The sequence below is a fragment of the Streptomyces sp. ADI95-16 genome, from assembly GCF_003721495.1.
Classification (GTDB): domain Bacteria; phylum Actinomycetota; class Actinomycetes; order Streptomycetales; family Streptomycetaceae; genus Streptomyces; species Streptomyces goshikiensis.
On record NZ_CP033581.1, the window covers coordinates 4,400,294 to 4,456,458 of the forward strand.

A 56,165-nucleotide genomic window follows, 5' to 3' on the forward strand; every position below is an offset into this window, starting at 1 on the left:
ATACATCGACGTCTGCACTGTGCGGATGCCGTGTCGCCGCGATGATGCCCCGCCCGGAAATTGACCGGGAAATACAAAACGCTTCCTGCGGCCCGAAGCCCGGCTGGAGGCGCTTGAAGTTCTTGGGTACCAAAACTGCAACCGAGATCGACAGTAGCACGCTGCAGCGGCTCGTGTGCGTTGAATATTTCCGGTTGCCGTATGGCGGTAGAAACTCTCCCCGCGAGATCCGTTAAATTCTTAGGTCGCGGTGACAGATATTGATTCACCCCGAGCGCAGCGTTTTTAAGCGCTCGCCGTCGGCTGCAGGATGCGGCGGCGAGGTCCTGTACGGCAACGAACGCGAAGTCGTTGTCGTGGGGGCGGCCCGGGTGCCCGGAGTGGGATTGCCGCTGCGCAGTTCTCCCGTGCCCAACTGCTTGATGGGGCAGCCTCCGGCAGTTGGGGCGCCTGGGGTCGGTGGGGGTGCTGTGTCCCTCGCGAACTGGGTAGCGCTGGCGGGGTGGTTGATCGTCCGCGTTACAGGGTGCGAACGGGCGAATCCGAGCGGGCCTGTCGCGCGGGTCACGCGACTTGCGTCTTCAGCCGAGTTGGGGTGCGCGGAGGGCACGGCGAGGGGCGCGAGGTCTAGACAATGACGAAGGCCCAGGTCTGTGACCTGGGCCTTCGTTCAAGAGCGGATGACGGGAATCGAACCCGCGCTATAAGCTTGGGAATCAATGCCGCCATCGCGCCGCATGGGGCTCTGACCCGGTGTTTCGCCTGCTGGATTCGCCGTCCGAGGGCTCGCCTGGCGCCAGTGGTGACCGCTGTTCACCGCGCTGAAGGGCACGGCTGGGGCACGCCCTCGACGGCGACGGAGTCGAACTCCTCCCGCTCGGCCGCGTTCACCGGCGCGGCCGGATCACCGCCGCAGGGGTAGGCCCCCTCCCTGCCGACGATGCGCAGCGTTACTCCCGGGGGAGTACGGGAGGGCCCGGGACGCCCGGGGGAGTAGGGGTGATCTCCTGCGCCGGTGTGACGGAACGGTGCGTCGAAGACGGGACGCTGGATGCAACCGGGCGGGCCATCGGGGCCACCGGTCCGAGTCCGTGCGGAGGGGCCCGAGATGGGGCAGACAGGGCGAACAGCGCGAACAGGTAGACGCCGCAAGGTGGTTCCGTGGGGCGTACTGGCGCTGTGGGTGATCGTGATCGCCGTCGCCGGGTCGTTCGCGGGCGGGCTCGCGGGCGTACAGCGTGACCGGACGGCGGACTATCTCCCGTCGGGTGCCGACTCGACGCAGGTGGCCAGGCTCCAGGAGAGGCTGCCCGGCGGCGAGGCGACCGGCGTGCTGCTCGTCTACCACCGCGACGGCGGGCTGACCGCCGCCGACCGGGACACCGCCGAACGGCAGATCGCGGCGGTCACGGTCCCGGCGGGTACCACGGATACCGGGTCCGCCAAGTCCCCCGCCCTGCTTGCCCTGTCGAAGGATCCCCGGGACTTCCGTGCCACCCTCCGAGGTCCCGGCGTTCCATCCGGAGACGGCACGACTCTCATGTACGCGGTGTCCACGGCCGCGCCCGGTACGGACGACGCCGCGAAGAAGGCCTTCGTCGAGGATGTGCGCGCCCACGCGCGCGGCACCGACGGGCTGACCGTGCGGGTCGGCGGCGACAGCTCCGTCGAAGTCGATGCCAAGGAGGTGTTCGGCTCCATCGACGGGACGCTGATGCTGGCGACCGGCCTGGTGGTGGCCCTGCTGCTGATCCTCACCTACCGCAGCCCGGTGCTCTGGCTGGTGCCGCTGGTGGTGGTCGGGGCGGGGGCCGTCTGCGCGCGGGCCGCCGTGTACGGGCTCGCCTCCGGCTTCGGACTCACCGTGACCAGCCAGAGCGCCGGGATCATGACGGTCCTGGTGTTCGGCGCCGGCACCGACTACGCACTGCTGCTCGTTGCCCGCTACCGCGACGAACTGCGTCGTACCCCGCATCCGTACGATGCGATGCGCACCGCGCTGCGCGGATGCGGGCCGGCCGTGCTGGCCTCCTGCGGGACCGTCGTCGCGGGGTTGGCCTGTCTGCTCGCCGCCGACCTCAACAACATCCGTGGCCTCGGGCCGGTGGGAGCGGTGGGCGTGCTGTGCGCGCTGATCGCGATGATGACGCTGCTGCCGGCGGTCCTGGTGCTGCTCGGACGGCGGGTGTTCTGGCCACTGATCCCCGCGTACGGCAGCGAACCCAAGCAGTGCGGAACGAACGTCTTCGCCGTGATGGGGAGCTCGGCGGGCAAGCGGCCGGTCGCCGTGCTCGTGACCGGAGTCATGCTGCTGGGCGCCCTGGCGCTCGGGGTGCTCAACCTGCCCGGGGCGCTCAAGAGGGAGGACAGCTTCACCAGTAAGCCCGAGTCGATCGCCGCCATGGGAACGCTGGCCAAGGCCTTCCCGGATCGCAGCAGCCGGCCGATAGAGGTCATGGCGCCCACCGGAGCCGCCGACCGGATCCTCGCCGGAGCCAGGTCCGTCGACGGCGTCGCGAGCGCCGAGCGGGGCCGCAACGGCGGCGGCTGGACCGAGATCGCCGTCACCGCCGAGTCCGCGCCGGAGTCTGCGGGGGAGACCGCCCTCATCGAACGGCTGCGGGCCGAACTCGACGGCGCGCACGTGGGCGGCGCGAGCGCCCGGCAACTCGACCTGGCCACCACCAACTCCCACGACCGCCTGATCGTCATTCCCCTGGTCCTCGCCGCGGTGCTCCTCGTCCTCACCCTGTTGCTGCGCAGCCTGGTAGCCCCGCTGCTCCTGGTCGCCGCCGTCGTGCTGGTGTGGGGCGCGGCGCTGGGCATCGGCGGACTGGTCTTCGGCCCGGTGTTCGGCTTCACCGGCGTCGATCCGGGGCTGCCCCTGCTGACCTTCGTCTTCCTGGTCGCCCTCGGCGTCGACTACGGCATCTTCCTGATGCACCGCACCCGCGAGGAGACCCGGGGCGGCGCCGAGCCGAGGCAAGCCGCGCTGATCGCGCTCCGCACCACCGGCGGAGTGATCGCCTCGGCCGGGATCGTCCTGGCGGCGACCTTCGCGGTGCTCGCCTCGCTGCCGCTGGTGATGTTCGTGGAGATGGGCACGGTCGTCGCGATCGGGGTGATCCTGGACACCTTCCTGGTCCGCACGTACTTGGTGACCAGCGCCAGTGTGCTGCTCGGCCGCAGGGTGTGGTGGCCGGGCCGGCCTTCCGGCACCCCGGCCCCGGTTTCCGGACCCGCGCTGGAACTGGTCGGCGACCAGCGATGAGAGCGACGATGTCCGGGTGGCAGAAGTGACCGACCCCCCGAGCGCGGCCGAGCGCGTACTGCGCGCACTCCACCAGGATCCCCTGGCGGCCGGGCACCCGAGGCGGAACGACGCGATGATCGCGGCCGGTGTCGCCCTGCTCTGCGGGGCGGTGGCGTACGCCGACACCGCGCTGCGACCCGACGCGCTCGGGTGGGCCCTGCTCGCCTGCTCGGCCCTGCTCCTGGTGTGGCGGCGGCGCCACCCGCTCGGGGTGATGATCGCGACCGTCGCCTGCATCGCCGCGTACCAGCTGCTCGACAACGCCCACGCCGCCCCGGTGCCGGCCGCAATACTCGCCTTGTACACCGTGGCCGCCACCGGCACCGTCCGCCGGACGGTGGCGGTCGGCGTGTGCGTCGTGGCCTTCGCGGTGAGCGCCATGTCGTCCAACGGTGTCCACCGCGCCCTGGACGTGCTGCGCACCTCCGGCTGGCTGGTGTCGGCCCTCGTGCTCGGCGTCGCCGTCCGCAACTACCGCAAGTACCTCGCCGAGGAGAGCGCCCGGGTCGCACAGGACGCCGACCGCAAGATCGCGGAGGAGCGTCTGCGCATCGCTCGCGACCTGCACGACCTGCTGGCCCACAGCATCACGCTGATCGGTGTCCGCACCTCGGTCGCCGCCCATGTGCTCGCCGTCGACCCGGACCGCCTCGACCGGGCGGCGATCGCCGAGGCGCTGGACTCCATCGCCGACACCTGCCGCGAGGCACGCGCGGAGCTCCGTACCACCTTGACCGTGCTCCGCGCCGACGAGCGCGGGCCGCTGCCGGACCTCGCGGGGCTGCCCGATCTGGTCCGTGCGGCCGAGGCGGAACTGACCCTGGACACCGATGGGATCCATGTCCCGCCGGCCGTGGGGGCCGCCGCCTATCGGATCGTCCAGGAGTCGCTGACCAACGCGGTCCGCCACGCGGGCCCCGACACCTCGGTCCGGGTCCGGGTGGCGGCGGCTGACGGATCTCTCCGGGTCACCGTCAGTGACGACGGCCGGGGCCCTGGAGCGGACTCCACCGCTTCGGGTTTCGGCATCGTCGGCATGGGCGAGCGGGCCCGTAGCGTCGGCGGCACCTTGCGGACGGGCCCCCGCTCCGGCGGTGGCTTCGAAGTCGCGGCGAGCCTGCCGCTCCCACCCCGCGCCCTGGAGGCATCCGCGTGACCACGCCACCCGTCGGCCACGACCGCGTCATCCGGGTGCTGCTCGCCGACGACCAGACACTCGTACGGTCCGCCTTCGCGATGCTCATCGAGTCGGCTCCCGACATGGCGGTCGTCGGACAGGCGGGCGACGGGCGCGAAGCCGTGGAACTCGCGCACTCCGAGCGCGCCGACGTGGTCGTCATGGACATCAGGATGCCGGGCACCGACGGCATCGAGGCGACCCGGCTCATCGCCTCCGCCGAAGACCTGGCCGGGGTGAAGGTCCTGGTCCTCACGACGTACGACACCGACGAGAACGTCGTCGAAGCGCTGCGGTCCGGGGCTTCCGGCTTCCTCGTGAAGGACACCAGACCGGCCGAACTCCTCGCCGCCATCCGTACGGTGGCCGGTGGCGAGTCGCTCCTTTCGCCGGGCCCGACGGCCCGATTGATCGCCAGGGTCCTGCGCACCCCCAGCTCCACCCCGGCCCCCGCCGCCCTCGACCCGCTCTCCGCGCGGGAACGGGAAGTCCTCACCCTCGTGGCCCGGGGCCTCAACAACACCGAGATCGCCGGCGCGCTGGCCCTGAGTCCCCTCACGGCGAAGACCCATGTGAGCAGGATCATGGGAAAGTTGGGGGTACGCGACCGGGCGCAGCTCGTGATCGTGGCGTACGAATCGGGGCTCGTCGTTCCCGGCGACTGACCGCGATGGCGGCGCCGGGCCCGGCCGCTTTTCGGACCGGGTGCAATGGGTCTTTCATTCCGTGTCCGGCAGCCAGGCGTTGTTGTTCTCGTTGTACCAGTAGCTGTGACCGGCGTTCAGGGCGACCGTGCGGAACGGGCGGCCGTGGTCGTCGACGCGGGTGGTGCCCTTGCGGTCGCCACTGCTCCAGGCCAGCTCCAAGTACCAGCTGACATCCTGACCGAGTGTGGCGGCGTCGATGTTCAGCACCTGAGGGTCGGTGGCGGAGACCTTGTACGGGAAGTCGGTCGAGGCCGTCGGCCGCTCGCCCTCCTTGCCAGGCACGGGCCTGGCCCTCGGGGAGGCGTCGTCCAGGTCCACGGCGAAGGACGCCGGCACCAGCGCGCCGCCGCAACCGGCGCCCATGGTGTAGGCGTTCCAGCCGGGAGCCTTGCGGCCGCTCACGACATGGACGTACAGCGCGTGCAGGACCGCGGCCTTGCCCTCGGTGCCCTGGACGGTCAGCTGCATGCGCAGGTGCCCCGCCGGGACGGCGTGCAGGGCCCGGGCCCACCCTTCGGTCGCCTGCCCGGCGGGGGGCGGGGGGACCGCGCCGGGTTCCTTGTCCAGGGCGAACCACTGGTCGCAGGGGCTGTCCCAGTTGTCGGGCAGGACGTTGACCGTGAACGGGGCGGTGGGGGAGGCCCCCTCCTTGGCGGTGGCCCGCGAGGTGGACGTTGCCGAGGGGGACGCGGACATCGCCGAGGGGGACGACGGTCCGGGGTTGGACGGGGGTGCGGAAGCGGCTGTTGGCGTGGGTGACGACGACCCGCCGGACGGCACGGCCGGGCCCGCCGCCCGCTCGCGCGAGGACGGCTGGGCGGCGCCGCGGCGCGTGTCCCCGTGACCCGTATCTCCCATGGCGGAGACGGTTGCGGCGATCCCCGCCACCGCGGCGGTTGCCACGGCGGCCGCAACGGCGAGCAGCAGCCGAGGACGCCGGGCCCCCGGTGCGGAGGCCCGGGCGGGGCCCGGCTGGACAAGGGCGGCGGGGACGTGTGCGGGTGCCTCCGTCGCCGGTGCGGGGGCGGGGTCCTCCGCCGGTGCCGGCGCGGGAGCGGGGGCAGGCGCCGGGGCGGGTGGCTCCGCCGGTTCGGGTGCGTCCGTTGCCGCTGCGGGGGCGGGTGCCTCCGCAGCGGCAGGTCCGGGCGCCGGGGCGGACCCGGCCGCGGACGCCGGGGCCGGTGCGGTGTCGGTCTCCGCCTGCGGCCGGACCTCCGAAGCCTCCCCAGCCACCACCACCGCCGATGCAGGCGGCACCTCCGGCGCGGCGTCACCGCCCTGCGGCGCCGCGGAGTTCGCCGCCCCCGACCCCGAGGCCTCCCCCTCCGTCACCCCCCGCCGCCGCTCCACCAGCGCCAGCAGCCACTGCCGGTGCAGCGCGAGCAGTTCGTCGGCCGAGGCACCGCAGACTCGGGCGAACCGCTCCACCGGGGCGTAATCCGTGGGCACCGCCGCGCCGCTGCAATAGCGGTGCAGCGTCGAGTTGCTGGAGTGCAGACGCTTCGCGAGCGTGCCGTAGCTGCGCCCCGAGCGCTCCTTGAGTCCGCGCATCAGCTCCGCGAACCGCTCCGTCTCCGTGGCCATTCCACCCTCCCCCTCATCCCGGAAGCACGTTCCAGGCTCGCCCGATCGCCCAGGTGAGAGGGGTCGGGAGCGTTCCAGGGTTCCAACTATCCCGGTCCAGACGCCACTGGGACGAAACCGGCCCCACAGTTGCGTCATCAGCCGGTCGGTCCGCCATCGGATCGGCGGTCGGATCCGGCGGTCGCAACGGGAGGGCCCCACCCGCCCCACCGACCGCCCTCGGCCGCCTGCGGCAGCAGCCGACCGGAACAGCAGCCCCACCCAACGTCTCGTCAGACGGGAAGCGGAAGCCTCCGTCTGACGACCGCACCGACACGGAGAGTTCCCCATGCGCACCTACCGACTCCGCACCACCGCCCTGGCCGCCGCCACCGCCGGCCTCGCTCTGGCCCTGACCGCCTGCGGCGGCTCGGACAGCGCCGGCGGGCCGACCGCGAACCCCGCCGCGACCAAGAGCGCGGACAAGCCGGTCTCGACCGGGACCGTGACGCCGTCCGGGGAGGGCGCCTCCGCCGCCCCGTCCGCCGGCAAGGCCACCGGAACCGGCACGACCACCGCCACCCCGGCGAAGGCCGGTTCGAGCGGCAAGAACACGGGGGACACCACCGGTGACTCCTACGCCTACACCCACCCCTGCTCGGCGCGGAACCTGACCGTCAAGGTCACTTCCCCGACGGGTGCTCCGGCCACCGTCCGCGTCATCACCGTGACCAACAACGGTTCCACCTCCTGCGGTCTGGACTACTTCCCCACCGTCGGCTTCAGCGCCAAGGGCGGCGCGCTCGGTCTCCAGGCCACTGCCCCCGGTGGACTGGGCGGCGCCCCGGCGTACCCGGTGCACCCCGGCGCCACCGCGTACGCGGCCGTGAACCTCAACCCGTCGGGTGGCAACGGCCCCGTGGCCGACGAGGTCAACGTCCTGGCCGACAAGGAGCACATGCCGAACGCGGACGGCGTCAGCCTCCAGCTGGCCAAGCCGGGCAGCGTCGCCAACCCGAAGGCCGGCCTGTACCGCACCAACACCCACGACGCGCTGAGCGCCTTCTGAGCGGAGTTCCGGGGGCCGCGGCCCCCGGCCGTCCCACGGGGTGTGTCGCCGGGCGGGCTCAACCGTCCTGGGCGAGGAAACGCCAGACGACCGCCTCGCCGAACTCAGGGCAGTCCGAGACGAGCTCAAGCCCCTGGAGCGTGAGTTGGCCCAGCTCCGGGGGCAAGATCCAGCCAGGCCAGGCGGTCCAGGCCGTGCCGGGCCAGGATCCGGTGGACGGCCGAGGCGGGCAGGCCCAGGATCGGGCCAATGCGGGCGGGGCCGAGTTTGCGGCTCGGCACCACGGGCCTGAGGCACGCAGGCGGCAGTGCCGGCCTGGTCAGGGACGCGAGGAGGCGGCGGTCGACGAGGCGGAGGCGCTGGGACTTCGCGAAGTCGAGGGCGGGCCGGGAGAAGCGGCCGTTGGCCAGCATGACGAGGACGTCGCCGCCGTGTATCTGGCGGCCGGTGCCGTTGAGGACCTGAAGATCCGGGGTGCCGACCGCTGACCCCTGCCATCCGGCCTTGCGGTGCTCGCACTGGATGACCCAGCGGCGGCCGTAGGGGTCGGTGGCTTTGACGTCCGCGCCGTTGCTGCCCCGGCGGCCGACCTTCTGCGCGCCGGCGCAGCCACAGCGCGCCCGCGGCACCGGCTGCGAGCAGGCCGACCACCAGAACCCAAGGATGGGCGGCCAGCCACGACAGCACCGCCAGGACGAGGCTGAGGGCCACGAGGCCGGCCAGGCCGATGAGTCACAGTTCCTCCGAGCCGGTGGCCTTCCGGCGCCGAGCTGTGCTGGTGCGCCTGCGCCTCTTCGCGGGTGGGCGGGGGCTCACCTGGGCCAGCCGCCGCGTTCGGATAGCAGCGCTGAGGCTGCTGGCCACCTGCTCGTAGGGCGCTCGGTCGTCGACTGGGTCTAGGGGCTCGGGGACGAAGGCCGCCGAGACCACCGGCGCCGTGGACCACCCGGTGGTCAACAAGGAGGCACTGCTCCTCCTCGGCGTACCCGACCACCCCCGCCGGCTCATGGAAGCCTGCATGGACCTCGACCTGGCCTACCCCGAACGCCGGCTGCGGGCCTGGGCCCACATGCTCGGCTTCCGCGGGCACTTCTCCACCAAGTCCCGCTGCTACTCGACCACCCTCGGCGCCTTACGCCAGGTCCGCGCGGACTACCGCGCCGCCCAACAACGCGCCTCACTCGGCCTGCCCGACCCCGACGACCACCCGGAGAGCACCCGCAAGCTCCACATGGCCCTCTGCGCGGAGCAAGAGCCGGACGGCCTGCTCTTCGTGGGGGAGAGGGGCGCCCCCTTTCGGCGGACGACCTTTGGACGGAAGTGGAAGAAAGGAAGTGGCCGCGGGGATCGATGTCCGCGTGCAGGAGCTGCGTGCCGAGGCTTCTGGCACGGAACTAGAACGAGACCAATAGAGAGGTATAGGCAACACAAAAGCCCCAGGTCGTTGACCTGGGGCTTTGTTATGGAGCGGATGACGGGAATCGAACCCGCGCTATAAGCTTGGGAAGCTCATGTTCTACCATTAAACTACATCCGCATGGGCGGTCCAGTTGCCTGGAGCCTTAGCGTTGAACACTCTACCCCATGATCGACCCCCGGCGTGTTTGCCGCGGGGTCGTCGTCGTGTGTGGGGTACAGCAAGGCGTGTGGGGGCGGGAGTTGGGGCGTAACGTACGGGTTCGGAGCGGCGGCTTGGGTGGGTCCTGATCATCCCCTAATGTGGCGATTCGTTACGCAGTAAGGCTTCAGGGGAAAGGGACTCGATGGAGCACACCGTCGTCCGTTGTGCCGAAGGGCATGTGTTCAGCACCGCCTCGTTTCCGCTCCAGCAGCTCGGCCCCGGCCGGATCGGGCCCGGGCGGTTGCTGCGGTGTCCGCGGTGCGCGCGGCTGCGGCATGCCGTGCCCGTGGGTGGCGTGAAGCGTTAGCCGGAGGCGCGCGGGGGCCGCTCCGATTGGGGGTGGCTCGCGCGCTCTGCGTATCCTCGGGACGTGCTTCTCTCTGACAAAGACATCCGGGCCGAGATCGACTGCGGACGGGTTCGCATCGACCCGTTCGAGGAATCGATGGTGCAGCCCTCCAGTATCGATGTGCGTCTCGACCGGTACTTCCGGGTGTTCGAGAACCACCGCTATGCCCACATCGACCCCGCCGTCGAGCAGCCGGACCTGACCCGCATGGTCGAGCCCGAGGGTGACGAGGCGTTCATCCTCCACCCGGGCGAGTTCGTGCTCGCCTCGACGTACGAGGTCATCTCGCTGCCCGACGACATCGCCTCCCGCCTGGAGGGGAAGTCCAGCCTCGGGCGCCTCGGTCTGGTGACGCACTCGACCGCCGGGTTCATCGACCCCGGGTTCTCCGGGCACGTGACCCTGGAGCTGTCGAACCTCGCCACCCTGCCGATCAAGCTCTGGCCGGGCATGAAGATCGGGCAGCTGTGCATGTTCCGGCTCAGCTCGCCCGCGGAGTTCCCGTACGGCAGCGAGCGGTACGGGTCCAGGTACCAGGGGCAGCGCGGGCCGACCGCCTCGCGCTCCTTCCAGAACTTCCACCGCACCCAGGTGAGGCACGACGCATGAGCGACGCAGTACGCGAGAACCTGACCTACGAGGGCTTCGGGCGCGCCGTCCGCGAGCTGGCGCAGACCATCGCCGACGACGGCTACGAGCCCGACATCATCCTGAGCATCGCCCGTGGCGGCGTGTTCGTGGCCGGCGGTCTGGCGTACGCGCTGGACTGCAAGAACATCCACCTCGTGAACGTGGAGTTCTACACCGGCGTGGGCACCACCCTGGAGATGCCGGTCATGCTGGCGCCGGTCCCCGAGGCGATCGACTTCACCGACAAGAAGGTCCTGATCGCCGACGACGTCGCCGACACCGGCAAGACGCTCAAGCTGGTGCACGACTTCTGCCTCGGTCACGTCGCCGAGGTGCGGTCCGCGGTCATCTACGAGAAGTCGCACTCGCTCGTGCAGTGCGAGTACGTGTGGAAGAAGACCGACGAGTGGATCAACTTCCCCTGGTCGGTCGAGCCGCCGGTGGTGCGGAGGGAGGGTCAGGTTCTCGACGCCTGACCCCGTCTGATCCCGGTCCTGTGGTGTGAGGAGGGGCCCGGTCCGCCTGGTGTGCGGAGCGGGCCCCTTCTCGTGCGTACGGGCACGTACGGGCGCGTGCGGGTGCGTACGGCTAGATCGTGCCCAGCTTGATGATCGACAGCAGGGCGATCAGCTGGATGGCGGAGGCGCCCAGCGCCTTCGGCCACGGCAGGTCGTGCGACTTGCTGACCAGCGAGGTGAACAGGGCGCCGGCGGCCAGCCACGTCAGCCAGCCGAGCACCTGGACGACCATGTTGTCGCCGCCGAGGAACACGGCGAAGAGCAGGCGCGGGGCGTCCGTGATGGACATGACCAGCATGGACAGGCCCACGGTCGGCTGCCACGCGCCGTCGCCGCCCAGCTGGCGGGCCAGGGTGTGCGTGACCGCGCCGAGGAGCAGCCCGCAGATGACGAAGGCCACGCCGGTGGAGAGGACGATCGGGACGGCGTTGGCGAGCGTCGCGTTGATCGCGTCGTCGCGGGCGTCGTCGAGGCCGAAGACCGCGAGCAGGCCGTAGAGGAACGTCACGGTCAGCGCCGGACCCCAGACCGCGTAGTCGCGCATCTGGAAGAACGTCGGCCCCGGCCGCATCACGATGCCGCGCAGGAGCTCCTTCCAGGGCAGCCGCGGTCCGGTCGGGCCGGCCGGGGCCGCGCCGGCACCCGCGTGGTACGTCGCGGCCTGGCCGTACGGGTCCTCGCCGATGGCGAAGGCCTGGGTGTAGCCCGGGTTGTCCGCGTACGAGCCGCCTTGGCCGCCCTGGCCGCCCTGGCCCGCGTACGGGGGCGGTTGCTGCTGCTGCCCGTACGGGTCGAAGTACTCGGGCTCGCCGTGACCCCCGGCGGCGGCCTGCTGGGGCCACTGCTGCTGCGGGGGCGACCCGGCGGGCGGGTATGGCTGCTGACCGTACGGCGCCTGCGGCGGTTGCTGCTGCTGCTGACCGTACGGCTGCTGCCGCGAAGGTTGTTGCGGGGTGCGGTTGTTGTCCCGGCCGCGTCCGATCCTGAATCCAGCCACGTGATCGAAAGTACCTGGTCCGGCGGGAGCCGGGGGACGGGCGGCCGGAACCGGGGGCCTTTGCTGCCGACCTGTGACATCCCTTAGGGGATCCCCGGGGGGAGAACCCCCGGTCGGCGGGGTGCCGGGTTTACATGGCTGCGGGGCAGTCTGCGGCGGTTCGTTACATTGCCGACGGAATACGTAGATATCGGACACGTAGCTTCGTCGATGTCGCGCCGCCGTCGCGGAGTGACGACCGAGAACGAGGAGAGCCCCCGCCATGCGCAGCACTCGCCGTACCCCCCGCCGCACGACCCTCCGTACCGCCGCCGTCGTGGTGGGGGCGGCCGCCGTTCTCGCCGTGCCGGTGGGGTCCGCGTTCGCCGACTCGTCGGCGGGGGCGGGGGTGGGGGCGCCGGTGGCGCCGGTGATCGTGAGGCTGGCCGACGGGGCGGTCGCCAAGGTGTACAAGACCGGTCCGAACCGCTATGAAGCCGACATATTCGCCGGGTCCACGAAGCTGGACACGCTGGTCAGCCGGGGTGGTGGGGTGGCGTACGGGCGGAGCGACGGGCTGCGCGTCGTGCTCCAGCCGAACGGCGGTGTGACGTCGTGGATGGAGGGTGGGGAGAAGTCCCGGCCGAAGCCGAAGGGGGTGGCGTCGGTGCGGGTCGTCATGCCCGACGGGCGGATCGCGAAGCTGGTCGGCGGGGCGGGGGGCGAGCGGGCGGTCATCTCCCTGCCGAACGGTGAGGTGCTGGGGGCGATCGACCTGAGGCATCCGAGCGCGGTGCACGACGGCTGGACGTACGAGCTCGTCCGGGACGGGGAGCGGGTGAAGTTCGTCGTCATCGACGGGCGGGGTGGCGGGAGTGGCTGGGTGTACGACTTCGGCAGCGGGAAGCCGGTTGAGGCGTACGGGGCGGGGGCCGTGCCGGGCTCCGGTGTGCGGGGGTAGGTCTGGCCGCTGCGCGGGGCCCGTCCCCACCCCGCCCCTTCCCGAAACTGGGGGCGAGCCCCCAGGCCCCCGCAACGCGGAACGGCCGGCCCCCTGACGGGGACCGGCCGTTCCGGCGTTCTGAGCAGCGCCTACTTGGCGCCCGACTCCTCCGAGGCCTCGGACTTCTTGGCCTCGACCTCGGCCGTGACGCCGGCCTCCGGCTCCGCCTCGGCGGCAGCCACAGCCCCGCCCTCCGGCTCGGGCGCAGCCTCGGCCTTGGCCTCGGTCACAGCCTTCGCTTCCGGCTCCGCCGCAGCGTCGCCCGTCGGCTCCGCCTCGGTGCCCGCCTTCGGCTCGGCCGCAGCGGTGGCCTCCGGCTCCGCCTCGGCGGCAGCCGCAGCCTCGCCCTCCGGCTCGGCCTTGGTGTCGGCCTTCGGCTCCGCCTGTGCCTCGGGCGCAGCCTCGGCCTTGGCCTCGGTGCCCGCCTTCGCTTCCGGCTTCGCCGCAGCGTCGCCCTTCGGCTCCGCCTCGGGGGTCGCCTTCGGCTCTGCCGCAGCGGTGGCCTCCGGCTCCGCGTCGGTGTCGCCCTTCGGCTCGGCCTCGGCCGCCGCCTCGGTGTCGCCCTTCGGCTCCGCCTCGGTCGCAGCGTCGTCCTTCGGGGCTGCGGGGGCTTCCGCTTCCTTCGCCTTGGCGGCGGCTTCCGCCTCCGCTTCGGCCTCGGCCTTCGCGGCGGCGGCTGCCGCAGCCGCCTCCGCTTCGGCCTTCGCCTTCGCGGCGGCCTCCGCTTCGGCCTTCGCCTTCGCCTTCGCTTCCGCCTCGGCCAGCGCCAGCGCCTCGGCCTCGGCCAGCGCCAGCGCCTCGGCCTCCGGGTTCTTCACCGACTCCAGGAGCAGCTGGGCCACGTCGACGACCTGGACGTGTTCCTTCGCCTTGCCGTCGTTCTTCTTGCCGTTGACCGAGTCCGTCAGCATCACCAGGCAGAACGGGCACGCGGTGGAGACGATGTCCGGGTTCAGGGACAGGGCCTCGTCGACGCGCTCGTTGTTGATGCGCTTGCCGATGCGCTCTTCCATCCACATGCGCGCGCCACCCGCGCCGCAGCAGAAGCCCCGCTCCTTGTGGCGGTGCATCTCCTGCTGGCGCAGCCCCGGCACGGCCGACATGATCTCGCGCGGCGGCGTGTAGACCTTGTTGTGGCGGCCCAGGTAGCAGGGGTCGTGGTACGTGATCAGCCCGTCGACCGGCGTCACCGGCAGCAGCCGGCCCTCGTCGATCAGGTGCTGGAGCAGCTGCGTGTGGTGGATGACCTCGTACTCGCCGCCCAGCTGCGGGTACTCGTTCGCGATGGTGTTGAAGCAGTGCGGGCAGGTGGAGACGATCCGCTTCGCCGACTTGGGCTTGCGCGTCGACTCGTCCTCGTCGTCCTCGCCGAACGCCATGTTCAGCATGGCCACGTTCTCCTGGGCCAGCTGCTGGAACAGCGGCTCGTTGCCCAGGCGGCGCGGGGAGTCACCGGTGCACTTCTCGTCGCCGCCCATGATCGCGAACTTGACGCCCGCGATGTTGAGGAGCTCGGCGAAGGCCTTCGTGGTCTTCTTCGCGCGGTCCTCCAGCGCGCCCGCGCAGCCGACCCAGTACAGGTAGTCGAACTCGGAGAGGTCCTCCGCGTCCTTCCCGATGATCGGGACCTCGAAGTCGACCTCCTTCGTCCACTCCACCCGCTGCTTCTTCGCGAGGCCCCAGGGGTTGCCCTTCTTCTCCAGGTTCTTGAGCATCGTGCCCGCCTCCGACGGGAACGCGCTCTCGATCATCACCTGGTAGCGCCGCATGTCGACGATGTGGTCGATGTGCTCGATGTCGACCGGGCACTGCTCCACGCACGCGCCGCAGGTGGTGCAGGACCACAGCACGTCGGGGTCGATGACGCCGTTCTCCTCGGCGGTGCCGATGAGCGGGCGCTCCGCCTCCGCCAGGGCCGCCGCGGGGACGTTCGCGAGCTGCTCCGGCGTGGCCTTCTCGTTGCCCTCCATGTCCTTGCCGCCGCCCGCGAGCAGGTACGGCGCCTTGGCGTGCGCGTGGTCGCGCAGCGACATGACGAGCAGCTTCGGGGACAGCGGCTTGCCCGTGTTCCAGGCCGGGCACTGCGACTGGCAGCGGCCGCACTCGGTGCAGGTGGAGAAGTCGAGGATGCCCTTCCAGGAGAACTGCTCGACCTGGGAGACGCCGAAGACGTCGTCCTCGCCCGGCTCCTCGAAGTCGATCTCCTTGCCGCCGCTGGTCATCGGCTGGAGGGCGCCCAGCGCCGTGGCGCCGTCCGCGTTCCGCTTGAACCAGATGTTCGGGAAGCCGAGGAAGCGGTGCCAGGCGACACCCATGTTGGTGTTCAGCGAGACGACGATCATCCAGATCAGCGAGACGCCGATCTTGACCATCGCGGTGAAGTAGATCGCGTTCTGCAGCGCGCCGAGGGAGAGCCCCTTGAAGGCCAGCACCAGCGGGTACGAGACGAAGTACGCGGGCTCGTACGAGTCGACGTGGTGGATCGCGCCCTCAAGGCCGCGCAGGCACAGGATCGCGAGGCCGATGGTGAGGATCACGTACTCGACGAAGTACGCCTGCCAGGCCTTGGAGCCCGTGAAGCGCGACTTGCGGCCCGCCCGGGAGGGCAGCGACAGCAGGCGGATGGCGATCAGCACGGCGATGCCGAGGATCGTCATGATCCCGATGAACTCGATGTACAGCTCGAACGGCAGGAAGTCCCCGACGATCGGCAGCACCCAGTCGGCCTGGAAGAGCTGGCCGTACGCCTGCAGCAGCGTCGGCGGCAGCGTCAGGAAGCCGATCGCGACGAACCAGTGCGCGAAGCCGACGATGCCCCAGCGGTTCATGCGGCTGTGTCCGAGGAACTCCCGGACCAGGGTGATCGTTCGGGCCTTGGGGTCGTCCGTGCGGCTGCCCGCCGGCACGGGCTGACCGAGCTTCACGAACCGGTAGATCTGCGCCACGGCTCGGGCGAGCAGCGCGACGCCGACCACGGTCAGGACCAGCGACACGATGATCGCGGCGAGTTGCATGGAGGGGCTCCTCGGGCGGCATTACTAAGCGGTAACTTATTCAGTCAAGGCTTGAGGTTACCCATTCCCGACGCCGCAATGTAGCTGAGCGCGCGGTGATCTGTGTCGCTCAGGCTTGCCTATGCACGCCGCCCGGTGCCGCCCCGCGCAGACCTGTGCCGACGGGCCGCCCGGGGGGTCTGGGCCAGGATCGCGAGATCCATCCCCAGCCAGTGGCTCTCCACATAGTGCCGGTCCAGGAGGGCCATTTCCTCCCAGGGGAGGTCGGAGCGCGCGCTCACCTGCCACAACCCGGTCATTCCGGGCTTTACGAGGAGCCGGTCCGGGCGGTCCGTACCCGCCCCCGGGCGCGGCCCGACCAGTGACATCTCACCTCGGAGCACATTGAGCAGCTGAGGCAGCGCGTCCAGGGCGCAGCGCTCCACCGCCGTCCCCAGCCACCCCGCCCCCGCGTCCGTCCGTAGTCGCCAGGTGCGGAACGGCCGCCCCCCGAGGCCCGCCGCCGGCTCCCGTGCGAAGGCCCGCCCGCCCTGGCCGGCGCACAGCAGCGCGGCGATCACCAGCAGCGGCAGGGCGAACACCGCGGCCAGCGGCAGTGCCCCCAGCAGGTCTACGACCCGCTTCGCTGGGCAGGCGGGGAGACGAGGCGGCCGCAGGGTGGGGGCGAGGCGTCGGATTGCGGGTGGTGCGAAGGACGGCAGCGGCATGCACGCACCGTGCCGTGCGCCTCCGGCGGCTGGGCGGTGCCGCGCAGCGCAGGCCGTCGAGCGTCGCCCGCTCGGCCCCGCCGGGGCCCCGGCCGTCACTCGGATGAGCGTAAGACTGATGTAAAAGTTGAGCCCCCCAGGCTCACCTCTGTTGACGCACGCGTCGCGTTGCGGCATGGTTGAGTCCGTTGCACTCAAGTCAGCTGGAGGAATTGAAATGGCACGTGCGGTCGGCATCGACCTGGGCACCACGAACTCCGTCGTCAGCGTTCTCGAAGGCGGCGAGCCCACCGTCATCACCAACGCCGAGGGCGCCAGGACCACGCCGTCCGTCGTCGCCTTCGCCAAGAACGGTGAGGTCCTCGTCGGCGAGGTGGCCAAGCGCCAGGCGGTCACGAACGTGGACCGGACCATCCGCTCCGTCAAGCGCCACATGGGCACTGACTGGAAGATCAACCTGGATGGCAAGGACTTCAACCCGCAGCAGATGAGCGCCTTCATCCTGCAGAAGCTGAAGCGCGACGCCGAGGCGTACCTGGGCGAGAAGGTCACGGACGCGGTCATCACCGTCCCGGCCTACTTCAACGACTCCGAGCGTCAGGCGACGAAGGAGGCCGGCGAGATCGCGGGCCTGAACGTCCTGCGCATCGTCAACGAGCCGACGGCCGCCGCCCTGGCCTACGGCCTCGACAAGGACGACCAGACCATCCTGGTCTTCGACCTCGGTGGCGGCACCTTCGACGTGTCGCTCCTGGAGATCGGCGACGGCGTCGTCGAGGTCAAGGCGACCAACGGTGACAACCACCTCGGTGGTGACGACTGGGACCAGCGCGTCGTGGACTACCTGGTGAAGCAGTTCCTGGGCGGTCACGGCGTGGACCTCTCCAAGGACAAGATGGCGCTCCAGCGCCTGCGCGAGGCCGCCGAGAAGGCGAAGATCGAGCTGTCCTCCTCCACGGAGACCACGATCAACCTGCCCTACATCACGGCTTCCGCCGAGGGCCCGCTGCACCTGGACGAGAAGCTCACGCGCGCCCAGTTCCAGCAGCTGACGGCCGACCTCCTGGACCGTTGCAAGACCCCGTTCCACAACGTCATCAAGGACGCCGGCATCCAGCTGTCCGAGATCGACCACGTGGTCCTGGTCGGCGGCTCCACCCGCATGCCGGCCGTCGCCGAGCTCGTCAAGGAGCTCACCGGCGGTCAGGACGCCAACAAGGGCGTCAACCCGGACGAGGTCGTCGCCATCGGCGCCACCCTCCAGGCCGGTGTGCTCAAGGGTGAGGTCAAGGACGTCCTGCTCCTCGACGTGACCCCGCTGTCCCTCGGCATCGAGACCAAGGGCGGCATCATGACCAAGCTCATCGAGCGCAACACCACGATCCCGACCAAGCGGTCCGAGATCTTCACGACGGCCGAGGACAACCAGCCGTCCGTGCAGATCCAGGTCTACCAGGGCGAGCGCGAGATCGCGGCGTACAACAAGAAGCTCGGCATGTTCGAGCTGACCGGCCTGCCGCCGGCCCCGCGTGGCGTCCCGCAGATCGAGGTCTCCTTCGACATCGACGCGAACGGCATCATGCACGTCACGGCCAAGGACCTTGGCACGGGCAAGGAGCAGAAGATGACCGTCACCGGCGGCTCCTCGCTCGGCAAGGACGAGGTCGACCGCATGCGCCAGGAGGCGGAGCAGTACGCGGACGAGGACCTGCGCCGCAAGGAGGCCGCCGAGTCCCGCAACCAGGGCGAGCAGCTCGTCTACCAGACGGAGAAGTTCCTCGCGGAGAACGCGGAGAAGGTTCCGGCCGAGGTCAAGACCGAGGTCGAGACCGCGATCACCGAGCTGAAGGAAAAGCTCAAGGGTGACGACGCGGCCGAGATCCGCACCGCGACCGAGAAGCTCGGCGCCGTCAGCCAGAAGCTCGGCCAGGCCATCTACGCCGACGCCCAGGCCGCCCAGGCCGCCGGCGGCGCCGGTGAGGGCCAGCAGGCGAAGGCCGACGACGACGTGGTGGACGCCGAGATCGTCGACGACGAGAAGCCGAAGGGCGGCGCTGCCTGATGTCGGAGGAGACCCCGGGCTTCGAGGAGAAGCCCGAAGTCCCCGCCGGCGCCACGCCTGACGACGCCGCCGAGCCGAAGAAGGCCGCCGACTCCTCCGAGGAGGAGGCGGCGGCCCCGGCCGGGGACTCCGCAGCAGCACAGGACACCGGCCGCGAGGCCGCCCTTCTGGCGCAGCTCGACCAGGCCCGTACCGCGCTCGGCGAGCGCACCGCGGACCTCCAGCGGCTCCAGGCGGAGTACCAGAACTACCGCCGCCGTGTGGAGCGGGACCGCATCGCCGTCCAGGAGGTCGCTGTCGCGAAGCTCCTGACGGAGCTGCTCCCGACCCTGGACGACATCGGCCGCGCGCGGGATCATGGCGAGCTGGTCGGCGGCTTCAAGTCGGTGGCCGAATCGCTGGAGACGGCCGCGGCCAAGATGGGCCTCCAGCAGTTCGGCAAGGAGGGCGAGCCCTTCGACCCGACGATCCACGAGGCCCTGATGCACTCGTACGCGCCGGACGTCACCGAGGACACCTGCGTGGCGATCCTGCAGCCGGGGTACCGGATCGGCGAGCGTACGATCCGCCCCGCGCGGGTCGCGGTGGCCGAGCCCCAGCCGGGTGCGGCCCCGGCCGCCAAGTCCGAGTCCTCGGAGGGCGAAGCACCGTCCGACAAGGACACGGATGCCCCCGAAAAGGGCTGACGCGGTACACGTAGAGGAACGAGAGGAGGGCCACCGGGGATGAGCACGAAGGACTTCGTCGAGAAGGACTACTACAAGGTCCTCGGTGTCCCGAAGGACGCCACCGAGGCCGAGATCAAGAAGGCGTACCGGAAGCTCGCCCGCGAGTTCCACCCGGACGCCAACAAGGGCGACGCCTCGGCGGAAGAGCGCTTCAAGGAGATCTCCGAGGCGAACGACATCCTCGGCGACGCCAAGAAGCGCAAGGAGTACGACGAGGCGCGCGCCCTCTTCGGCAACGGTGGCTTCCGCCCCGGGCCGGGCGGGGGCGGCGGCTCGTTCAACTTCGACCTCGGCGACCTCTTCGGCGGTCAGCAGCCGGGCGGCGGCGGCGCGGGCGGCGGCTTCGGCGGCGGCCTGGGCGATGTGTTCGGCGGCCTGTTCAACCGCGGCGGCGCCGGCGCCGGCCCGGGAGCCCGTGTCCAGCCGCGCCGCGGCCAGGACATCGAGTCCGAGGTCACGCTGTCCTTCACGGAGGCGGTGGACGGGGCGACCGTCCCGCTCCGGATGTCCTCCCAGGCTCCCTGCAAGGCCTGTTCGGGCACCGGCGACAAGAACGGCACCCCCCGGGTGTGCCCGACCTGCGTCGGTACCGGCCAGGTCTCGCGCGGCAGCGGCGGCGGCTTCTCGCTGACCGACCCCTGCGCGGACTGCAAGGGCCGCGGTCTGATCGCGGAGAACCCCTGCGACGTCTGCAAGGGCAGCGGCCGCGCCCGCAGCTCCCGCACCATGCAGGTCCGGATCCCGGCGGGCGTCTCCGACGGCCAGCGGATCCGGCTGCGCGGCAAGGGCACTCCGGGCGAGCGCGGCGGACCCGCGGGTGACCTCTACGTGGTGGTCCACGTGGACACGCACCCCGTGTTCGGCCGCAAGGGCGACAACCTGACGGTGACGGTCCCGGTGGACTTCGCGGAGGCCGCCCTCGGCGCCGAGATCAGGGTCCCGACCCTGAACGGCCCGTCGGTGACGCTGAAGCTGCCGCCGGGCACGCCCAACGGCCGGACGATGCGGGCCCGCGGCAAGGGCGCGGTCCGCAAGGACGGCACCCGCGGCGACCTGCTGGTGACGGTCGAGGTGGCCGTGCCGGCGGAGCTGTCGGACAAGGCGCGCGAGGCGCTGGAGATGTACCGCGTCGCGACCGAGTCGGAAGACCCGCGCGCCGCGCTGTTCGAGTCCGCGAAGGGAGCATGAGATGGACGGCCGCCGCAGACAGCCCCGTTTCGGCAACGGGGCTTATGAACTCACCGACGAGACCCCGGTCTACGTGATCTCGGTGGCCGCCCAGCTCTCCGGCCTGCACCCGCAGACCCTCCGCCAGTACGACCGCCTCGGCCTGGTCTCCCCGGACCGGACGGCCGGCCGCGGCCGGCGCTACTCGGCCCGGGACATCGAGCTGCTCCGCACGGTGCAGGCGCTGTCCCAGGACGAGGGCATCAACCTGGCGGGCATCAAGCGCATCATCGAGCTGGAGAACCAGGTGGCCGCCCTCCAGCAGCGCGTGGCCGAACTGGCGGCCACCGTGGACGGCGCCGCCGCCACCCTGCGGGCCCGCGAGGCCCAGGTGCACGCCTCGTACCGCCGGGACCTGGTTCCGTACCAGCCGCCGGTGCCGGGCAACGCGCTGGTCGTCTGGCGCCCCAAGCGCCCGTCGGACTGACGGCGGGGCCCCCGCGGCCCTGTGCGTACCGAAGGCCCCGCCCGGAATCCCGGGCGGGGCCTTCGGCGCGTACGTACAGGGGACGCGCCGTCAGCACTTCGGCAGCTGTGACGGGTCCCCGTGCAGGATCCCCGACTGGGCGATGAGGTAGCCCAGCTGCGCCCGGCTGCCGCTCCCCAGCGCGGTGGCCAGCTTGGCGATGTGCGCCCGGCAGGTCCGTACGTTCATTCCCAGCCGGCGCGCGATGGCCTCGTCCACGTGCCCCTCGATGAGGAGCTGCGCGATGGACCGCTGCACGCCGGAGATGCCCTCGGGCATGTGCGTGTACGTCACCTCGTCGCGCAACGGCACCGCACGGCGCCAGAGTTGCTCGAAGACCTTGATGAGATACTGGACGAGCCCCGGATGGCGGAGTTCCAGTGCCACCCGCCGGTCTTCGCTGACGGGGATGAAGGCGACGGTCCGGTCGAAGATGATGAGGCGCTCGATCAGCTCCTCCAGCGTGCGGATCTCAACCTTCCCGGTGGAAATGCGGTCCACATAGGCGAGGGTGCCCTGGCTGTGGCGCGCGGTGTGCTGGTAGAGGGTCCGGATGCTCACGCCCCGGTCGATCAGCGGGGCGTCGCGCTCCAGGGCCTCACTGAGGACGAACGACGGCCGGGCGCCGCCCGGCTGGACGGTCAGCATCTCGGTGTGGCACTCGGCGGTGGCGAGGTCCAGGGCGGCGTTGATCTGGTCGAACCCCTCCAGCACGGTGATGGCGTGGGTGTTCGCCGGGCTCTGGGCACTGATGGCGAGGAAAGGCTCGAATGCATCGGTGAGGTCGATGGCGGTGCGTCTGCGGTCCTGGATCTCACGTTCGAGTGGATGGAGACGTTGGGCCAGAGCGACGGACGGGGGAACCGCGCGGAGCTGGTTCGCGTCATCCGGGTCGGGCCGCAGCAGACCGAATTCGAGCAGGCAGGGAGCGTTTGCCACTTCGCCCCTGGGTACCCGGCCGGTGCTCAGCGCCGCCGCGTACAGGCGTGCCCCCTCGTCGCACATGGCCGTGACGGGGTGGGGATGTGTCGGGTTTGTGTAGTTTATGGGCAAATCTCCACCCCCCAGGGTCCTGAACATGCAAGAACATGATGCATCGTCCCTGTGGCCGTAACGTGCCTGAATGAGCCATGGTCTGACGTGCGGGGGAGAGGATTCCATCAAGTGAGGACGAAGCCGACCATGTACAAGAGAATGCTTCGCTCGGCGCTTGCCGTTGTTTTCTCCGCTGTCGCGGTCTTTGGGGCAGTCAGCGTCGTCAATGGTGATGCGGGGAGCGCTCTGGCCAGTGACAGCGGTTGGAACACCACGCCGGCAGGGGAGTCGGACAGCGGTTGGAACATCGTGCCGACACTGAAGTCGGACAGCGGCTGGAACGCCAAGCCGGCGGCCGAGCCGGACAGTGGTTGGAACGCCGCGCCCGTGAAGGCCGTCTGATGACCCCCGACGACCGTGACTTCCGGCGCGAAATGGCCTCGGCGTACCGGTCCGGATGGCAGTTCATAGACCTGGCCACGGCGATCCCCCACGCCGGAGATTCGCTGATGGTCACCCTGTTCGGCCAGCCGATCGTCGTCGTGCGCGAGGAAGACGAAGACGTCCGCGCCTACCGCTGTCTGCGCCGCCCCCGCGGCGCGCCGCAGCCCGTCCGCTGCGAGGTCCGGTACGGCATGGTCTTCGTCAATCTCGATCAGCGCGACCACCAGCTTTTCGAACCGGACATCACCACCGCCACCCCCCGCAGTGCCTGACGCGATTCCCCCGTCGTTGCAGATCGCTCAGGCGCTACCCCCACACAGCGGCGCCATCGTGGACCTGACCACGATGGCGCCGCTGTGATGTCCGCGTCCAGTGGTTGAACCGGACAATTAATCGTGATCCTTTTCCGCCCGTCGTGCCCGGTCGCGCCCGGTCAGGCCCGTCCCATGGCCCGGTCCAGGGTGATCTCCACGACCACCCGGTCCGGGTTCGGCGACGGCACCCGCCCGTACCGCTCGGCGTAGCGCGCCACCGCCTCGGCGACCGAGGCCTCGTCCGTACGGACCACCGCGCGCCCCTCCAGCGTCGCCCAGCGGCGCCCCTCCATCTGGCAGACCGCGACCCGCGCCGAGCCGCCCGGGGCGCTCTCCATCGCCGCCAGGACGTTGCGGACCTTCTTGCTGTGCTTGTTGCTGATCACCCGCGCGAGCCCGGCCCCGGGGTCGTACGTCACGCCGACCGGCACCACGTGCGGGCTCCCGTCGGGCCGCGGGGTGGTCAGCGTGCAGACGTGCCGCTCCTGCCAGAAGGCGAGGTACTCGGGCGTCGGGTTGAGTACGTCATGACCTGGGTTCGAAACACGCATGCGCCGAAGCGTACGTCCGACAGCCTTGAGTGGAATAGACTCAACTTTATACAGGTTGCTGATAGCAGAGTGTGTGCAGGACGCACGAACCGTACGGAGAGGAGACGTCGCAGGTGGATGCCGAGCTGACCAACAAGAGCCGGGACGCGCTCAACGCGGCCACCAGCAGGGCCGTCAAGGACGGGAACGCGGACCTGACCCCCGCACACCTGCTCCTGGCCCTGCTCGCCGGCCAGGACAACGAGAACATCACCGATCTGCTCGCCGCCACCGAGGCCGACCAGGCCGCCGTGCGCGACGGCGCGGAGCGGCTCGTCGCCGCCCTGCCCAGCGTCACCGGCTCCACCGTCGCGCCCCCGCAGGCCACCCGCGACCTCCTCGCCGTACTCGCCGAGGCCGACGCGCAGGCCGGGAAGCTCGGCGACGAGTACCTGTCCACCGAACACCTCCTCATCGCCCTCGCCGCCAAGGGCGCGGCGGCCGGTGAGGTCCTTTCCGCCGAGGGCGCGACCGCCGCGAAGCTGCTGGCCGCCTTCCAGAACGCACGAGGAGGACGGCGGGTGACCAGCCCCGACCCCGAGGGCCAGTACAAGGCCCTGGAGAAGTTCGGCACGGACTTCACGGCCGCCGCCCGCGAGGGCAAGCTCGACCCGGTCATCGGCCGCGACCAGGAGATCCGGCGCGTCGTCCAGGTCCTCTCCCGCCGTACGAAGAACAACCCGGTGCTCATCGGCGAGCCCGGCGTCGGCAAGACGGCCGTCGTCGAGGGGCTGGCCCAGCGCATCGTCAAGGGCGACGTCCCCGAGTCCCTGAAGAACAAGCGGCTGGTCTCCCTCGACCTCGGCGCGATGGTCGCGGGCGCCAAGTACCGCGGCGAGTTCGAGGAGCGCCTGAAGACCGTCCTCGCCGAGATCAAGTCGAGCGACGGCCAGATCATCACCTTCATCGACGAGCTCCACACCGTCGTCGGCGCGGGCGCCGGCGGGGACTCGGCCATGGACGCGGGCAACATGCTCAAGCCCATGCTGGCCCGCGGCGAGCTGCGGATGGTCGGCGCGACCACCCTCGACGAGTACCGCGAGCGCATCGAGAAGGACCCGGCGCTGGAGCGCCGCTTCCAGCAGGTGCTGGTGTCGGAGCCGAGCGTCGAGGACACCATCGCGATCCTGCGCGGCCTCAAGGGCCGGTACGAGGCGCACCACAAGGTCGTCATCAACGACAGCGCGCTCGTCGCCGCGGCCACCCTCTCCGACCGGTACATCACCTCCCGGTTCCTCCCCGACAAGGCCATCGACCTCGTCGACGAGGCCGCGTCCCGGCTGCGCATGGAGATCGACTCCTCCCCGCTGGAGATCGACGAGCTCCAGCGCGCCGTGGACCGCCTGCGCATGGAGGAGCTGGCGCTGAAGAACGAGTCCGACCCGGCCTCGCTGGAGCGCCTCGACAAGCTGCGCAAGGACCTCGCGGACAAGGAGGAGGACCTGCGCGGCCTCACCGCCCGCTGGGAGAAGGAGAAGCAGTCCCTCAACCGGGTCGGCGAGCTCAAGGAGCGCCTCGACGACCTGCGCGGGCAGGCCGAGCGCGCCCAGCGCGACGGCGACTTCGACGCCGCCTCCAAGCTGCTCTACGGGGAGATCCCCGAGCTGGAGCGCGAGCTGGAGGAGGCCACCGAGGCCGAGGCCGAGGCGTCCAAGGGGACGATGGTCAAGGACGAGGTCGGCCCCGACGACATCGCGGACGTGGTGGGCGCCTGGACGGGCATCCCGGCGGGCCGCCTGCTGGAGGGCGAGACGCAGAAGCTGCTGCGCATGGAGGACGAGCTGGGCCGCCGCCTGATCGGCCAGCAAGAGGCCGTACGGGCCGTCTCGGACGCCGTGCGCCGCACCCGGGCCGGCATCGCCGACCCGGACCGCCCGACGGGCTCCTTCCTCTTCCTGGGGCCCACGGGCGTCGGCAAGACGGAGCTGGCGAAGGCCCTCGCGGACTTCCTCTTCGACGACGAGCGGGCCATGGTCCGCATCGACATGTCGGAGTACTCCGAGAAGCACAGCGTGGCCCGGCTGGTCGGCGCCCCGCCCGGGTACGTGGGGTACGAGGAGGGCGGCCAGCTCACCGAGGCCGTCCGGCGCCGCCCGTACAGCGTGGTGCTGCTGGACGAGGTGGAGAAGGCCCACCCCGAGGTCTTCGACATCCTGCTCCAGGTCCTCGACGACGGCCGCCTCACGGACGGCCAGGGCCGCACCGTGGACTTCCGCAACACCATCCTGATCCTGACCTCCAACCTGGGCAGCCAGTTCTTGACGGACCCGGCGACCTCGGCGGAGGACAAGAAGGCCAGGGTCCTGGAAGTGGTGCGGGGATCCTTCAAGCCCGAGTTCCTCAACCGCCTCGACGACCTGGTGGTCTTCTCCGCCCTGACCCGGGACGAGCTGGCGCACATCGCCGAGCTCCAGATCGGCTCCCTCGCCAGGCGGCTGGCCGCCCGCCGCCTGACCCTGGACGTCACCCCCGAGGCCCTGGCCTGGCTCGCGGACAAGGGCAACGACCCCGCCTACGGCGCCCGCCCGCTGCGCCGCCTGATCCAGACGGCGATCGGCGACCGCCTGGCCAAGGAGATCCTCTCCGGCGAGGTCAAGGACGGCGACACCGTCCGCGTCGCCGTGGCGGGCGAGGACCTCCTGGTCGGCAAGGCCCTCTGAGCATTCGGGCGTGATCCGTTTCACGCGTGAGACAACGTGGCTATGGTTGTCTCACGCGTGAAATGGGAATTCACATGCTCACAAGGCTCTGGGAGGTGCGTTACGGATGCTGTTGAGCTTCCGCGTGGCGAACCACGGTTCCTTGCGTGAACCCCAGGAACTCAATTTCGTCCCGTCGTACGCGGACGACCGGCCGGCGGTTCCGGTGGTGGCCGTCTACGGGGCGAACGCGTCGGGGAAATCGACTCTCATCGACGCGTACGCCTTCTTCCAGAAGGCGATCGAGCAGTCGCAGGCCCGGTGGCTGCCCGGCGCCCCGGTGCCCAGGCGCCCCTTCCTGCTCGACCACACCAGCCGCGACGAGGTCTCCACCTACGCCGTCGACGTCCTGCTGGACGGTGTCCGCTACGCCTACGGCTTCAGCGTGACCGACCACGAGATCGTCGAGGAATGGCTGTACAGCTATCCCAAGGCCCGAAGGCGCGTTCTCTTCGAGCGTTCCGCGATGGCCATGACGTACGGGGCGACGCTGGGCGGCGGCAAGGTCGCAGCGGAGCGCATCCTGCGGCCGAACAGCCTCTACCTCTCGGCCGCGGCCCAGTCCTCGCACACCGAGCTGGGCAGGCTGTGGACCTGGCTCACCCGCGCCTTCGTCGTCAACGACTCGACCCGGCAGGTGCTGGTCCACTCGGCAGCCGGCGCGATGGCCGCCTCCTTCTATCAGTCCTTTGCCGACGCGGGCCTTCCCATCGGCTCGGAGGTCCTGGCGGCAGCGGACCTCGGGGTCCATGAGATCCGGGAGGGCCAGGAGCGACCCGGGGCCACGTTCCCCGAGGACGAACTCCGCCCACGGCTGTCGGCGCACCTGCGATCGGCGGCATCACGGTCGCTGGAGTTCGTCCATGTGGTGGACGGCGAGGAATTCATCCTCCCCGTGGAAGCGGAATCGGCGGGCACCAAAACCTGGCTCAACCTGGTGAGCACCGGGCTCACGGCGGTGTTGGGAGGGGAAGCGATGTGGGTGGACGAGATCGACATCAGCCTGCACCCCATGCTGACCGCCAAACTCATCTCGCTCTTCCAGGACCCCGAGCTGAACCCGCGCGGAGCCCAGCTGATCTTCACCACTCACGACGCGTCGCTCCTCGGAACGATGCTGGGGGAGCAGGTGCTGTCGCGCGACCAGGTGTGGTTCGTCGAAAAGGCCCCCGCCACGGGGGCGGCCGAGCTGTACCCGCTCAGCGATTTCAAGCCGAGGAAGGGCGAGAACTTCGAACGCCGCTACCTGGCTGGAAGCTATGGCGCGGTACCGCTCCTCCCGGAGACGGCGTTCGAAGACATGCTCAGGAAGTACTGGGGGGCACATGGCGGCGAGGCGGTTTCCGCGTGAGGGATCGGGGCGCCGGCGGGGTCCGGTCCGGCGGTCGGCGCGCACGCTGCTGATCGTCTGTGGCAGCAAGGAGACGGAACGCCAGTACCTGCAAGGGCTGCGGGATCATCTGCGGAACCCGGCAGTGGCGGTAAAGGTTCTGGGCAAGGCGTGCTCGCCCGCCCAGCTCGTCGCCTACACGATCGGTCAGCGAGACCTTGCGGACGGCTACGACGAGGTCTGGTGTGTCTTCGACGTGGACCAGTTCCATGACGTCGACGAAGCCGTCATCCAGGCCCGGCGCGCCGGAATCAAGGTCGCCGTGTCGAACCCGTGCTTCGAGGTGTGGCTGCTCCTGCACTTCGCGGATCACCGGGTGCACGTCGAGACGTACAAGAAGCTGTTGCCGCTCCTGCGGAAGCACGTCCCCGCGTACGACAAGACCCGGGTCGACTTCGCCGCGTACCGGCAGGGCCTGAAGGCGGCCGCGGAACGGGCCGAGAGTCTCGACCCGACGGGGGACCACCACGCGCGAAACCCGTCGTCAGGCGTCTGGCAGCTGACGAACCGCATGACCGATCCCGACGCGCCCTGACCTGATCCTGTCCGCCCGGAGCGGATCGGCGGTGCGGGGGTGGACACGGGGTAGGAGCGATGGGGGAGGATGACGTCATCCGCACGAAGGGAAGTACACGGTGAGCATCGACCCGGCCTCGATTCCGAACTTCGGAGGGCAGCAGCCCGATCCGCAGGCCACAGGACCGGCGGGCCCCGTCGTCCCCGACCAGGACCTGGTGAAGCAGCTCCTGGACCAGATGGAGCTCAAGTACGTCGTCGACGACGAGGGCGACCTCGCGGCGCCGTGGGAGGATTTCCGCACGTACTTCATGTTCCGCGGCGAAGACGAGCAGCAGGTCTTCTCCGTGCGGACCTTCTACGACCGCCCGCACAAGATCGACGAGAAGCCGCAGCTCCTTGAGTCGATCGACGACTGGAACCGCCGCACCCTGTGGCCGAAGGTCTACAGCCACACGCACGACGACGGTTCCGTCCGTCTGATCGGCGAGGCGCAGATGCTGATCGGCACCGGCGTCAACCTGGAGCACTTCGTCTCCTCCACGGTCAGCTGGGTCCGCGCGTCCATCGAGTTCGACAAGTGGCTCGTGGAGCAGCTCGGCCTGGAGCAGGACGTCGACTCCGCCGACGGCGACGACAAGGGTGACGACGACGGCGAAGCCACCAACTAGCCGTCACCCGTCACAGCGGTACTTTGGCGACGAGGAGCAGGTACACCCCGTAGCCGTAGGAGAGCCCGGCCAGCCCCGCGGTGAGTATCACCGCGGTGCCGTGCCGGGCTCTCGCCATGACGGCCGCCACCGGGAGCAGCAGCGGGAACGCGGGGACCAGGAAGCGCGGCTTGGACTCGAAGAACCCGGCCCCGCCGTAGGTGATCACCATCAGGACCCCCGTGTACACGAGCACCGGGAGCGGCATCCGGTCCAGGGCCAGCAGGATCGCCAGCAGTCCCGCCGCGGCCAGGACGAACACGGTCGCGGCGGTGGCCAGCGGTACGTTCCCGCCGGTGACCACCTTCTCCGTCGAGCGCAGCGCGCCGCCGCCGAAGTCGAAGCGGGAGCCCCACCGGCTCTGCACCTCGAAGTAGCCGCCGAGCGGATCCCCGGTGCGCACCCCCACCGCCACGACGTACGCGGCCCAGCCCGCCGGCGCGAGCACCCCGGCCGCCCAGACCCAGGGTGCCCGGGATCTTCGCAGCAGCACCTCGTGGAAGGCCGTGACGGAGACGGCCGCGGCCACCGCGATCCCGGTCGGCCTGGTCAGCCCGGCGAGTATCGCCAGTCCCGCCGCCCACAGCCACCGCCCGGTCAGCACGGCGTACAGGCTCCAGGCGGCCAGCGCGGTCAGCAGCGCCTCCGTGTAGCCGAGGGTCAGCACCACCGAGTGCGGCAGCACCGCCCACAGCGCCACCAGCAGCAGCCCGCCCCGCGGCCCCAGCAGCCGCTCCCCGACCTTGTACACGCCGACGGCCGCGAGCGCGGCGGCCGTCCAGGCGACCAGCAGCGCGGCTGCGGGGGTGCCGCCGGCCAGCCCCACCAGGTACGGGTAGAGCGGGAAGAAGGCGTAGTCGCTCTGCACGGACCCGGTGACGGGCCACATCTGGGTGCGCCCGTAGCCGTGGGCGGCGATGTGCAGGTACCAGACGGAGTCCCAGGAACCGCCGAGGACCTTGACCGGGCTCTTGCCGGCCCACCACGCGCCGGCGGCGAGCACCAGCACCCCGCCGCCGCGCACCGCGGCGAACACCCCGAGCGCGCGGAAGGCAGCGGGCGTGGCCGTGCCTACCGCCCGTACGGAGACGGTGGTCACGTCAGCCGCTGAAGGCGCTCGACGGCCTCGCGCAGGACTTCGGTCTTCTTGCAGAACGCCCAGCGCACCTGGGTGGTCCCGGCGGACTTGTCGTCGTAGAAGACCTGGTTGGGGATGGCGACGACCCCGCAGCGCTCGGGCAGGGCGCGGCAGAAGGCGATGCCGTCGCTCTCGCCGAGGGGCGCGATGTCGGTGGTGACGAAGTACGTGCCCTGGGGGCGGTAGACCTGGAAGCCGGCCGCGGCGAGGCCGTCGGAGAGCAGGTCGCGTTTGGCGGCGAGGTCGGCGCGCAGGCCCTCGTAGTAGGAGTCGGGGAGGCCGAGGGCCTCGGCGACGGCGTACTGGAAGGGGCCGGAGGAGACGTAGGTCAGGAACTGCTTGACGGAGCGGACGGCGGTGACCAGCTCGGGCGTGGAGGTGATCCAGCCGACCTTCCAGCCGGTGAAGGAGTACGTCTTGCCCGCGCTGGAGATCGTCACCGTCCGCTCCCGCATGCCGGGCAGCGAGGCCAGCGGGGTGTGGGAGCCCTCGAAGACGAGGTGCTCGTACACCTCGTCGGTGATGACGAGCAGGTCGTGGCGGACGGCGAGCTCGGCGATCCCCGCGAGTTCGGCCGGGGTCAGGACGGTGCCCGTCGGGTTGTGGGGGGTGTTGAGCAGCAGCAGCCGGGTGCGCGGGGTGATGGCGTCGCGCAGCGCGTCGAGGTCGGGGCGGAAGTCCGGGGCGCGCAGGGTGAGGGGGACGCGGACGGCGCCGGCCATGGCGATGCAGGCCGCGTAGGAGTCGTAGAAGGGTTCGAGGGCGATGACCTCGTCGCCCGGTTCGAGGAGGGCCAGCAGGGCGGCGGCGATGGCCTCGGTGGCGCCCGCGGTGACCAGGACCTCGGTGTCCGGGTCGTAGGACAGGCCGTAGAAGCGCTGTTGGTGGGCGGTGATCGCGGTGCGCAGCTCGGGGACGCCGGGGCCGGGCGGGTACTGGTTGCCGAGGCCGGAGAGGACCGCGCGGGAGGCGGCCTCGGCGATCTCGGCCGGGCCGTCGGTGTCCGGGAAGCCCTGGCCGAGGTTGATCGACCCGGTGCGGGCGGCCAGCGCCGACATCTCCGCGAAGATCGTCGTACCGAATGCGGCGAGGCGGCGGTTGAGGAAGGGGCGGTTGTTGCCCGCGGGTGCGCTCATGGGCGCCATCCTGGGCCGAACCTCTGGAGTTGCTCAAGTGTGCTTTCGCGCGGATGGCCCGCGGGCATCCCCACCTCACGCGGGACGCGGGGATCCCGCCCCCCGGGGGACCGGGGCGTGAGAGAGGGGCGAGCAGATGCTGCTGGCCGTCGTGATCTTCGTAAGTGTGGTGGTCGTCGTCTGTCTCGTGGCCGTGGGAGCCCGGAGCAAGGGGGCGTCCGGCCGCGGTTTCCGCTCCGGTTCCGGATTGCGTTCCGGTTCGGGCCGAGGCCGCCGCGGTAGCTCGGACGGCGGAACCTGGGTGTCCTCCTGCGGATCGTCCTCTTCCTGCGGATCCTCTTCGTCCTGCGGATCGTCATCGTCCTGCGGGGGATCGTCCTCGTCGTGCGGCGGCGGGGGCTGCGGTTCCAGCTGACACGGGGCAGCACGGGACCGTGTGAAAGGGCGCCCGGCGGGCACACATCCCGTCGGGCGTCCTCATGTCCGCGGGGGTGTGGTTGAACACGTGAACTGTGTAGCCCCCGGGGGGATGTAAACCCCTTCAAGTTGGGTAAAAACGCTGTGAGCGCCGTGCCTTTCATGATTCCCTCGGTTGAGTAGACCAGTCCTCGGACCCTCCTGGACTTCCTGTGGACCCGTGCCGGGTTCCCCCCACCCGTTGACTACCGCTGGCGGGCCCCGGCCCATCTCCCTCGCGCGTTTGCGGAGCCGACTCATGCTCACGACCCTCCAGACCACCTATACCGACACGCGTGCCGCCGATCTCGCCTGGGCCCTGGGACGGGAGCGGCTGCCCGCCCTGGCCGTGCTGAACCTCGATCTCGCGGGCGCGAAGGTGGAGTTGCGCCTGCTCGGGGCCTCCCACCAGGTGCTCCTGGAGGAGGGCGAGGTGCTCTGCTCGGAGACGGTCGCCTGTATGCCCGGCAGCAGTACGCCGCTGCCGCTCGGCGTCGCCAAGCGGCTGGGCGACTGGGAGTACGAGTTCGCCGCCCGCGTCGAGAAGCTGTCGAGCGGCTCCTTCGCCGGGCGCGCCCAGGAGCTGCTGGCCCTCGTCGCGGATCACCCGAACGGGCTCGCCGGAACCTTTCCCGGCAGCCCGCACGCCTTCACCGCCCTGCTCGCGCAGCGTTACGAGGGGCAGGTGCGCTGGCGGACCTGGCACGCGTACCCGCAGGAGGGCCAGTTGGTCGCCACCCGCACCCGGGTGGGCGTACGGACGGGCGCGCCGGCCGACTCCCTGGCACCGGCCGCGCGGTAGCGGCGGGGCCCGGGGCCGGGGGCGTGAAATGGCCGTCATGGTTACGCCAACTGGTCTAAACGGTGCGTCACTTGCACCCATGTGGGTGACCGGGTGTGGGTGGGTGGTGACGTACGGTTCCCCACATGATCGACCGTTCCGCCCCCGGCGGGGTGCTCCCGGCGCCGGAACCGCGGGGCGCCTCGACCGTCCCGGCGGCCGCCCTGCCCGTACGGCCCCGGACCGGCCGACTCCTCGTCCTGGCCACCGTGTTCATCTGCGCCGCCTGCGGGCTCGTCTACGAACTGGAGCTGCTCGCCCTCGGCTCGTACCTCATCGGCGACTCCGTCACCCAGGCCTCCGTGGTGCTCTCCGTCATGGTCTTCGCCATGGGAGTCGGCTCGCTGCTCGCGAAGCGGCTCAGACACCGCCCCGCGCTCGGCTTCGGCGCCATCGAGGCCGGGCTCGCACTGCTCGGCGGGCTCTCCGCCATGGCCCTGTACGCGAGCTTCGCCTGGCTGGGGGAGTCGCAGCCCGCCCTCGTCGCCTTCTCCTTCGCCATCGGGGTGCTCATCGGCGCCGAGATCCCGCTGCTGATGGTCCTCATCCAGCGGATCCGCCGGCAGGACGCGGGCGGGGCCGTCGCCGACCTCTTCGCCGCCGACTACGTGGGCGCCCTCGTCGGCGGGCTCGCCTTCCCGTTCCTGCTGCTGCCGGTGCTCGGCCAGCTCACCGGCGCCATGCTCACCGGCGGGATCAACGTGGTCGTCGGCGGCGGGCTCGTGCTGTGGCTGTTCCGCCGCGACCTCAGCCGGCGCTGCCGCTGGCTGCTGATCGCCGTGAACCTCACCGTGCTCGCCGCGCTCTGCTCGGCCACCGTGCTGGCCGACGACTTCGAGCGGGTCGCCCGCCGCGCCGTCTACGGCGGGGAAGTGCGGGTCGCCGTCCAGACCGGCGTACAGGAACTCGTCCTCACCGGCCCCTCCAGCGGCTCCCCGCGCTCCCTCGACCTGTTCCTCGACGGGCGGCTGCGGGTCAGCGGCTACGACGAGTACCGCTACCACGAGGCCCTCGTCCACCCCGCGATGACCGGCCCGCACGCCCGGGTCCTCGTCCTCGGCGGCGGCGACGGCCTCGCCGCCCGCGAGGTGCTGCGCTACCCGGACGTCACCTCGGTCACCGTCGTCGAGATCGACCCCGGCGTGGTCCGGCTCGCGCGCACCGACCCGATGCTGTCCGCGCTCAACGGCCGGGCGTACGAGGACCCCCGCCTCGGGGTCGTCACGCAGGACGCGTTCCGCTGGCTGCGCGGGCCCGCCGCGCACGGCCGTTTCGACGTCATCGTCTCCGACCTCCCCGACCCCGGCATCACCCCCAGCACGAAGCTGTACTCCCAGGAGTTCTACGGGCTGGCCGCGCGGGCCCTCAGCCCCGGCGGCCGCCTCGCGGTGCACGCGGGGCCCCTCGCGACCCGGCCCCGGGCCTACTGGACCGTCGAGTCGACGCTGCGCGCGGCCGGGCTGCGGACCGTCCCGTACAGCGCGGGCGGCCGCCTCTCCGGCTTCGCCGCCGGGCCGGACCGGGCGCAGGGTTCCAGGGGCGCGCCGCCGCAGGACTGGGGCTTCGTCCTGGCCGCGCACGAGGGGGCCCCGCCCCTGCGGGTGGACCGGGACACCCCCGGGCTGCGCTCGCTGTCCACCGGATCGCTGCGGGACGCGGCCCGTGACGCGGAACGCACCAGGATCCCCGGGCTGCCGCCGTCGACGCTGCCGCACCCGCGCTACTCCTGAGCCCGCCGTAGCCCTGGCCCGGGCCGTCGCGGCGGCGTCGCGGGGCCGTCGCGGGCCTCGTCCGGGCTCTCCGCCGGGGCCGCGCCCGGGCCGGCGCGGGAACCCCCGCCCGGGCCGGCGCGGGAACCCCCGCCCGGGCGGGCGCGGGGGGCGTCGGGGCCCTGGCCCGGCCGTGCTGGCGGCCGTCGCGGGCGGCTGTCGCGAAGAGGTTCGCGCCGGACCGGGCGCGGAAGCGTGACTCGTCGGTAGGCTCGGCCGCATGGAGCATCAGGTGTTCGTTCCGGTACCGGCCGACAGCCTCCGCGCCGTGCTGCGCGATCCCGCCCGGGTCGCCCGCTGCGTGCCGGGGCTCCAGCAGGACGCCGACGCCGAGTCCGGGCCGCTGTCGGGCCGGCTGAAGGTGCGCGTCGGCGGGAACACCGTGACCTACCGGGGGGCCCTGAGCATCACCGAGCGGGAGCCGGACGTGTTCGCCGTCGACGGCGAGGGCACCGAGATCCGGGGCAGCGGGACCGTGAAGCTCTCCGTGGTGCTGCGGCTGACCTCGGAGGGGGACGGGTCCCGGCTGGACTTCACCGCCGGTGCCACCGCCGACGGGCGGGCCGCCTCCTTCGCACCCGAGGCGACCGTGACCGCCGTACGCCGCTTCCTGGACCGCACCGCCGAGCACCTGGCGGCCGCGGCGGTGCTGAGCGACCCCGTCGCCGAGGCGGAGGAGGCCGCGGACGCCGCGGACGGTGATCCCGGGGACGTCGGCGAGGTCGTCGCCTCCGTGTTCGAGGCCGAGGTGCCCCCGCCCTCCCTGGACCCCTTCATGGAGGGCGAGATCGAGGAGCTCGCCGCCCCGCGCCCGCCGGCCGAGGCCGCCCACGCCCGCCGCACCATGATCGGCCGCAGCGCCGAGGAGGTGGACCACGCACCCCCGCGCGGCCGCTACGCCCCGGTCCCCGCGCCCGCCTCCACCACCGCCGGCCAGAACCTGCGCTGGCTGGCCCCGGCCGCGGCCCTCGCCGTGGCCTCGGCGGTCGTCCTGGGCCGCGCCCTGCGCCGCCGCCACTGAACGGGGCCGCACAGGCCCTAATCTCGATCACATGAGTACGCAACTGACGGCCGGCGGGGCCGAGCTGACCATCGACCAGGACAACGGCTGCCGGATCAGCAGCCTGCGCGTCGACGGGACCGAGCTGCTGCGCCAGGGCCCGGACTTCGGCGCCTTCCCGATGGTCCCCTGGTGCGGACGCACCGCGGGCGGCCGGTTCCGGGACGGCGGGGTCGTCCACGAGCTCCCGCTCAACAACGGCCCGCACTCCATCCACGGGTTCGGCCGCGAGCACCCCTGGCGCCGGGTGCGCGTCAGCGACACCGAGGCGGCGTTCGTCTACGACCTCGCCGACCCGTGGCCGTGGCCCGGCCGGGTCACCCAGAGCGTCGAGCTGACCCCCGACGGCGCCACGCTCTCCATGGGCGTAGAGACGTACGGCGACTCCTTCCCCGCACAGGCGGGCTGGCACCCCTGGTTCCGCCGCAACCTCGGCACCGGCGAGGACGCGCGCCTCGACTTCCAGGCCGAATGGCAGGAGGAGCGGGGCGACGACCACATCCCCACCGGGCGCCGCATCGACCCCAAGCCCGGCCCCTGGGACGACTGCTTCGGGATGCCGCACGGCGTGGACGTCACCCTCACCTGGCCCGGCGCGCTGGAGCTGAAGGTCCGCAGCCGCGACGAATGGGTCGTCATCTACGACGAGCAGCCCGAGGCCGTCTGCGTGGAGCCCCAGTCCGGCCCGCCGAACGGCCTCAACAGCCTGCCTCGGCTGGTCACCCCCGTCGACCCCCTGGAGATCTCCACCACGTGGACCTGGCGGCGGCTTGGCTAGGGCGCAATTAAGCTCAGGCTCATGAGTGAAGTACGGGATGCGCTTCTGCAGCAGATCAAGGACAAGGCCGTCGTGCACGGCAAGGTGACCCTCTCCTCCGGGCGGGAGGCCGACTACTACATCGACCTCCGCCGGATCACCCTCGACGGCGAGGCGGCCCCGCTGGTCGGTCAGGTCATGCTCGACCTGACCGCCGACCTCGACTTCGACTGCGTCGGCGGTCTGACGCTGGGCGCCGACCCGGTGGCGACCTCGATGCTGCACGCCTCCGCCGCCCGCGGACAGCGCCTGGACGCCTTCGTGGTCCGCAAGGCGCAGAAGGCGCACGGCATGCAGCGCCGGATCGAGGGCACCGACGTGAAGGGCAAGCGCTGCCTGGTCGTCGAGGACACCTCCACCACCGGCGGGTCCCCGCTGACCGCGGTCGAGGCGGTCCGGGAGGCCGGCGGCGAGGTCGTCGCGGTCGCGACGATCGTGGACCGGGGCGCGGCCGGGGCCATCGCCGAGGCGGGCCTGCCCTACCTCACCGGCTACCTCCTTGAGGACCTGGGCCTCTCCTGACCTGCGCTTTTCCAACCGGGCGGAGTGTTTCACGTGAAACACTCCGCCCGGTTCGCGCCATGCGGGGTGGACAGGGGGGTGGAGTGAGGGGCTGAGTCTGGAAAGATGGAGCCGACGATGACGTCGCCCCCAGGTCAGGGCCCGCAATAAGCACACTCCCCGCACATCCAAGGAGCGGACAGATGCCCATCGCAACCCCCGAGGTCTACAACGAGATGCTCGACCGGGCGAAGGCAGGCAAGTTCGCCTACCCGGCCATCAATGTGACCTCGTCCCAGACCCTGCACGCCGCACTGCGGGGCTTCGCGGAGGCCGAGAGCGACGGCATCATCCAGATCTCCACCGGTGGTGCGGAGTTTCTGGGTGGCCAGCACAACAAGGACATGGTCACCGGCGCCGTAGCCCTGGCCGAGTTCGCCCACATCGTGGCCGCCAAGTACGACATCACGGTCGCGCTGCACACGGACCACTGCCCCAAGGACAAGCTGGACGGCTACGTCCGCCCGCTGCTCGACATCTCCGCCGAGCGCGTGGCCCGCGGTCTGAACCCGCTCTTCCAGTCGCACATGTGGGACGGCTCCGCCGAGAACCTGGCCGACAACCTGGCCATCGGCCAGGAGCTGCTCGCCAAGGCCGTCGCCGCCAAGATCATCCTTGAGGTCGAGATCACCCCGACCGGCGGCGAGGAGGACGGCGTCACCCACGAGATCAACGACGAGCTGTACACCACCGTCGACGACGCGATCCGCACCGCCGAGGCCCTGGGCCTGGGCGAGAAGGGCCGCTACCTGCTGGCCGCCTCCTTCGGCAACGTGCACGGCGTCTACAAGCCGGGCAATGTCGTCCTGCGCCCCGAGCTCCTCAAGGACCTCCAGGCCGGTGTGAGCGAGAAGTACGGCCAGGCTGCCGGAAACCAGCCGTTCGACTTCGTCTTCCACGGCGGTTCGGGCTCCTCGGCCGAGGAGATCGCCACCGCGCTGGAGAACGGCGTCGTGAAGATGAACCTCGACACCGACACCCAGTACGCCTTCACCCGCCCGGTCGTCGACCACATGTTCTCCAACTACGCCGGCGTCCTGAAGGTCGACGGCGAGGTCGGCACCAAGTCGAAGTACGACCCCCGCACCTGGGGCAAGGCCGCCGAGGCGGGCATGGCCGTCCGTGTCGCCGAGGCCTGCGCCAACCTGCGTTCCACCGGTACCAAGCTGAAGTAAGCGCCGCGGGCGGCTCGCGCCGCCCGCGCCGTGAGGCTGTCCGGCCGCCCGCCTGCCGGGCTGCCCGAAGGGGCCCGCAGGTCCGTCATGGACCTGCGGGCCCCTTCCGCTTGTCCGGACGCCTTGCCGGGACGCCTTGCCCTGGCCGCCCGCGTGAGGCGCGCCGGCCGCCCGCGTGAGGCGCGCCGGCGCCGTTCCCGACCCGGTGGTGCGCCGCGCACACCCCGGGCCGCGCACACCCCCTTCCCGGCCGGGGAAGGGGGCGCCGGCCCGTCCGAGAGGGCTCAGCCCTTGAGCTCGGCGTACGCCTCTTCGCTGCTGTCCTTCAGGAACTGCCAGCACCGCTCGGACTCTTCGGTCTCGTTGATCGTCCCGGCCGCGCGCCCCAGGGCCGCCAGGCAGCGCAGGAAGCCCCGGTTGGCCTGGTGCGACCACGGGATCGGGCCGTGGCCCTTCCAGCCGGCGCGGCGCAGCGAGTCCAGCCCGCGGTGGTAGCCGGTACGGGCGTACGCGTAGGACTCGACCACGCGACCGCCCTCGAAGGCCTCGTCGGCCAGCGCGGCCCAGGCGAGGGAGAAGGTGGGGAAGGCGGCGGCGACCTCGGCCGGCGCGCCGGACTTCTCGCCGAAGAGGGCGTACGCCTCTTCATTCTCCTGGAGGTACGTCGGGTCCGGTCCGCCCAGCAGGTTCCTGTGACTGTTCATGGCGCCAGTCTGCCAGGCGGCCCAGGCCCGGAAGCCCGCCCGGAACCCTGCCCGGAGGCCGCCCGAGCCCTGCCCGGATGCCGCGAGGTGATCAAGGTTTCCGAGGTCGGTCGGCGTGTCGTACGTCGCAACCTGGTGAAAGGGCTCTAGAGGGCGCAGCCCGGTCGTGTTTATGATGCGGGCAGGGGACCGGGGCTCCACTTACCCAACCGGAAGGAGCGGACCGCTACCCGGAAGCACGTGTCGAGGAGACAGCGATGTCGCAAAACCTTGATGCCTCCGGAGCCGGTTCGGACACCCCGAACCTCGACTTCGATGGCACGACCCCGTACGAGGACTACGTCCAGGCGGATGTCCTCACCCACCTCCAGCACCTCCGCTCTGACGACCCGGGCGAGATGGTCTTCCTGGTGACGACCCAGGTCATGGAGCTGTGGTTCACGGTCATCGTCCACGAATGGGAAACCGCCGCCAAGGCGCTGCGCGAGGACCGCGTGCAGGTGGCGATGGATGCGCTGAAACGTTCCCTCCGTGAACTGGAAGCCCTCAACGCCTCCTGGCGCCCGCTCGCCCAGCTCACCCCGGGCCAGTTCAACCAGTACCGCTCCGCCCTCGGCGAAGGTTCCGGTTTCCAGTCGGCGATGTACCGCCGGATGGAGTTCCTGCTCGGCGAGAAGTCCGCGTCCATGCTCGTCCCGCACCGCGGCGCGCCCCGCGTCCACGCGGAGCTGGAGAAGGCCCTCCACGAGCCCAGCCTCTACGACGAGGTCCTGCGCCTCCTCTCCCGCCGCGGCCACGACGTCCCGGCGGAGGTCCTGGACCGCGACCTCTCCCAGCGCTACGAGCCGTCCCCGCGCGTCGAGGCCGCCTGGACCGCCCTGTACGCGGAGCCGGATGCCGAGCTCGACCTGCACCGCCTCGGCGAGGTCCTCACCGACGTCGCCGAGCTCGTCTGGCGCTGGCGCAACGACCACCTGGTCGCGACCCGCCGCGCGATGGGCGCGAAGACGGGCACGGGCGGCTCGGCGGGCGTGACCTGGCTGGAGAAGCGGGCGCAGAAGAACGTCTTCCCCGAGCTGTGGACGGCGCGCAGCTATGTCTGACGCCGCGGCCCTCCCCGCGCTCCGGCAGCGGGCGGCCCACCTCGACGCCACCGACGACCTGGCCAAACTCCGCGACCGCTTCACGCTCCCGGACGGCCTCGTCTACCTGGACGGCAACTCGCTCGGCGCGCTCCCGGCCGGCGTCGCGGCCGTCACGGCCGATGTCGTGCACCGTCAGTGGGGCGAGCTCCTCATCCGCTCCTGGGACGAGAGCAACTGGTGGACCGCCCCCGAACGCATCGGTGACAAGCTCAGCCCCCTCATCGGCGCGGCCCCCGGCCAGACGGTCGTGGGCGACTCCACCAGCGTCAACCTCTTCAAGGCGCTCGTCGGCGCGGCCCGCCTCGCCCCGCCCGGCCGCACGCGGATGCTGGTCGACGCGAACACCTTCCCCACCGACGGCTACATCGCCGAGTCGGCCGCCCGGATGACCGGCCTGCGCGTCGTCCCGGTCGACCCGGCCACCGCCGCCGAGGAGATGGACGAGGACACCGCCGTCGTCCTGCTCAACCACGTCGACTACCGCACCGGCCGCCTGCACGACCTCCCCGCCCTCACCCGGGCGGCCCGGGCGACCGGCGCCATCACCGTCTGGGACCTCTGCCACAGCGCCGGGGCCCTGCCGGTCGGCCTCGACGAGCACCAGGTCGACCTCGCGGTCGGCTGTACGTACAAGTACCTGAACGGCGGGCCCGGCTCCCCGGCGTACCTGTACATCGCCGCCCGCCACCAGGCCGCCTTCGACTCCCCGCTCCCCGGCTGGAACGGTCATGCGGAGCCCTTCGCGATGACCTCGGGCTACACCCCGGCCGACGGCGCGGTCCGGGGGCGGGTCGGGACCCCCGACATCCTCTCGATGCTCGCTCTGGAGGCCGCGCTCGACGCGTGGGACGGCGTCTCGGTCGAGCAGGTCCGGGCGAAGTCCCTGGCCCTGACCGACTTCTTCCTCGACTGCGTCGCGGCGTACGTCCCGGAAGGCAGGGTCCAGGCGGTCACGCCGGCCGAGCACGCCCACCGCGGCAGCCAGGTCTCGCTGCGCACCGAGAACGCGGCGGAGATCATGCGCGAGCTGATCGCGCGCGGCGTCGTCGGGGACTTCCGGGCGCCGGACGTCCTGCGCTTCGGCTTCACCCCGCTCTACGTCGGTTTCGCGGACGTGGAACGTGCCGCGCGGACACTGGGTCACGTTTTCGGGTGACGTAGCGGCGAAACGTCACCTCACCGGGTGATTCCGGCGCGGGCGGGGCCTCCGGCTCCGCCCGCGTCCGTCCGCGCCCCGCCCGGGGGGCGTGAACCCGCTCGGTCAGCCCCGGAGTGGCGCGTTCCGGCCTGATACGGTCCCGCTCTGCCGGGACACCGGAACCCGTGTCCCCCGGTGCCCCGGCCTCCCTTGTCCCACCCTTGTGCCACGCGTTACCGAGAGGTCGAGCCGATGACGGACCCCGCAGTCGAACGGGACGCCGCCGAGGCGGCCTCGGCCTTCGCCCATCCGCCGGTCGAGCCCGACGCGAGCGCCGCGTACGGGGAGCACCCCGACCAGGTGGTGGACTTCTACGCCCCGCGCGGCGACACCACGCACGCCATGGGGTCGGCCCCGCTGGTGGTCCTCCTGCACGGCGGCGCGTGGCGGGGCCCGTACGACCGGCAGCACGTGACTCCCTTCGCGGATTTCCTGGCCCGGCGGGGTTTCGCCGTCGCCAATGTCGAGTACCGGCGCGGGAGTTCCCTGCCGCGCCAGCGGGGCGAGGGCCCGGTGGCCGGGCGCTGGCCCGAGACCTTCGACGACGTGGCCGCCGCGATGGACGCGCTCCCCGGGCTGGCGGAGAGCGCGCTGCCGCAGGCGGACGTACGCCGGGTCGTGGTGACGGGCCACTCGGCGGGCGGCCACCTCGCCCTGTGGGCGGCCGCCCGGCACGTCCTGCCGGCCGACGCTCCGTCCGGCTGGAGGCTGCCTTCCCCGCCGCGGCTGCGCGGCGTGGTGGCGCTGGCTCCCATCGCGGACTTCGCGGTGGCGGAGGACCTGGGCGTGTGCGGCGGGGCGTCGGCCCAGTTGCTGGGTGGCAAGGAGTACTTCGCGGGGCGGCTGCCGTACGCGGACCCGGCGGCGCTGCTGCCGACCGGGATCGCGACGGCCCTGGTGCAGGGGCGGGACGACATCGTGGTCCCGGAGCGGGTGGCGGAGTCGTACGTCGCGGCCGCGGCTCAGGCGGGCGAGCTGGTCGGGTTGACGTTGCTGGACGGGGTCGGGCACTTCCCGCTGATCGACCCTGCCGCGGACGCGTGCGCGGTGGTCTCGGAGGAGATCTCGCAGCTGGCCTGGTAGAGCCCGGCGGCGCGGTGGAGGAGCAGGGCGTGCACGAAGCGGTCCTCGGAGGTCGGCCTGCTCCTCCAGGCCAGGGGCCAGGAGCCGTCCAGGGCGGGGATGGGGATGTACGTGGACCGGCGGGGCCCGGAGGCCAGCCGGGTGAATCCGGGCGGCCAGATCCGGTACGCGGCGCTGCCGACGGGGATCAGGAAGTAGACGGGCCTACGGCCGTTGCTCTGCGTGAGGATCGGGCCGGGGTCACCGCCCGTGAGGGTGACCAGTAGATCGGCGAGATCCCGTCCGGTGTCACCGTCCACGCGTAGGGCGTCAAATAGCACTCCTGCCTTGCGAATTCCGATCCCGGTGGCCGGAACCCAGCTGGGAGAGAAGGAGTTGGGGGCCGCGCGACGGTGACTTTCGGTGTTCATGGGACCAGCTTGAAGGTTCAGGTCTACCGTTTTCCATGTCCCAGCCTTGAGCAGTCTGAACACTGGGATGCGGCCGCCATGCCATTGAGACCGCTTGAGTTCGATTGAGTTCGGGGGTGTTCGCCATGCCCAAGGCAGACGGAAACAAGGACCGGGGAGAAGAGCGGCCGACGTCGCTGCTGATTGCCGAGATCGCCCGCATCATCCGCTTGGAGAAGGGCCTGACCCAGGAAGCCCTGGGAAGGCTGATCGGCTACACCGGCTCGGCGGTGAGCGCGCTGGAGACGGGCGCGCAGCCCGTGAGCGACGCCATGCTGGAACGCCTGGAGGACGGCCTCGGGGACCGGCGCGGCATCTTCGAGGCGGCGCGGAAGTACATCCTGATGGAGAAGTACCCGGTGCGCTTCCGGCAGTTCTCCCAGCTGGAGGCGAAGGCGCACAGCATCTCTTCCTACGAGACCCACGTGGTGGACGGCCTCTTCCAGACGGAGGACTACGCACGGGCGCTGATCGGAGGCGGTTATCCGCCGGTGCCGCAGGCCAAGGTGGAGGAGCTGGTGGAGGCGCGGATCGCCCGCAAAGCGCTGTTCGGCCGCGATCCGATGGCGATGGTCGAGCTGATCCTGGACGAGTCCGTCCTGCTGCGGCCCTTCGGCTCGTGGGAGATCCATCGCGGACAATTGCGCTCCCTCGTGGAGGACGCCCGGCGCGACAACGTCACGGTGCAGGTGCTGCCACTGGCGCGCGGTCTGAAGGGCTCCTATGCCGGAGCTCGCGGTTCCATGAAGCTGGTGGAGACGAAGGACCACGACCACGTGGTCTACCTGGAGATCGAGGACGAGAGCATCCTCGTCAGCAACCGGGCCAAGGTGTCCGGCCTTTCCCAGCGGTATGCGAAGATCCGCGCACAGGCCCTGAGCCCGGACGAATCCCTGGGCCTCATCGAGCGGTTGGCGGGAGAACGGAAATGAGCACCAGCACCCTGCGGTGGTTCAAGTCGAGCTACAGCGACAGCGGCGGCGGCAACTGCGTCGAGGTGGCCTACGACTGGCACAAGTCGAGCTACAGCGACGACGGCGGCGGCAACTGCGTCGAGGTGGCGACCTGTCCGCACGCCATTCACGTGCGGGACTCCAAGAACCTCGGCCCCGCCTTCGCGGTGGCGCCCACGGCCTGGGCGGACTTCGCCGGGTGGGCCGCCCGCTAGGCGGGATGGGAAGGGGCCCCCGGGGAGCCGGTCAGTCCGAGTGTCCTCTCGGGCCGGGCCGGCCCCTCAAGGGCGCTCGCTGCGCTCGCGTCGCTTCGCGATGGCCTTCGGCCACCCTTGACCGGCCGGCCCGCCCCGAAATGCCACAGACTGTCCGGCCCCCCGGGGGGAGGGCGGCGGGGCGGCACACCGGTTCGCGCCACGGTCCGCGCCTCCCTCACCCGCCGCGCTGCGGAGCCCGGCTGAGGGCTGTCACAGGGCAGGGACGGAATCGGGACGATTCCGTCGACGGATCGGCTTGCGACGGCGTCGGTCGGCGGGAGAAAGTTGCTCCTGCACATGATCAACAAGGCGCCCGAAAGTGCGTCTGACCTCAGGGGGACGAGTATGCAGATCCGCAGGAAGATAGCGACCGCAGCCGTGACCGTCGCGATGGCGGGCACGGGTCTGATCGCCGGCACCGGCTCGGCCTTCGCCGGTACGAACGGGCAGCAGATCCAGATCGACGACGCCTCCGGGCGCGCCAGGTCGGTGTACATCGGGGGCGCCAACCAGAACGGCTCGTACGTGGGCCACTGCTTCAACATCAGCCCGGGCAACTCCACCCCGCTGGGCGGCTGGTGGTGGAAGAACAGCGTGGACGTCACCGCGTACTCGTACGCCAACTGCGGTGGCGGGCGGTTCTACTACAAGAACGCCTGGATCAACACCACCCAGAGCTGGGGCGACTACCAGGTCGTCTCGGTCCACTGACACCCCCGCCGCCCCGGCCGTGACTACGGCCGGGGCGGCCTTCTAAGCGGTGACAGGAAGGTGGGGAGGGCGCTCAGTGTCATGCCCGCCGCGCCGATCCACAAGGTGCCCGTTGCTCCGATCGCAGAGCCCGAGACTCCGCCCAAAAGGCCTCCGAGCGGAATGCCGCCCCAGGAGAAGAATCGGGCTGTTGCGCTCATCCGGCCCAGAAGCCGATCCGGTGTCAGGGCCTGTTGGAGGCTTGATTGGGCCACCACGCGGACGACTCCGCCCAGTGAAAGCGCCGCGAGCCCGATGGCGGCCACATATACGCTCCAGTCGGCTCGCGCCAATGGCATGAGTGCGGTCAAGGGACAGGTGATCAGAGATGCCATCCAGATGACCGGGCCCTGCCCGACCCGCTTGGCGAGCCTGGTTGCCAAGAGCGAGCCCAGCAGCGCACCGCAGCCCATTCCCGAGAAGACGAGGCCGATGCCAGAGGGCTGGAGGCCGATCTCCCGGTCCAAAAAGACCAGCAGCATGGTTTGGTACATGGCCAGGAAGAGGCTGAATATCGCATCCCCCGCCAGTATTGCTCGTAGGGGAGGGTGCTTGAGGGTGAATTTCAGTCCCTCCTTGATCTCCCGTACCAATTGAGGCCGCTCACTCGGATCCGGCTTCTGTTCGCGCGTGCGCATGGTGATCGCGAGCAGCCCCGACATGGCCATCCCGGCCGAACTCACCAAAAGCGTTGCAGGAGCTCCCACCAGGCTGACCAGTGGTCCTGCCGCCGTCGGCCCGCTGATGCTGGTCACGGAGCGTATGGCCGACAGTTTCGCGTTCCCCTGCACGAGATTGCCGCGTCCCACCACGTGCGGGAGATAGCTGACGTACGCGACATCGAAGAAGACGGTCAATACTCCGTGGACCAGGGCAACCGCATAGAGCCACCAGATGGTCAGAAAGCCGGCTGCGGACGCCACCGGAACCGTCAGGAGGAGCAGCGCGCGAGCGAGGTCGGTGGTGATCATCACCGATCGCTTCCGCATGCGGTCCACCCACGCGCCTGCCGGTAACCCGACCAGGAGCGATCCTGCCGAGGTCATCGCAGTCAGCAATCCCACTTGGAACTCGTCGGCACGCAATGCGGCGATGGCAACGAGGGGCAGGGCCAGAAAGATGACGCGGTCGCCCAACTGGCCGAGTGCCGTGGCAGCAGACAACCGGCCGAAATCCGGATCGCGTAAGAGTCCGAGCCTCATGGAAGGTCGACTCCGAACTCGTAGACCACTTCCCGGCGCGCGTCCGGAATGACCATGTCGGCCGTTTCCACCGGGCGTCCGTCCGTGTCGAAGATGGTCCGCTCGATCTGGAGCACGAGGTCCCCCACGCCGATCCCCAGGAGGTTCGCCTGCATCTGGGTGGCGCGAGCCGGGCGCGGCACCTCGACCACGGTCGAGATGACCACCCCGATGGAACGCATGCGCTCGACCACCCCCTTGCCTGCCAGGGGCCCCTTCTCGGGCAGCACGATCGGCGTTCCGTCCGTGATGGCCATCGGCTCCCAGGATGCGGAGAGCTGGACGGGTTGCCCGTCGGCGAGGAACTCGTAGTGCGTGTGGACGCAGAGGTCCCCGGAACTGATGGCGAGCCGCTCGGCGATCGGCTCGGGAGCGGGGACGCGCACCTCGCTGTGTGAATCCCAGGCGTCGGCCCGGCCCCGCTCCCTCCTGTCCTGCCATGAAGGAGAGCCGTCCCGGCGTTCGTGGTGCCGCGAGCGGACCAGTCGCAGGCGCTCTCGCGGCATGCGGACGTAGGTGCCCGAGCCGGCGCGTCCTTCGAGGAGACCGTCGATGATCAGACGGTCCATGGCCCTCTGCATGACGTTGCGTCCGACCCCGTACTCCACGGCGAGCCGCGCCCGGGACGGCAGGCGCTCCCCGATCTCCCACTCTCCCGCGAGGATTCGTGCGCGCAGGACTTCGGCCACGGCGAGGTACGGCGCCTCTCGCGGCATCGATGGTCCTCCGATCGTCTTGCTCTGCGGCAGCCGGTCACTTCCAGGGGGCGTTGGCAAGCTACTCGACCTGGAAAAAGCTGCTGGAGTAGAAATACGCCCCGAGCTCGTGCGCCGCGCGGCTTCCGGGCACATGACGGGTCCCGGTCAGGAGGAACGGAACCCCCTGGGCGGCCCCAACACCTCGGCTGCTTGATCCCGTTCGGGTGAATCCGGCCGCCCGGACCGGCCCGGCACAGCGTGGACGCACCACGTGTGCCGGGCCGCTTCCGCGTACGTCAGGCGCGGCCGGCGCCACCGCGGCGGCGGGCGCCGAGCCAGGCGGCCGCGCCGCCGAGGGCGACGAGGACGGCGGCCAGGCCGGCGTAGAGGCCGGTGTTCGAGTCGGAGCCGGTGTGCGCGAGGGAGCCCGAGGCCTGCGGGGTGCCACCCGCGGGCGCGGTGACCGGGGAGACGGCGGAGGAGGAGGCGGTCTGGGACACCTGGGTGGTGGTAGTGGTGGAGCCGGCCGGCTTGGCGGCCTTGGGCTGCCCGGGCTTGGAGGTGGCCTGCTTGGCGGGGGCCAGCTTGAAGTCCGTGGCGGTGGTGGAGATGTACTCGACCTTCTTCTCGTCCAGGGCGACGCCCGCGTGCAGGGTGACGAGGGTGGGCCGGGTGATCTGCGTCTTGGGGCCGAGCTTGACCTGGAGGGCGAACGTGTCCGCCGACACGCCGTCGAAGTCCTTCGGCATGTCCGGCAGCATGAAGTCGCCGTTGCGGTCGGGGTGGACGTCGGTCCACTTGCCGTCGACCATCACGCGCACCTGGGTGTCGGGGTTCTTGACGTCGCCCGGGAACTTCACCGTCAGGCGGGTGACGAGGTCGGAGCTGAACGCGACGCCCTCGTGCCGGTACCAGAGGTTCAGCTGCTTGCAGAGGCTCGCGTCCTTCGCGCCGTCACAGGTGCCGTTGTCCTCGAAGTGGGTCGACAGCTTGGCCGCCGGGCCCGTCGCCGGGGCCGCCTTGAGGGTGAGGGTGTCCTGGCCGTCCGGTGCCAGCTCGTGGGAGGTGGTGCTGGCGCGCAGCTCGAACGCGTTGCTGTTGACCGGGTAGCCCTTGCCGAGCCCCACGGTGACCTTCCACTTCAGCTTGCCGCCCGCCGGGACCTCGAAGCCGGCCGAGAGGTCCTTGCCGGCCGGGTAGAACACGCCCTGCCAGCCGCGGTCCTGCTGCCCGATGAAGGACGCGGTGTCCGGCGCGTTGATCTCGTCCACCCTGAAGACGACGTCGCTCTTCTTGAGCGCGATCGGGCTGTCGAGGTTGCCGAGGAGCCAGGGGTGGAACGGGGCCGCCTTGTCGCCCGGGTTGGTGACCGTGAGGTCGAAGCTCTCGGTCGCACCGCCGCGGGTGAGCGGGCCGCTCGGGACCGGGGCGCCCAGCTCGATCCGCAGCGCGGGGGCGCCGCCCGTGGCCGGCGCGGCGTAGGCCGACAGCGGCATCAGGACCGTACCGGCGACGGCGGCGACGACGGCGGTGGCGGCCGCGGTGCGGAAGGTACGGCGGGTGGTGACGGCAGCGGTGACGGCGGTGCGAGCGGACATGGTGGACTCCCCCAAGGAATCAGCGAGGGCTCGCGGCGGACGGCGGCGGGCCGCAGACGCAGCGAAGCGGAAGAGAGAAAGAGAAGGTGTGGCCGAGCGGCCGGGTGGTGTGGAATGTCGCTCTCGGCCGGTGTTCTCGTTCTTCCCCCGGGCTGCGCGATGTGCTCATCCTCGCCCACCGGCGATCTTGGAACCATCCGCTCTGTGTCACCGAACAGCAACAGCGCGATCGCCCTTCGTAACCCCGTGACCAGGTACGACGAAGGGGCGGGGCGCATGTGCGCCCCGCCCCTTCACAAGACCGTCAGGTCCGTCCTACAGGAACGAGTTGATCTCGATCGTCTCGGTCCGGCCCGGGCCGACGCCGATCGCGGAGATCGGGGCGCCCGACATCTCCTCCAGGGCCTTCACGTAGGCCTGGGCGTTCTTCGGGAGGTCCGAGAACGTCTTGGCCTTGGTGATGTCCTCGGACCAGCCGGGCAGGTTTTCGTAGATCGGCTTCGCGTGGTGGAAGTCCGTCTGCGAGTACGGGAGCTCCTCGACGCGCTTGCCGTCGATCTCGTACGCGACGCAGACCGGGATCTGCTCCCAGCCGGTCAGCACGTCGAGCTTGGTGAGGAAGAAGTCCGTCAGGCCGTTCACGCGGGTCGCGTAGCGGGCGATCGGGGCGTCGAACCAGCCGCAGCGGCGGTCACGGCCGGTGGTGACACCGCGCTCGCCACCGATGCGGCGCAGGTCCTCGCCGTCCTGGTCGAACAGCTCGGTCGGGAACGGGCCCGCGCCGACGCGCGTGGTGTAGGCCTTGAGGATGCCGATGACGCGGCTGATCTTCGTCGGGCCGACGCCGGTACCGGTGCAGGCGCCGCCCGCGGTCGGGTTCGACGAGGTGACGAAGGGGTACGTGCCGTGGTCGACGTCGAGGAGCGTGCCCTGGCCGCCCTCGAAGAGCACGACCTTGTCCTCGTCGAGCGCGTTGTTGAGGATCAGGGTGGTGTCGGCGACGTACGGCTTGATCTGCTCCGCGTACTGGAGCATCTCCTCGACGATCGCGCCGGCCTCGATCGCGCGGCGGTTGTACAGCTTCGCGAGCAGCTGGTTCTTGCCCTCCAGCGCCGCTTCGACCTTCTGGATGAGGATCGACTCGTCGTACAGGTCCTGGACGCGGATGCCGACGCGGTTGATCTTGTCCGCGTAGGTCGGACCGATGCCGCGACCGGTGGTGCCGATCTTGCGCTTGCCGAGGAATCGCTCGCCGACCTTGTCCAGCGTCACGTTGTACGGCGTAATGAGGTGCGCGTTACCGCTGATGAGCAGCTTGGAGGTGTCGATTCCGCGGTCATTGAGCCCACGGAGCTCCGACAGCAGTACGGCCGGGTCGACCACGACACCGTTGCCGATGACCGGGGTGCATCCGGGGGAGAGGATGCCGGAAGGGAGAAGGTGCAGTGCGTACTTCTGGTCGCCTACGACAACCGTGTGGCCGGCATTGTTGCCGCCCTGGTAGCGCACCACATAGTCAACGGATCCACCGAGCAGGTCGGTGGCCTTTCCCTTGCCCTCGTCACCCCACTGAGCTCCGAGCAGCACAAGAGCGGGCACAGGCGTACACCTCTTCCGGATGGGGCATGTCCAAGGTCAGGGGGCGTACGACGATGTACACCGCAGGCTGAGCCGTCGGACCGGTACCCCGGAATAGACGAAGGCCCTGGCGCAATAGCGCAAGGGCCTCTTGCACAAAGATGCTACCCGAGGAAGGACCGAGGTGTCGGCTCCAGAGCCCACCATGAGCCATGCGGGCGCGCCGGTCGGCGGCCTGCTCGTGCTCGTCGACCCGGTCGCCCGCCGTTTGGACGGCGAGTCTGTGCGGATCGCGAAAGATGTGTTGTCGGCCGGGGCGGCGGCGAAGATCTGCCTGCCCGACTCGCCGGAGGAATTCGCGCGGGCCCTCGCCCGCCGGGGCCATCGCAGGCCCGTGATCGTGGGGGACGACGGAGCGCTGGTACGGGCTGTGACGCTGTTGCACCGATCGCGTGACCTGTCGGGGGAGGAGGCGCTCTCGCTGATCCCCGTCGGTCCGGTCGGCTCGCTCGGGCTGGCCCGGTCGCTCGGCGTGCCGCTGTCGGCCGTCATGGCGGCGCGGGCGGCCCTGGACGGCGTCGCGCACCCGCGGGACCTGCTCGTGGACGACAGCGACGGCGTGGTCCTGGGCGGGCTGCGGGTCCTGCCGCTCGGGTCGCGCACGGTGCGGCGGTCGCTGCTGCGCACGCTGCTGTCGCCCGCCGGGGGGCCGACCGTGCGCGTGGCGCACCGGCTGCGGGTGGAGGCGGACGGGGTGGTCCTGGCGGACGTGGACCACGAGGTCGAGGACCTGTCGGTGACGACGCGGGAGCCGGGCGGGCTGGCGGAGGTCGTGATCCGGCTGTCCGGCGCCCGCCGGGTGACGGAGCGGGCCGCCACGGTGACGGTGTCGGGCTCGGACTTCCGCTACCGCGCCGACCACGCCCCGACGGGCCCCATCCGCCGCCGTACCTGGACCCTGCGCGGAGCGGCCTGGAGCCTGACCCTGCCCCGCTGACGGTCGCCCGCCGCTGCCGCTGCCGCTGCCGCTCGCGCCTCTGAGGGGCGGGGCGGCGGCGTACGGGCCCCGGTCGGCACGTCCGGCGCGGCCGCAGGCGGTCAGGGGAGGTCGAGCGTGGCGCGGTGGGCGCGCCAGCGGGCCATCATCCCGTGCATCTCGCTCTGCAGGAACGCGAAGAACGCCGCCGTCTCGGTCATCCGCGCCCCCGCCGGTGAGTCCGCGCCGAGGCCGGCCGCGCCGTCGCGGAGGGTCTTCTCGAACAGGGTCAGCGCCTGGTCCCGCCGGGTGAACGTCTCGTACCAGAGCTCGTTGTGCAGCACGTACCGGTCGCGCCGCGAGCCCGGCTCGCGCTCGCGGCTGACCATGGTGACCTGCGTCAGGTACGCCACCGCCCCCGACACCGCCGCCGGGCTGATCCGGAGCGCCTCGCTCAGTTCCGCCGAGGTCATCGCGCCGCCGTCGCTCGCGAGCAGCCGCGCGAAGACGCGGGCCGCCATGCGCTGCATGCCCGCCTCGGTCAGCTGCGCGGCGAACCGCTCCACGAAGCGGGAGACCGCTTCCTCGTTCCGTACATCCATGTCGTCCGCCACCCTCCTGACTTTACGTGATTTCCGAACTTCACAAGTTTGTGAAAATAACGTACGTTCAAGGGCATGACGAAGGCGATCCGCGTTGCCGGCCTCCACAAGGCGTTCGGCCGCACCCACGCACTGGACGGTCTCGACCTCTCCGTCACCACCGGCGAGGTGCACGGTTTCCTCGGACCCAACGGCGCCGGCAAGTCCACCGCCATCCGGGTCCTGCTCGGCCTGCTGCGCGCCGACTCCGGCACCGCGGAGCTGCTCGGCGGCGACCCCTGGGCCGACGCCGTCGCGCTCCACCGGCGCGTCGCGTACGTCCCCGGGGACGTCACCCTCTGGCGCAACCTCTCCGGCGGCGAGGTCATCGACCTCTACGGGCGGCTGCGCGGCGGCCTCGACCGCGCCCGCCGGGCCGAGCTGACCGAGCGGTTCGAACTCGACCCGACCAAGAAGGGCCGTACCTACTCCAAGGGCAACCGCCAGAAGGTCGCCCTCGTCGCCGCCTTCGCGTCCGATGTCGAGCTGCTCGTCCTCGACGAGCCCACCTCGGGCCTCGACCCGCTGATGGAGGAGGTCTTCCGGGGCTGCGTGAGCGAAGCCCGCGCCGCCGGGCGCACCATCCTGCTCAGCTCGCACATCCTCAGCGAGGTCGAGGCCCTCTGCGACCGGGTCAGCATCATCCGCAAGGGCCGCACCGTCGAGAGCGGCACCCTCGCCGAGCTGCGCCACCTCACCCGTACGTCGATCAGCGCCGAACTCGCCGGGCCGCCGGGCGGGATCGCCCGGCTGCCGGGCGTGCACGAAGTGGAGGTGCGGGGGCCGAGGATCAGCCTCCAGGCCGACACCGACAAGCTCGACGCCGTACTGCGCTCCCTCGCCCAGTCGGGCGTCCGGTCGCTGACCTCGTCCCCGCCGACCCTGGAGGAGCTCTTCCTACGGCACTACGCGAACCCGGGTGCGGTGCGATGAACGCCCAACTGGCGGGAACTGGCGCCCTGTTGCGCCTCGCCCTGCGCCGCGACCGTGTCATGGCGCCGGTCTGGATCCTGGTCGTGGCGATGCTGGTGCTGAGCCTGCCCGGCTCCCTCGAATCGGTGTACGGGACGGCCGCCGAGCGGGAGCGCCTGCTCGCCACGATGACCACCAACGGCTCGCTGCGCGCCCTGTACGGCCCGGTCTTCGGCGATTCGATCGGCGCCCTGACCGCTTGGCGCGGCGGGGTCTTCGCCGGGCTGCTCGCCGGTGTCATGAGCCTGGCCATCGTCGTCCGGCACACCCGCGAGGAGGAGGAATCGGGCCGTCAGGAACTGCTCTCCGCCGCCATGGTGGGCCGCCGCGCCCCGCTGACGGCCGCGCTCCTCGCCGCCCTGACCGCCAACGCGGCGGCCGCCCCGCTCGTCACCGCCGGCCTCGCCGGACGCGGCGCGGCCGGTGCGCTCGCCCTCGGGCTCGGCATCGGCGCCACCGGCATGCTGTTCGCCGCCCTGGCCGCCATCGCGGCGCAGCTCACCGAGAGCGCGCGGCTCGCGAAGGGGCTCACCGGGGCGTTCATCGGCGCGGCGTTCGTGCTGCGCGCCGCCGGGGACGCGGGCGCGCCCGACGGCGGCTCGGCGCTGACCTGGATCTCGCCGCTCGGCTGGCTGGAACACGTACGGGCCTTCGCGGCCGAACGCTGGTGGGTGCTCGCCCTGTTCGCGGCGGCCTCGGCGGCGCAGCTGGCGGCCGCGTACGCCCTGGCGGCCCGCCGGGACGTCGGCATGAGCTTCCTGCCCGCCCGGCCGGGCCCGGCGCGGGGGCGGCTCGGCTCGGCCGGGGCGCTCGCCTGGCGGCTCCAGCGCGGCACCCTGCTCGGCTGGAGCCTCGGATTCCTGGTCGCGGGCGTGGTGTTCGGCGGGATGACGGACGGCGCGACCGAGCTGGTCGGCGACAACGCCAAGACCCGCGAGATCATCGAGCGGATGGGTGGTGAGGCCGATCAGGCCGGGCAGGGTGTGCTCACGGACGCCTTCCTCGCCACCATGGCCGGGATGCTCGCCATGGTCGCCGCCCTCTACATCGTCTCGGCCGTACTGCGCCTGAGCGCCGAGGAGTCGGGGCAGCGCGCGGAACCGCTGCTCGCGAACGCGGTCGGGCGGCTGCGCTGGGCCGGCGGTCACCTGGCCGTCGCCTTCGGCGGGTCGGCGCTGATCCTGCTGCTGGCCGGGCTCGGGCTCGGCATCGGCCACGGGGAGGACATCGGCGGTGCGGTCGCCGCGACCCTCGGACAGCTGCCGGCGGTGTGGGTCATCGGAGCGCTGGCGGCCCTGCTGCACGGCGCGGCCCCGCGGTTCGCGGTCGCCGCCTGGGCGGTGGCGGGCGCCGGGCTGGCCCTGGGCTGGGTCGGACCGGCGCTGAACCTCCCGCAGGCGGTGCTGGATCTGTCACCCTTCGCCCACCTGCCGAAGCTGCCGGGCGGTCAGGACCCGTCCTGGGCGCCCTTCTTCGCCCTGACGGCGCTTGCGGCGGCCCTGCTGGCGGCAGCCCTGACCGCCCTGCGCCGCCGGGACCTGGCCGCCTAGGGCGGCGCGGGCCCGGCGGGCCGCGGGCCTCGCTAGAACTCGACGAGCAGCTCCTCCAGACCCCGGATCACATACCCGTCCCGCCACCGCGGCTCCCGTACGAGCCGCAGTGGCGGGATCCCGTCCGCCAACAGCGCTCCGAAGGAGGCCTCCAGCTCCCGCCGCGCGAGCGGCGCCCCCAGGCAGTAGTGGATCCCGGCCCCGAAGGACAGGTGCGGGTTGTCGGCCCGTACGAGGTCCAGCGTGTCCGGGTCGGTGAACCGCGCGGGGTCCCGGTTGGCGGAGCCGAAGAGCAGCGCGACCTCGGCCCCGCGCGGGATCGTGACGCCCCCGATCTCGATGTCGTCGAGCACCCAGCGCTCGAACATCTGGAGCGGAGTGTCGAAACGCAAAAGTTCATCCACAGCTGTGGACAACTTTTCGGGATTCCGCCTGAGGTCCGCCAGCCGGTCCGGATGGCGGAAGAGTGTCCACCAGCCGTTGACGGTCGTATTGACCGTGGCCTCGTGCCCGGCGTTCAGCAGGAGCACACAGGTGGAGATCATCTCCTGCTCGCTGAGGCGGCCCTCCTCATCGTGGGCGGCGATCAGTCCGGAGATCAAATCGCTGCCGGGACGCTCCCGGCGCTCGGCGATCAGCGTGCGCAGGTAGTCGCTGAACTCCACGCTCGCCCGGACCGCCCGGCGCGCCGTCTCCTCGTCCGGCCGCAGCTCGAACATCCCGCAGATGTCCGCCGACCACGGCCGCAGCGGCCCCCGGTCGGACTCCGGCACCCCCAGCAGCTCCGCGATCACCGCCACCGGCAGCGGTTCGGCGACCGCGGTCAGCAGGTCCCCGCCGCCGTCCGCGAGCAGCCCCGCCGCCAGCTTCCCGGCCATCCGCCGTACGGCGGGGACGAGTTGCTCCACGGTGCGCGGCGTGAAGGCCTTCGCCACCAGCCGCCGGACCCGCGCGTGCGCCGGATCCTCCAGGTCCAGCAGCCCGTTCCCGTTGAGGACGTGGAACGGCTCGTGCGCCGGGGGCGGCGCCTCGCGTCCGAACTCCTCATGGGTGAAGCGGTGCAGGTACGTCCGGCCGAGCCGGCGGTCGCGCAGCAGCGCGTTCACATCGGCGTAGTGCGGCACCAGCCACTGGCCGGTCGCCTCCGACCAGATGGCTCGCCCTTGCTCACGCAACTCCCGGTAGGCGGGGTACGGATCGGCGACGAAAGCGGCATCCCACGGATCAAAGCCCATCCCGGCACCTTAAACGCGACGGAGGCCCCGGGGCGGGCTCCCGGCCCGGACGGCTCGGAGCGGCTACGTCGGCGTCACCAGCCGGGTCTCGTAGGCGAACACCGCCGCCTGGGTGCGGTCGCGCAGGCCCAGCTTCACCAGGATCCGGCTCACATGCGTCTTGATCGTGGACTCCGCGACGATGAGCCGGTCCGCTATCTCCGCGTTGGACAGCCCCTGCGCGATCAGCACCAGCACCTCCGTCTCCCGCTCGGTCAACTCCCCCACACTCGCCGGGTCCGCCAGCTTCGGCGCCTCCGACAGCTTCGAGAACTCGGAGATCAGCCGCTTGGTCACCGAGGGCGCCAGCAGCGCCTCCCCGGAGGCCACCACCCGCACCCCCTCGGCCAGCTGCCGGGCCGAGGCGTCCTTCAGCAGGAACCCGGAGGCCCCGGCCCGCAGGGCCTGGTACACGTACTCGTCGAGGTCGAAGGTCGTCAGGACCAGCACCTTCGCGTCCGTGTCGGCGGCCACGATCTCCCGCGTCGCCTCCAGCCCGTTCATCTCCGGCATCCGGATGTCCATCAGCACCACATCCGGCTCCAGCGCCGCGACCTGGGCGATGGCCTGGCGGCCGTCGACCGCCTCGCCCACCACCTCGATGCCGTCCATCGCGTTCAGCAGCACCGAGAAGCCTTCGCGGACCATCATCTGGTCGTCCACGATCAGCACCCTGATCGTCATCGCGCCGCCTCCACCGGCTCGTCCTGGGACTCCGGCCGGCTGCGGACCGGTATGAACACCGCGACCTCATATCCGCCCGACGCCGACTCCCCGGCCGTCATCTCCCCCTCCAGCATCGCCACCCGCTCCCGCATCCCCGTGATCCCGTGCCCCGCGCCCGGCGAGGGCCGCACATCCCCGGTCGGCGGGCCGTTGACGATCCGTATCCCCAGACCGCCCAGCACGTACGACACCTCCACCCCGGCCACCGCCCCCGGCGCGTGCCGCAGGGTGTTGCTCAGGGCCTCCTGGATGATCCGGTACGCCGACAGCTCCACGCCCTGCGGCAGCTCCCGCACCGAACCCGTCACCGTCTTCTCCACCTCCAGCCCGGTCTCCCGCACATTGGCCAGCAGCCCGTCCAGCGAGGCCAGCGTCGGCTGCGGGGCGTCCGGCGCCTCGTAGTCCGCCGAGCGCACCACACCCAGCACCCGCCGCAGCTCCGTCAGCGCCGAGACCGCGTTCTCCCGGATGGTGACGAACGCCGCCTCCAGCTCCGGCGGCGGGTTCTTCACCCGGTACGGCGCGGCCTCCGCCTGGATCGCCACCACCGACATGTGGTGCGCGACCACATCGTGCAGCTCGCGGGCGATC

At 71.2% G+C, this 56,165-nt stretch carries 48 protein-coding genes, 1 tRNA gene and 4 pseudogenes (1 of these 53 cut by a window edge); 33 read left to right on the forward strand and 20 right to left on the reverse strand.

The features are described from left to right. Positions 1-1,108 precede the first annotated feature (1,108 nt). Genes EES41_RS19480 through EES41_RS19490 form a run of 3 tightly spaced genes read left to right on the forward strand, consistent with a single transcriptional unit; the run spans position 1,109 to position 5,155 of the window. Positions 1,109-3,271 (forward strand): MMPL family transporter, encoded by a 2,163-nt coding sequence (locus EES41_RS19480; protein ID WP_123079678.1) that lies wholly within the window; start codon positions 1,109-1,111, stop codon positions 3,269-3,271. A gap of 16 nt (positions 3,272-3,287) precedes the next feature. Beyond that, complete coding sequence (locus EES41_RS19485) at positions 3,288-4,469, forward strand: sensor histidine kinase (RefSeq protein WP_254211505.1); 1,182 nt, start codon at positions 3,288-3,290, stop codon at positions 4,467-4,469. Then, positions 4,466-5,155 carry a response regulator transcription factor gene (locus EES41_RS19490; RefSeq protein ID WP_302186163.1) on the forward strand — a complete coding sequence of 230 codons (690 nt, stop codon included), beginning with the start codon at positions 4,466-4,468 and terminating at the stop codon, positions 5,153-5,155. The genes EES41_RS19485 and EES41_RS19490 overlap by 4 nt, the downstream gene beginning before the upstream one ends. Positions 5,156-5,209: 54 nt before the next feature. Here EES41_RS19490 and EES41_RS19495 read toward each other — a convergent pair whose 3' ends face one another. Continuing rightward, positions 5,210-6,781, reverse strand: a complete 1,572-nt coding sequence (locus tag EES41_RS19495; protein ID WP_123079679.1) for a helix-turn-helix transcriptional regulator — start codon at positions 6,779-6,781, stop codon at positions 5,210-5,212. Between the two features lie 328 nt (positions 6,782-7,109). On the opposite strand from EES41_RS19495, the gene EES41_RS19500 reads away from it, so the two are divergent. Then, positions 7,110-7,829, forward strand: a complete 720-nt coding sequence (locus EES41_RS19500) for a DUF4232 domain-containing protein (RefSeq protein ID WP_123079680.1) — start codon at positions 7,110-7,112, stop codon at positions 7,827-7,829. Positions 7,830-7,996: 167 nt separating this feature from the next. Here the strand turns inward: EES41_RS19500 and EES41_RS43055 are convergent. Then, positions 7,997-8,101 (reverse strand): annotated as a pseudogene (locus EES41_RS43055) (IS481 family transposase); the annotation flags it as partial. Positions 8,102-8,209: 108 nt separating this feature from the next. After that, positions 8,210-8,458 (reverse strand): annotated as a pseudogene (locus EES41_RS44220) (restriction endonuclease); the annotation flags it as partial. Between the two features lie 281 nt (positions 8,459-8,739). Between EES41_RS44220 and EES41_RS19515 the strand changes: the two are divergent. Continuing rightward, positions 8,740-9,048: pseudogene (locus EES41_RS19515) on the forward strand (replication initiator); the annotation flags it as partial. Positions 9,049-9,292: 244 nt separating this feature from the next. Here EES41_RS19515 and EES41_RS19520 read toward each other — a convergent pair. Further along, a tRNA-Gly gene (locus EES41_RS19520) sits at positions 9,293-9,366 on the reverse strand. 454 nt (positions 9,367-9,820) lie between these two features. Between EES41_RS19520 and dcd the strand changes: the two genes are divergently transcribed. Together dcd and EES41_RS19530 are read left to right on the forward strand one after the other, a co-directional pair. Further along, a complete protein-coding gene (gene dcd, locus EES41_RS19525; RefSeq protein ID WP_123079681.1) occupies positions 9,821-10,408 on the forward strand; it encodes a dCTP deaminase in 588 nt (195 codons plus the stop codon). After that, positions 10,405-10,905 (forward strand): phosphoribosyltransferase, encoded by a 501-nt coding sequence (locus EES41_RS19530; protein WP_008741418.1) that lies wholly within the window; start codon positions 10,405-10,407, stop codon positions 10,903-10,905. Before dcd ends, EES41_RS19530 begins: the two co-directional genes overlap by 4 nt. A 112-nt stretch (positions 10,906-11,017) precedes the next feature. Here the strand turns inward: EES41_RS19530 and EES41_RS19535 are convergent, their stop codons facing one another. Then, positions 11,018-11,944 carry a Yip1 family protein gene (locus tag EES41_RS19535; protein ID WP_123079682.1) on the reverse strand — a complete coding sequence of 309 codons (927 nt, stop codon included), beginning with the start codon at positions 11,942-11,944 and terminating at the stop codon, positions 11,018-11,020. A gap of 262 nt (positions 11,945-12,206) precedes the next feature. On the opposite strand from EES41_RS19535, the gene EES41_RS19540 reads away from it, so the two are divergent. After that, complete coding sequence (locus tag EES41_RS19540; protein WP_123079683.1) at positions 12,207-12,884, forward strand: hypothetical protein; 678 nt, start codon at positions 12,207-12,209, stop codon at positions 12,882-12,884. Between the two features lie 854 nt (positions 12,885-13,738). Here EES41_RS19540 and EES41_RS19545 read toward each other — a convergent pair. Both EES41_RS19545 and EES41_RS19550 read right to left on the reverse strand, forming a co-directional pair. Beyond that, a pseudogene (locus tag EES41_RS19545) lies at positions 13,739-15,940 on the reverse strand ((Fe-S)-binding protein); the annotation flags it as partial. Positions 15,941-16,059: 119 nt separating this feature from the next. After that, entirely contained in the window at positions 16,060-16,647 is a 588-nt protein-coding gene (locus EES41_RS19550) for a sugar transferase (RefSeq protein ID WP_123079684.1), read from the reverse strand. Between the two features lie 217 nt (positions 16,648-16,864). On the opposite strand from EES41_RS19550, the gene dnaK reads away from it, so the two are divergent. The 4 genes from dnaK to EES41_RS19570 are packed head-to-tail and all read left to right on the forward strand — an operon-like array spanning position 16,865 to position 21,091. After that, positions 16,865-18,709: a molecular chaperone DnaK gene (dnaK, locus tag EES41_RS19555; RefSeq protein ID WP_008741414.1), complete on the forward strand. Its 1,845-nt coding sequence runs from the start codon at positions 16,865-16,867 to the stop codon at positions 18,707-18,709. Next, positions 18,709-19,395, forward strand: coding sequence for a nucleotide exchange factor GrpE (gene grpE, locus EES41_RS19560; RefSeq protein WP_008741413.1), 687 nt, complete (start codon positions 18,709-18,711; stop codon positions 19,393-19,395). Before dnaK ends, grpE begins: the two co-directional genes overlap by 1 nt. A 39-nt stretch (positions 19,396-19,434) precedes the next feature. Continuing rightward, positions 19,435-20,625 (forward strand): molecular chaperone DnaJ, encoded by a 1,191-nt coding sequence (dnaJ, locus tag EES41_RS19565; RefSeq protein WP_008741412.1) that lies wholly within the window; start codon positions 19,435-19,437, stop codon positions 20,623-20,625. Between the two features lies 1 nt (position 20,626). Next, entirely contained in the window at positions 20,627-21,091 is a 465-nt protein-coding gene (locus tag EES41_RS19570; RefSeq protein ID WP_123079685.1) for a helix-turn-helix domain-containing protein, read from the forward strand. A gap of 90 nt (positions 21,092-21,181) precedes the next feature. Here the strand turns inward: EES41_RS19570 and EES41_RS19575 are convergent, their stop codons facing one another. Continuing rightward, entirely contained in the window at positions 21,182-22,210 is a 1,029-nt protein-coding gene (locus EES41_RS19575; RefSeq protein ID WP_008741410.1) for a regulatory protein, read from the reverse strand. A gap of 102 nt (positions 22,211-22,312) precedes the next feature. Between EES41_RS19575 and EES41_RS19580 the strand changes: the two genes are divergently transcribed. After that, the gene (locus EES41_RS19580; RefSeq protein WP_164495643.1) at positions 22,313-22,567 is read left to right on the forward strand and encodes a hypothetical protein; all 255 of its coding nucleotides are present in this window, start codon (positions 22,313-22,315) and stop codon (positions 22,565-22,567) included. Further along, positions 22,567-22,881 carry a (2Fe-2S)-binding protein gene (locus tag EES41_RS19585; RefSeq protein WP_037793158.1) on the forward strand — a complete coding sequence of 105 codons (315 nt, stop codon included), beginning with the start codon at positions 22,567-22,569 and terminating at the stop codon, positions 22,879-22,881. The genes EES41_RS19580 and EES41_RS19585 overlap by 1 nt, the downstream gene beginning before the upstream one ends. A 161-nt stretch (positions 22,882-23,042) precedes the next feature. Here the strand turns inward: EES41_RS19585 and EES41_RS19590 are convergent, their stop codons facing one another. Next, positions 23,043-23,474: a pyridoxamine 5'-phosphate oxidase family protein gene (locus EES41_RS19590; protein WP_073774187.1), complete on the reverse strand. Its 432-nt coding sequence runs from the start codon at positions 23,472-23,474 to the stop codon at positions 23,043-23,045. A 113-nt stretch (positions 23,475-23,587) separates the two neighbouring features. On the opposite strand from EES41_RS19590, the gene clpB reads away from it, so the two are divergent. From clpB to EES41_RS19610, 4 genes are all read left to right on the forward strand, one after another. Next, positions 23,588-26,173, forward strand: a complete 2,586-nt coding sequence (gene clpB, locus EES41_RS19595; RefSeq protein WP_123079687.1) for an ATP-dependent chaperone ClpB — start codon at positions 23,588-23,590, stop codon at positions 26,171-26,173. 142 nt (positions 26,174-26,315) lie between these two features. Continuing rightward, a complete protein-coding gene (locus tag EES41_RS19600; protein ID WP_164495887.1) occupies positions 26,316-27,563 on the forward strand; it encodes an ATP/GTP-binding protein in 1,248 nt (415 codons plus the stop codon). Further along, the gene (locus tag EES41_RS19605; protein ID WP_123079689.1) at positions 27,538-28,137 is read left to right on the forward strand and encodes an RloB family protein; all 600 of its coding nucleotides are present in this window, start codon (positions 27,538-27,540) and stop codon (positions 28,135-28,137) included. The genes EES41_RS19600 and EES41_RS19605 overlap by 26 nt, the downstream gene beginning before the upstream one ends. A 100-nt stretch (positions 28,138-28,237) precedes the next feature. Then, positions 28,238-28,789, forward strand: a complete 552-nt coding sequence (locus EES41_RS19610; RefSeq protein WP_073774189.1) for a YbjN domain-containing protein — start codon at positions 28,238-28,240, stop codon at positions 28,787-28,789. A 10-nt stretch (positions 28,790-28,799) separates the two neighbouring features. On the opposite strand, the gene EES41_RS19615 is transcribed toward EES41_RS19610, so the two are convergent. Next, a complete protein-coding gene (locus EES41_RS19615; protein ID WP_123079690.1) occupies positions 28,800-29,927 on the reverse strand; it encodes a hypothetical protein in 1,128 nt (375 codons plus the stop codon). Next, complete coding sequence (locus EES41_RS19620; RefSeq protein ID WP_123079691.1) at positions 29,924-31,111, reverse strand: pyridoxal phosphate-dependent aminotransferase; 1,188 nt, start codon at positions 31,109-31,111, stop codon at positions 29,924-29,926. Before EES41_RS19620 ends, EES41_RS19615 begins: the two co-directional genes overlap by 4 nt. Positions 31,112-31,817: 706 nt before the next feature. Here EES41_RS19620 and EES41_RS19630 point away from each other — a divergent pair. The 6 genes from EES41_RS19630 (at position 31,818) to fbaA (ending at position 37,781) form a co-directional block, all read left to right on the forward strand. Beyond that, a complete protein-coding gene (locus EES41_RS19630) occupies positions 31,818-32,360 on the forward strand; it encodes a DUF2617 family protein (RefSeq protein ID WP_123079692.1) in 543 nt (180 codons plus the stop codon). A 125-nt stretch (positions 32,361-32,485) separates the two neighbouring features. After that, positions 32,486-34,129: a polyamine aminopropyltransferase gene (locus EES41_RS19635; RefSeq protein ID WP_254211506.1), complete on the forward strand. Its 1,644-nt coding sequence runs from the start codon at positions 32,486-32,488 to the stop codon at positions 34,127-34,129. A 259-nt stretch (positions 34,130-34,388) separates the two neighbouring features. Next, a complete protein-coding gene (locus EES41_RS19640; RefSeq protein WP_123079693.1) occupies positions 34,389-35,189 on the forward strand; it encodes an SRPBCC domain-containing protein in 801 nt (266 codons plus the stop codon). Between the two features lie 31 nt (positions 35,190-35,220). Further along, positions 35,221-36,006, forward strand: coding sequence for an aldose 1-epimerase (locus EES41_RS19645; RefSeq protein WP_123079694.1), 786 nt, complete (start codon positions 35,221-35,223; stop codon positions 36,004-36,006). Positions 36,007-36,027: 21 nt separating this feature from the next. Beyond that, positions 36,028-36,567: an orotate phosphoribosyltransferase gene (gene pyrE, locus EES41_RS19650; RefSeq protein WP_073774195.1), complete on the forward strand. Its 540-nt coding sequence runs from the start codon at positions 36,028-36,030 to the stop codon at positions 36,565-36,567. A gap of 182 nt (positions 36,568-36,749) precedes the next feature. Then, positions 36,750-37,781 (forward strand): class II fructose-bisphosphate aldolase, encoded by a 1,032-nt coding sequence (fbaA, locus tag EES41_RS19655; protein WP_123079695.1) that lies wholly within the window; start codon positions 36,750-36,752, stop codon positions 37,779-37,781. 284 nt (positions 37,782-38,065) lie between these two features. On the opposite strand, the gene EES41_RS19660 is transcribed toward fbaA, so the two are convergent. Then, positions 38,066-38,485 carry a DUF3151 domain-containing protein gene (locus EES41_RS19660; RefSeq protein WP_123079696.1) on the reverse strand — a complete coding sequence of 140 codons (420 nt, stop codon included), beginning with the start codon at positions 38,483-38,485 and terminating at the stop codon, positions 38,066-38,068. 257 nt (positions 38,486-38,742) lie between these two features. Here EES41_RS19660 and EES41_RS19665 point away from each other — a divergent pair, with 257 nt between their 5' ends. The 6 genes from EES41_RS19665 (at position 38,743) to EES41_RS19695 (ending at position 44,281) form a co-directional block, all read left to right on the forward strand. Further along, positions 38,743-39,588: a tryptophan 2,3-dioxygenase family protein gene (locus EES41_RS19665; RefSeq protein WP_123079697.1), complete on the forward strand. Its 846-nt coding sequence runs from the start codon at positions 38,743-38,745 to the stop codon at positions 39,586-39,588. Continuing rightward, positions 39,581-40,786, forward strand: coding sequence for a kynureninase (gene kynU, locus EES41_RS19670; protein WP_123079698.1), 1,206 nt, complete (start codon positions 39,581-39,583; stop codon positions 40,784-40,786). Before EES41_RS19665 ends, kynU begins: the two co-directional genes overlap by 8 nt. Positions 40,787-41,020: 234 nt before the next feature. Then, on the forward strand, positions 41,021-41,911 hold the full coding sequence (locus EES41_RS19675; RefSeq protein ID WP_123079699.1) for a S9 family peptidase: 891 nt from the start codon (positions 41,021-41,023) through the stop codon (positions 41,909-41,911). A gap of 535 nt (positions 41,912-42,446) precedes the next feature. Continuing rightward, positions 42,447-43,292: a helix-turn-helix transcriptional regulator gene (locus tag EES41_RS19685; protein ID WP_123082576.1), complete on the forward strand. Its 846-nt coding sequence runs from the start codon at positions 42,447-42,449 to the stop codon at positions 43,290-43,292. Beyond that, positions 43,289-43,528 (forward strand): DUF397 domain-containing protein, encoded by a 240-nt coding sequence (locus EES41_RS19690; RefSeq protein ID WP_123079700.1) that lies wholly within the window; start codon positions 43,289-43,291, stop codon positions 43,526-43,528. The genes EES41_RS19685 and EES41_RS19690 overlap by 4 nt, the downstream gene beginning before the upstream one ends. 387 nt (positions 43,529-43,915) lie before the next feature. Then, a complete protein-coding gene (locus EES41_RS19695; RefSeq protein WP_164495888.1) occupies positions 43,916-44,281 on the forward strand; it encodes a hypothetical protein in 366 nt (121 codons plus the stop codon). A gap of 23 nt (positions 44,282-44,304) precedes the next feature. On the opposite strand, the gene EES41_RS19700 is transcribed toward EES41_RS19695, so the two are convergent. The 4 genes from EES41_RS19700 to EES41_RS19715 form a co-directional block, all read right to left on the reverse strand. After that, positions 44,305-45,522 carry an MFS transporter gene (locus EES41_RS19700; protein ID WP_123079702.1) on the reverse strand — a complete coding sequence of 406 codons (1,218 nt, stop codon included), beginning with the start codon at positions 45,520-45,522 and terminating at the stop codon, positions 44,305-44,307. Further along, a complete protein-coding gene (locus EES41_RS19705; RefSeq protein WP_123079703.1) occupies positions 45,519-46,277 on the reverse strand; it encodes a GntR family transcriptional regulator in 759 nt (252 codons plus the stop codon). Before EES41_RS19705 ends, EES41_RS19700 begins: the two co-directional genes overlap by 4 nt. 278 nt (positions 46,278-46,555) lie before the next feature. Then, positions 46,556-47,857 (reverse strand): hypothetical protein, encoded by a 1,302-nt coding sequence (locus tag EES41_RS19710; protein ID WP_123079704.1) that lies wholly within the window; start codon positions 47,855-47,857, stop codon positions 46,556-46,558. A 315-nt stretch (positions 47,858-48,172) separates the two neighbouring features. Continuing rightward, positions 48,173-49,456: an adenylosuccinate synthase gene (locus EES41_RS19715; protein ID WP_008741383.1), complete on the reverse strand. Its 1,284-nt coding sequence runs from the start codon at positions 49,454-49,456 to the stop codon at positions 48,173-48,175. 184 nt (positions 49,457-49,640) lie between these two features. Here EES41_RS19715 and EES41_RS19720 point away from each other — a divergent pair, with 184 nt between their 5' ends. Further along, positions 49,641-50,432, forward strand: coding sequence for a diacylglycerol kinase (locus tag EES41_RS19720; RefSeq protein ID WP_123079705.1), 792 nt, complete (start codon positions 49,641-49,643; stop codon positions 50,430-50,432). A 101-nt stretch (positions 50,433-50,533) separates the two neighbouring features. Here EES41_RS19720 and EES41_RS19725 read toward each other — a convergent pair whose 3' ends face one another. Further along, the gene (locus EES41_RS19725) at positions 50,534-51,013 is read right to left on the reverse strand and encodes a GbsR/MarR family transcriptional regulator (RefSeq protein WP_123082577.1); all 480 of its coding nucleotides are present in this window, start codon (positions 51,011-51,013) and stop codon (positions 50,534-50,536) included. A gap of 75 nt (positions 51,014-51,088) precedes the next feature. Between EES41_RS19725 and EES41_RS19730 the strand changes: the two genes are divergently transcribed. Next, positions 51,089-51,985 carry an ABC transporter ATP-binding protein gene (locus EES41_RS19730; protein ID WP_123079706.1) on the forward strand — a complete coding sequence of 299 codons (897 nt, stop codon included), beginning with the start codon at positions 51,089-51,091 and terminating at the stop codon, positions 51,983-51,985. Next, positions 51,982-53,574, forward strand: coding sequence for an ABC transporter permease (locus EES41_RS19735; RefSeq protein ID WP_123079707.1), 1,593 nt, complete (start codon positions 51,982-51,984; stop codon positions 53,572-53,574). Before EES41_RS19730 ends, EES41_RS19735 begins: the two co-directional genes overlap by 4 nt. 32 nt (positions 53,575-53,606) lie before the next feature. On the opposite strand, the gene EES41_RS19740 is transcribed toward EES41_RS19735, so the two are convergent. The 3 genes from EES41_RS19740 to EES41_RS19750 all read right to left on the reverse strand — a co-directional run. Then, entirely contained in the window at positions 53,607-54,809 is a 1,203-nt protein-coding gene (locus EES41_RS19740; protein ID WP_123079708.1) for a cytochrome P450, read from the reverse strand. A gap of 63 nt (positions 54,810-54,872) precedes the next feature. Continuing rightward, positions 54,873-55,532: a response regulator transcription factor gene (locus tag EES41_RS19745; protein WP_037797930.1), complete on the reverse strand. Its 660-nt coding sequence runs from the start codon at positions 55,530-55,532 to the stop codon at positions 54,873-54,875. Continuing rightward, positions 55,529-56,165: the 3' portion of a sensor histidine kinase gene (locus EES41_RS19750; protein WP_123079709.1), read on the reverse strand. It continues 656 nt past the right edge of the window; the window shows 637 of its 1,293 coding nt (coding positions 657-1,293); the start codon falls outside the window, past its right edge; it ends in the stop codon at positions 55,529-55,531. Before EES41_RS19750 ends, EES41_RS19745 begins: the two co-directional genes overlap by 4 nt.

What these genes read in the sequence shown, in the direction of transcription:
- EES41_RS19480 (WP_123079678.1), top strand. Translation starts at nt 1,109, where the DNA reads ATGGGGCAGACAGGGCGAACAGCGCGAACAGGTAGACGCCGCAAGGTG.
- EES41_RS19495 (WP_123079679.1), bottom strand. Translation starts at nt 6,781, where the DNA reads ATGGCCACGGAGACGGAGCGGTTCGCGGAGCTGATGCGCGGACTCAAG.
- EES41_RS19500 (WP_123079680.1), top strand. Translation starts at nt 7,110, where the DNA reads ATGCGCACCTACCGACTCCGCACCACCGCCCTGGCCGCCGCCACCGCC.
- EES41_RS19530 (WP_008741418.1), top strand. Translation starts at nt 10,405, where the DNA reads ATGAGCGACGCAGTACGCGAGAACCTGACCTACGAGGGCTTCGGGCGC.
- EES41_RS19540 (WP_123079683.1), top strand. Translation starts at nt 12,207, where the DNA reads ATGCGCAGCACTCGCCGTACCCCCCGCCGCACGACCCTCCGTACCGCC.
- EES41_RS19550 (WP_123079684.1), bottom strand. Translation starts at nt 16,647, where the DNA reads ATGCCGCTGCCGTCCTTCGCACCACCCGCAATCCGACGCCTCGCCCCC.
- dnaK (WP_008741414.1), top strand. Translation starts at nt 16,865, where the DNA reads ATGGCACGTGCGGTCGGCATCGACCTGGGCACCACGAACTCCGTCGTC.
- grpE (WP_008741413.1), top strand. Translation starts at nt 18,709, where the DNA reads ATGTCGGAGGAGACCCCGGGCTTCGAGGAGAAGCCCGAAGTCCCCGCC.
- dnaJ (WP_008741412.1), top strand. Translation starts at nt 19,435, where the DNA reads ATGAGCACGAAGGACTTCGTCGAGAAGGACTACTACAAGGTCCTCGGT.
- EES41_RS19570 (WP_123079685.1), top strand. Translation starts at nt 20,627, where the DNA reads ATGGACGGCCGCCGCAGACAGCCCCGTTTCGGCAACGGGGCTTATGAA.
- EES41_RS19575 (WP_008741410.1), bottom strand. Translation starts at nt 22,210, where the DNA reads ATGTTCAGGACCCTGGGGGGTGGAGATTTGCCCATAAACTACACAAAC.
- EES41_RS19580 (WP_164495643.1), top strand. Translation starts at nt 22,313, where the DNA reads ATGTACAAGAGAATGCTTCGCTCGGCGCTTGCCGTTGTTTTCTCCGCT.
- EES41_RS19585 (WP_037793158.1), top strand. Translation starts at nt 22,567, where the DNA reads ATGACCCCCGACGACCGTGACTTCCGGCGCGAAATGGCCTCGGCGTAC.
- EES41_RS19590 (WP_073774187.1), bottom strand. Translation starts at nt 23,474, where the DNA reads ATGCGTGTTTCGAACCCAGGTCATGACGTACTCAACCCGACGCCCGAG.
- EES41_RS19605 (WP_123079689.1), top strand. Translation starts at nt 27,538, where the DNA reads ATGGCGGCGAGGCGGTTTCCGCGTGAGGGATCGGGGCGCCGGCGGGGT.
- EES41_RS19620 (WP_123079691.1), bottom strand. Translation starts at nt 31,111, where the DNA reads ATGGCGCCCATGAGCGCACCCGCGGGCAACAACCGCCCCTTCCTCAAC.
- EES41_RS19630 (WP_123079692.1), top strand. Translation starts at nt 31,818, where the DNA reads ATGCTCACGACCCTCCAGACCACCTATACCGACACGCGTGCCGCCGAT.
- EES41_RS19635 (WP_254211506.1), top strand. Translation starts at nt 32,486, where the DNA reads ATGATCGACCGTTCCGCCCCCGGCGGGGTGCTCCCGGCGCCGGAACCG.
- EES41_RS19640 (WP_123079693.1), top strand. Translation starts at nt 34,389, where the DNA reads ATGGAGCATCAGGTGTTCGTTCCGGTACCGGCCGACAGCCTCCGCGCC.
- EES41_RS19645 (WP_123079694.1), top strand. Translation starts at nt 35,221, where the DNA reads ATGAGTACGCAACTGACGGCCGGCGGGGCCGAGCTGACCATCGACCAG.
- pyrE (WP_073774195.1), top strand. Translation starts at nt 36,028, where the DNA reads ATGAGTGAAGTACGGGATGCGCTTCTGCAGCAGATCAAGGACAAGGCC.
- fbaA (WP_123079695.1), top strand. Translation starts at nt 36,750, where the DNA reads ATGCCCATCGCAACCCCCGAGGTCTACAACGAGATGCTCGACCGGGCG.
- EES41_RS19660 (WP_123079696.1), bottom strand. Translation starts at nt 38,485, where the DNA reads ATGAACAGTCACAGGAACCTGCTGGGCGGACCGGACCCGACGTACCTC.
- EES41_RS19665 (WP_123079697.1), top strand. Translation starts at nt 38,743, where the DNA reads ATGTCGCAAAACCTTGATGCCTCCGGAGCCGGTTCGGACACCCCGAAC.
- kynU (WP_123079698.1), top strand. Translation starts at nt 39,581, where the DNA reads ATGTCTGACGCCGCGGCCCTCCCCGCGCTCCGGCAGCGGGCGGCCCAC.
- EES41_RS19675 (WP_123079699.1), top strand. Translation starts at nt 41,021, where the DNA reads ATGACGGACCCCGCAGTCGAACGGGACGCCGCCGAGGCGGCCTCGGCC.
- EES41_RS19685 (WP_123082576.1), top strand. Translation starts at nt 42,447, where the DNA reads ATGCCCAAGGCAGACGGAAACAAGGACCGGGGAGAAGAGCGGCCGACG.
- EES41_RS19690 (WP_123079700.1), top strand. Translation starts at nt 43,289, where the DNA reads ATGAGCACCAGCACCCTGCGGTGGTTCAAGTCGAGCTACAGCGACAGC.
- EES41_RS19695 (WP_164495888.1), top strand. Translation starts at nt 43,916, where the DNA reads ATGCAGATCCGCAGGAAGATAGCGACCGCAGCCGTGACCGTCGCGATG.
- EES41_RS19700 (WP_123079702.1), bottom strand. Translation starts at nt 45,522, where the DNA reads ATGAGGCTCGGACTCTTACGCGATCCGGATTTCGGCCGGTTGTCTGCT.
- EES41_RS19705 (WP_123079703.1), bottom strand. Translation starts at nt 46,277, where the DNA reads ATGCCGCGAGAGGCGCCGTACCTCGCCGTGGCCGAAGTCCTGCGCGCA.
- EES41_RS19710 (WP_123079704.1), bottom strand. Translation starts at nt 47,857, where the DNA reads ATGTCCGCTCGCACCGCCGTCACCGCTGCCGTCACCACCCGCCGTACC.
- EES41_RS19720 (WP_123079705.1), top strand. Translation starts at nt 49,641, where the DNA reads ATGAGCCATGCGGGCGCGCCGGTCGGCGGCCTGCTCGTGCTCGTCGAC.
- EES41_RS19725 (WP_123082577.1), bottom strand. Translation starts at nt 51,013, where the DNA reads ATGGATGTACGGAACGAGGAAGCGGTCTCCCGCTTCGTGGAGCGGTTC.
- EES41_RS19730 (WP_123079706.1), top strand. Translation starts at nt 51,089, where the DNA reads ATGACGAAGGCGATCCGCGTTGCCGGCCTCCACAAGGCGTTCGGCCGC.
- EES41_RS19735 (WP_123079707.1), top strand. Translation starts at nt 51,982, where the DNA reads ATGAACGCCCAACTGGCGGGAACTGGCGCCCTGTTGCGCCTCGCCCTG.
- EES41_RS19740 (WP_123079708.1), bottom strand. Translation starts at nt 54,809, where the DNA reads ATGGGCTTTGATCCGTGGGATGCCGCTTTCGTCGCCGATCCGTACCCC.
- EES41_RS19745 (WP_037797930.1), bottom strand. Translation starts at nt 55,532, where the DNA reads ATGACGATCAGGGTGCTGATCGTGGACGACCAGATGATGGTCCGCGAA.